Origin of the sequence: uncultured Methanobrevibacter sp., from assembly GCF_902788255.1 — an archaeon.
GTDB lineage: Archaea > Methanobacteriota > Methanobacteria > Methanobacteriales > Methanobacteriaceae > Methanocatella.
In genome coordinates this window covers 1-57,671 of sequence record NZ_CADAJR010000002.1, presented here as the reverse complement: position 1 = coordinate 57,671, position 57,671 = coordinate 1, and the positions used below count along the sequence as shown (strand labels likewise).

The following is a 57,671-nucleotide window of genomic DNA, read 5'->3' as shown; positions in this document are numbered from 1 at the left end:
CTGTGATCGATAGAACGTATTGGAGTTACTTCAGCTGCGGTTCCTGTGAAGAACACTTCATCAGCGATGTACAGTCTTTCTCTTGATATGGTTTCTTCAATAACTTCATAACCTAAATCACGGGCAATTGTCATGATGGAATCCCTTGTAATACCTTTGAGGTTGGATGATGCCATTGTAGGAGTGTATAGTTTGTCACCTTCTACAAGGAAGATGTTTTCTCCACTACCTTCAGAAACATGGCCTTCATAATCCAGCATGATAGCCTCGTCAAATCCGTTGTCGAGCGCTTCGAGCTTTGCAAGCTGTGAGTTCATGTAGTTTGCTCCACATTTTGCAAGTGTCGGGAAAGTGTCAGGTGCAGGTTTTCTCCAGGAGGACACTCCAATGTCCACACCGTTTTCCATTCCTTCCTCACCAAGGTATGATCCCCATTCCCATGCTGCGATTGCAACGTTGACAGGGCATCCTAAAGGATTAACTCCAAGTTCTCCGTATCCTCTGAATACGATTGGGCGGATGTAACAGCCGTCTAAGTCATTTACTCTAACAGTTTCGAGAATTGCTTCTGCGATTTCTTCCTGAGTGTATGGAATGTCCATTTTGTAAATTTTTGCTGAGTCAAATAAACGTTGTACGTGTTCCTCTAATCTGTATACTGCTATACCTTTTTCATTAGAGTATGCACGAATACCTTCAAAGACACTTGTTCCATAGTGAACTACATGTGAAAGTACTGATATATTTGCGTCTTTCCATTCTACGAATTCTCCGTCAAACCAAACTTTTGTTGCTTTGTCATCCCAAGCCATTTTATCACTTCAATTTTTTTGTAATAATTAATATATTTATTGTATTTTATAAAATTTTTCTTAGCAAAAATTTCAATAAGGGAAAAGTTTATATATTAATAAAATCATAATATTGTTTGTTGGTTCCGTGGTCTAGTGGTATGATACCTCCCTTACAAGGAGGGGATCACGAGTTCGAGTCTCGTCGGAACCACTATCTATTTTTTTTAAAATAACTTTCATTTCAGTGAAATTAATCTTTTTTTAAACGTTGATTTTAGGCAAAATTAAAGAATTTAAATTAATTTTTCTACCAATCTTTTTAGTCATAATTGAAGATTATTCAATATTATAATATTAACTTTATTGATATGAACAATATTCATATAAAAAATTAATTACTGATTAAAATTATCAAATAATAAAATTTAAATAGTTTTCTAATTAAAGAATTATATATCAAATAAGGAGACTTAATTATGGTAGTTAAAATTGCTATTATTAAAAGTGGTAATATTGGTACTTCACCAGTAATTGACCTATTGTTAGACGAAAGAGCAGACAGACCAAATATTGATGTCAGAACCTTTGGATCTGGAGCAAAAATGAACCCAGAACAAGTAGAAGACGTTGTACCTAAAATAGACGCTTTCGAACCTGACTTCGCAATCTTCATTAGCCCAAACCCAGGAGCACCTGGTCCAGCTAAAGCAAGAGAATTATTATCTGAAAAAGATGTACCTGCTATTATCATCGGTGACGCACCTGGTAAAGGTAAAAAAGACGAAATGGATGAACAAGGATTAGGTTACATCATCGTTATGTCCGACCCAATGATTGGTGCAAAAAGAGAATGGTTAGACCCAACTGAAATGGCTATTTTCAACTCCGACATCTTAAAAGTACTCGCAGAAACCGGTGCATTAAGATTAGTCCAAAAAACCATTGACGACGTAATCGCACAAGCAGAAGCAGGTGAAATCGAATTACCTAAACTCATTATTACTGCTGAAAAAGCTGCAGAAGCTGGTGGATTCGCAAACCCATACGCAAAAGCAAAAGCTATTGCTGCATACGAAATGGCTGGATCTGTTGCTAACTTAGACATGAAAGGATGTTTCATGACCAAAGGTTACGAAAACTTCATTCCTTTAGTAGCTGCTGCTCACGAAATTGCTGCATGCGCTGCTAAATTAGCTCAAGAAGCTAGAGACATTGAAAAAGCAAATGATACTGTTTTAAGAACCCCTCACATGAAAGAAGGAAACCCAGGTTGTAAAACAGACTTAATCTCAAAACCAGAATAAGTAGCTAATCGCTACTTTTTCATTTTTCTTTTTTTAAGCCAAACCAACACCAAAAAAAGTATACACTGATTTTAAAAAAAATTAAAAAAAAGATAGCTAATAATTTAGCTATAATATGCCTTTTGTAGAAGGAATCTGATCATGTTCTATTTTAATAGCTTCTTTCAAGGCCTTTGCAAATGCTTTAAAAACAGCTTCTGCCTTGTGATGATCGTTTGCCCCTTCGACTGTACCATAAATGTTCAATTTTGCTGAAGATGCAAATGACTCGAAGAAATGAATTACAATATCAGATGTCATGTCTCCTATTTTCTCGTTCTTGAACTTTAAATCCATATTGCAGTAGCTGCGGCCACTTATGTCGATTGCCACAGTGGAGACTGATTCATCCATCGGAACTATTGCATGTGCCATCCTCTTGATGCCCTTCTTATCTCCTATGGCCTCAAGAAACACCTCACCCAGAAGTATTCCAACATCCTCTATGGTGTGATGGTCATCGATTTCTATATCCCCTTCAGCCACCACATCCAAATCGATCATGGAATGTTTGGAAAATGATTCGAGCATGTGGTTGAAGAAGTTAACACCTGTGGAAATGTTGTATTTTCCTGTTCCATCCAAATCCATCTTTATGGTTATGTCAGTCTCTGATGTTTTTCTTGACTTGTTTGAAATTCTTGCCATAATCTAACCTATCAAATAATTAATTTTAGCTTAAATAATTTAGGGTTCTTCACCCGGACGTATAATTTTAATACAGTCTGTCGGACATTTCATTGCACATATTGTACAAACATGACAATATCTTAAATCCAATATACGTGCAACTCTTCCAACTTTCCAAATTTTAGCAGACTTTGGACAAATCTCCGCACACTCTCCACAACCAATACATTTTTCCTCATCGACCAAAATTTGCAACGGCATACTTATCACCTATAACTTTAAAGTTGCGACAGACATTGCCTTGAAACCAACATAGACCTCTTTACCAATGTTCAAACTCAGTTCCTTCTCGGCAGATACGGTGATGTCACTGCACAAGGTCACACCGCCCACATTGATTTTGACACGAATTATTTCACCTTCAAGTCTCATTTCTACAATTTGACCCTTCAGGATATTTCTAATGCTTGAAGTCTGCGGTTCGAGCATTATGAAAATATTGTCATAGCTGATCAATGCCAGGATATGGTCGCCAACCTCATAGTTCCTGTTCAATGGAGCGTTTATTTCAAATTCCTCCATTTTGATGGTCATGACCCCTTTCACATCGTTTATGCTTACAATTTCAGCCTCAATTTCATTAACATCCTTGTGAAGTTCCATAATAGCATTAATCTTTTTACATTCCTTTAAGATGGAGTAACCTTCACTGGTCAAAGTGGTTCCGCCGCCCCCACCTTTTCCGCCTTTGGTTGTATTGACAACCTTTACTTCAAGTGAAGACTCGATTTTATCAATATAGTTTAATGCAGTCCTATAAGAAACGTTGATTTCCTTAGCGGCTGAAGTTAAAGAACCAGTTTCCAAAATAGATACAAGCAAGTTATATTTCTTGCTATCCAGCAAAAAGGAATTACCGTCTACATTGATTTTATATTCAACTCCTGCTTTCACATCAGTCATTATAAATCCCCCGAATTACAATGATATTATCTATCAAGATTATATTATAAATAACTTATCGATTATCTAAACTCTAACTTTTCAACAAAGTTCAAGACCTTGTTAACAATTTTTGATAGTGGTCCGAAGCGAGCTGAAAGATGCCTTAGACTTTCAATATCATCCTTCTGGAAGAATTTTGTAAAAATCAATGCAAAGAAATAAACAATTATACATGCAAAGATTCCTGGGAACAGCCATAAAGTGGTTTTAGGAATAATTAATGCGAAAATACCCATGATTGATGAGGATATGATGATTTTAACAATCGCAGACGTAGGCGCCTTGGTTTTTGTCAGTCTGAAAACAAAGAAAATACAAGGAATCATCATCAAAAGACATGCGATGCTTGTAGCCAATGCCCCTCCTGCAATTCCCATTGTAGGAACCATTATCCAGTTTAGAATACCTGTAACGATAGCTCCTCCAACCAAAATGTACATAGGAATCCTAGGGTTTCCAATTCCCTGAATGATACTGGTTGATATGGCAAATATTGAATAAAATGTCATACCTATTGACAGAATAGCCAATGCACTTGCCCCTGCAACATATGCCGGATTCTTGAAGTATAAAACCCTTAAAGTAGGTGTTGCAAACAACGCAAGGCCTACACACATTGGAACTACAAAGAGCAATGAGAACTTATATGCCTCTGAAACATATTTCTGAAGGGATTGAATATCCTTAAGCTTGAATGCTTCGGAGGAAGCCGGAAGAATAGTGGTTGCAATGGATATTGAAATAATCAACGGCAAACGTGCAATAGGATCAGCAGCTGCGAAAAATCCGATGTCATCAAAGGTCAAAAACCTTCCCATAACAATTGTACAGATGTTGTAAATAAGCATCTCTGCAATTGCGGTAATGATAACAGGTATTGAGAACTTGACCAGTGTTCCCGCAAGTTTCAGTTCGTCCTTTTTGGTAAACACAAAGCCTTCAGTGGCTTCAGGAATGAACTTGCCCATGTGGAACTTGAAAATATAGACTGCAGCAACAACAGATAGGGAATATCCTAAAACTGTACCCCACAATGCTCCGACAGTTGAAAGACCTATCAGAACAAATGCGGTAGCAAATAAAATCATACCCAGCTGTTCGACGGCACGTGTGTAAACGATGTACTCCATCTTATAGACACCCTGGAAAGCCCCTCTGAATGCGCCGACAATAACACTGAACGGTGTAATCAAACCTACAATCTGAAGAGGTATCAGGGCAGCGGGCTTGTGCAGATAATGGTCCGCCAGCCATGGAGCAACAACAAATATCATCAATACCCCAAAGAAGAATCCCAGAAATACCATTATCTTCAAGGCCGTGTAGATGGTCTGTCTGGCCATGTCCTTTTCGTTGACGGCTTCATACTCAGCAACATATTTTGCTATCGCTGGAGGAAGTCCACCTGCAGATAAGGTCTGGAAAATTCCCTGAAACGGTAGTGTAATTCCTAAAATTCCGTAAGCGGTAGGTCCCAAGAGTATCGCCATTAAAAAACGATAGATATAACCTCCCAGACGGAAGATTATGTTACCTATAAAAATTATAAAACTATCTCGTATTAACTTATTCGCCATATTAAAACCTAAAAAAATTGTTTTTTAATATATTATAAATTGATTATCATACTTAAATATATTTATTAAGAAATTTTTCAAATTCTGTTAGGGTCCTTTCAAGGGACTGCATGCCATAAGTGTCCTTTTTTATCTCATCCAGCGAATCCTGTGACCAGAATGAGGCACCAAGATTGGATCCGAAGGGTCCACCGCTCACGGGGATTATTCCATGTATCATGAAGTAATTTATAATTGTCATGTGGGCCAGATCCTGACCTCCGGTACGGTCGCCTCCAACAGCTATGCTCATGCCGATTTTGCCCCTCAGGAGATTGTAGTCAACAGCTTCAAGGGCTCTTGTGCGATCCATGATTATTGACAGTTGTGCTGAAACAGAGCCTGAATGAATTGGAGTTGCCAGAATTATTCCATCTGAAGTTTTGAAGTTTTCATAGACCTCACCCATGTCATCCTTAATTATGCATTCCTTGTTTTCTAAACAGTAGTCACAGTGCATGCAGGGTTTTAAATCCTTTCCCTGACATGAGAACATTACTGTTTCACAGTCAAGATTTTCCAATGCCTGTTTTAGAACATATTGGGTTGAGCCGTTTCTTGGACTTGCACATATTCCAAAGACTTTCATGAAAAGTAGTTTATCTGAATTGATTAAAATAATTTTGTAAAAAAAGAAAAAAGGAATAGAGATTAATATCCCTATCTTTTTACTTTAATTTTAACTGTTTTAACAAGTTTGTTAAAGTATTTGTCACCTTTGTAGGTAATTTTTGCCTTAAATGTTCCTTTTTTGGTTAGTTTAAGTTTGAATATTGCTTTACCTTTAGCATTTGTTGTTGCCTTATAGGTTTTACCTTTGACTTTCAAGGTGAGTTTAACTTTTTTCATTGCTTTGCCTTTGTTGTTTTTCAGAGTTACAGTATATTTTTTGGATTTCTTTTTAGCCTTGAATATAGCCTTTTTAGCGGTCAGCTTTACACTAGCCTTTTTGACAGTGACTTTGGTTGTTGTTAAAGAAGATTTGATATGTGTATCATCACCAGCATAATTGATTGTTAATGCATAAGTTTTTGGCACCAAATTGGTTGGAATAGCTAAAGTAGCCTGACCTTTGGCATTAGTGTTTAAGGTTGTAGATTTACCGTTTAAAACAACAGAGATCTTAGCATTTACAATTGCATTGCCTTTTACATCTTTTAAGGTTACAACCAAGTTTTTAGCATTGCCGTATACAACAGTTGCACTAGGTGCTGTGATTACAGTTGGAGCTTTTTGGGTTGTGACTATTATTTGTTGTAAGGCCAATATAGTGGAGCCGGTTGCAACAAATGATATGTTGTTGCTGTTTTTAACTGAATCTGTAATGTCTAATTCATATAATTCAGTTGAGGAGGAAGTTCCACTCCAGACATTCTCATAGGTCTGACCATTAAATACTATATTACCCTCACCAGCTTGAGCACTAGCAGCGAGTATGTACAATTTTGCGGTATCTGCAATAGAAGTTACATCAATTGTTGAATCGGAATGTACAGGTCTTTTTGCAATGTTGTTTGAGGTTCCTGCAAGCAAGTCCGCACCGTTTGATATGTATACATTTTTAACCACTGCACTGCCGGTTGTATTGTACATGTAAACCAGTACACTAGGATAAACAGCAGGAGTTTTTGCAAGTTTTGTTAAATTAAATGAATTTTCACCGGTTTTGGTCAAGTCGGTTACATCATAAACCAATACACCATATCCATATTTACCGTAGTTACCTAGGTTACCCTGATCTCTGTAAAATGCCACAGGAATAACTTTTACGCCATTAAATGTGGTATTAAACATAGAAATATCTTCAGTAGCTAAATTCGGGTTAAACCAATTATATGGAACATAAATATAGGATTTGACTATGCTTGATTTGGAATCCAAGTTAATGGTCCAAACATCTTCCCTGTTCATTACAGCAGCACCCAAATAAGAAGCAACATCTTTAACATCAATGACAATGTCACCGTTGATTGTGATGTTTGAAAATGATTCATATCCTCCAGAAGGATAAGCTAGGTCTTTTCCTAAATTACCATTGTATAATATTGGTAACACTACTGATTCGTTTTTGATTTGATTGCCTTCAAAAATTAAACTAACAGTATAGTTAACTTTATTGTTAGTTGCTCCATTAACTGTGGTCTCGTCAACCGCTCTAATTGTAGGATCAGTCAATAAAACTGTATTGGAACCACTTATTAAATCTTGTTCAATTTCACTAACAAGAACATTGTCGGCCAATAATCTTAAAGTGTATTTTCCTGCCTTATTGGTACTTACAGTGACAGTTAATGTATTGTTAGTTCCTGCATAAGCTGAAGGAACAGATGTATATTCGGTTTTTAATGACAAGTCTGTTATCAAACTATTTACAGTTAAAACTGAAAGTACGTTTTTAATCGATCCATAGGCACTAGTTCCCGCATAAGCAACATTGAGAGTGTTTTTATCATTAGCTTTGATAAAACTAGATACATCATTCCATTTATTATATTGGTAATAGTTGCCACTTTGATGAGTATCTGCATCCCCAATTATTTCATTGTTTATTCTGTAAACACCATCTCCACTAGAAAGAACAACATTAATTAATGAAGTGCCATAAATATTGGTTAGACTTTCAGTGTTGAATGTTACATTAACATTTGATTTTGACCATAATTGCTCACTATTAATCCAATATCCAATTGAATCATCATCACCGTCATCATAAGCTAAAACCAATGCTATTAATTTGATTTTACCGTCAAATTGTTTGCCATCCATTTGAAATGTATCAACATTAATTTTCAAGCTTGACCCGTTCAAACCATTTAACAAACTGGTAATATCATAGTGAATCATGTAATCAGAGTAACATTTGGTGGTATGGTCGTTTACGGGATAAACTGTTCCGTCAGTACTTCCATCTTCTATCCACAATGATTCAGAATAATTAGTTTTTCCATTATTTGTGGTAATAGTCACATTGGCATTAGCGCCGTAAGTAGGCTGAGCACTACCACTATAAACATTTACATATACATCCGCACTCTTAATTGTTTTTGCATCGGAAGGAATGTCATAACTCAATTCCCCATTGTTACTCCATGGATTTTCAGTTACAACATCAACATCACCTGATACAGTTCCAGAAACTGGTTCCGAATCTGTTAAGACAATATCTTCATCGCTGGATACAATTGCATCATCTGCATCTTCAGCAGATACTGCACCAATTGAGAGCACCATCATGAAAACAAAAATAGATATAAACAACATTTTCTTAATTCTCATAATAATCCCCTTTTGAAATATTTCGTAGTACATGTGTAATAAAATTAATAAAAATTTTATTAATTTAATTAGTACAATATTAATTTAAAGTAATACTATAATAAATGTTGTTATTTGAGCTAAAAATAGAGTCTTTATATAAAATAATACTTTTTAGAAAAAAATAAGAAAAATGATAATACTTTTAGATAAAAATACCCAATAAAAAGTATTACTCACCCTTCAACCATGATAAGCTTGCCCGTTGAAGGGTCCTTGTAGACCTTACCCATCTCCATATATCCCTGACCTGAACTGTCTGAAGTGTCGGGTGTTTCGTTGAGAACCTGTCCTTCTGAGACTTCTGTCACATCAGGAGATGATTCATCAAGGGCCTGCTGTTGCTGGTTATCCTGAAAAACAACACTTTGCATATTCCAACTTATAACCACAAATATCAATAGTCCAACTGCAATTACAAGCATTGCATCAACAAGGTTGGAGGTTCCGGCCATCGGATCCTCTTCACCCTCAGCGAATCTTTTTTTGGATTTGTCACGAACCATATGCCCACCTATTGATTAAGTTTGTCAAGAAGTGCATCCGCAATCGCATCTAGGTTTGATAGGTATTCCTCATACCATCTGCGCCTAACCTTTGATACAAAATAGGCAACGGCCCCTGCACCGATACCCACAACGGTTGTATCGAATGCTACAATGATTGCATTGGCCAACGTGTTAACATCTCCCGCACCCAAGGCAGCAAGTCCCGGACCCATCGGTATCAGGGTCCCCATAAGCCCCAGAGTAGGTCCGATACGTGTAACGACATCAGTCCTTTCAATTGTTTTTGTAAATTTGGTTTCTTCAAACTCGATAAGTTTTTTGGCCAAGGCATGTCTTGAATCACTTGTGAGTTCACTGGCACGTAAAATCTTTATCAATACTACTTTTTGTGATTCATAGATTTTAGCACTTTTGATGACATTTTTAATCTCATCTAGGCTTGAAGCATTTGAAATTGCATAAATGAGCTCCTCGATTAATTCGGGTGTGACCTTTTTTTTCGAGGTATACTCAGCCACAAGCCCACCGATTGCCAATACGGCAAAAACCGCAAATACTACAAGAAATATGATAACAGGAATCTGAAGACTCTGTGAAATCATGTTCAGTGTTGATGTTAATACTTCGCTTCCAGGAATTGTTGTAACCATGTAAACACCTAATTGAAATTACTGTTCCTCTTGGATATTATTCCACCTACAGCAATAATCACAAGAATCATCACCAAGGCTCCAATAAGTGAATATGGAGATGAAATTGATATTGCATCCATAGGATTTGCTATCATTGCAGTTATATTAGGCAAGAACAGTGCTGATAAAAGGAAATAGATTCCCAAAAAGAACATGAAATTGCCCAGTACAATCGGATATGGCTTATCAATGAATTTGACAAGGTAATTGGATGCATAGTATGTTAAAACAATTGTTAACATCAATGCTCCGGCTACGACGAAACTCAAATCCATCAGTCCTAAACCGACACTCGGTGCCACAAGCATGATACTTACAATGATTGATCCAAAACAACACGGACAAGGAGCAACAACAGCCATGCATGTTGCAGCCGTAGTATTCTTTTCAAAAACCTTGTATTCGCGTATTGTAAATATACCCGCAAGAATCATTATTGCAGCCATAATTAAGAAGAATTCAAAATTATAAGTATAAATCAAGTCTGTAATCTGTTGTGTAAAGAATGAAGAAATTTCAGTCAATATCAAAACTCCTCCACCATAGCCTATTGTCACCAATGCCAAATATCTCTTTGACATGTTTGCAAGACCAGTTGCCAGACCTAATTTGATTCCAAATATCAAAACGGCTGACAAAATACCGACCTGCCATAAAATATTTATTGCATCCATCTTTCTACTCCCCTATCTTTTCATTGAATAATTTGTCTAAATCTTGAGTTTTATTGGTTTTATCACTGTCCCTAAAGTATCCTACTGCCACTACCATAATGAGACATAGAATTGCAAGAACAGCAATAATTGATAATCCGACTTCACTTGCTGACTGTGAAGTGATTGGATTGATTTCAACTGACTTTTTAACGTCAGCCCCCTCGGCCTGTGAATTACCTGCTTCAACTGATTCTGAACCTTCACCAACACTTGAAAATGCATCCCCTTGAGGATTGCTTCCCTGTTGAGCAGTAACCTGTTGAGTTGAAGAGCTTGAATTTGTTCTTACGGTTGAAGAGGACATTGAACCCTCAACAGGATTTATTGTTGAAGCCTCCTTCTGGTTTTTGTTACTTGTATCGCTTTCAGGTGGCACTGTAGTTTGGGTATTGTTAGCAAATACGGGATTTTTGGTTGCCTCGTATAATTTAGGAAGCAATTGTGCCAAAATATCCGGGTTGACGTATTGAACAGCCCATTGCATCATTGCAATGTTTCCGCAACTGCAGTCACAGCATGCAACACCATTCTGTACAGTAGCCTGTGCCCAAGTGTTTGCTATGTCGCTTATTGTTGCCTTATCAGCATTCCAATAACCATCATGGATAGTTGTGAGCATAGTACCACTCATTGAAATCAATGAATATGCATTGTTACCGCTCATCAGCCATTCTTTTACACCCAAACCATATTTGTCATTGTAATATGTATTGTAGATTCTGTTCCACAAGTCATCTGTTACGGCTGAAGACCTTGTGACCTGCCAACCGTGAAGGTTACTTATGAACTTATTTGACATGTAACGTGCACCACTGTATCCTTCCTTCATCATTCCGCTAATCCATTCAGGGTTATCGTATCTTGCTGCGATTTCCTTATACATTACCTCTTCCAGACTTGAAATGTAAGGGTTGCTGTTGTCAGCATACATCAATACATTGAACTTTGGAGCCTTACCGGAGATTTCCTCAACTGTCATGGAGAGACCACCCCAGTAGTCAAAGAAGTCATCGTTGTCCAGCACACCATACTGGTTGGTGTTACGGCTTGCAACTATAGTATCTGAATTTGACAGTGCCCTGAAGAATACCAAAGGATTTGTATCCCCCCAGTAGTTTTTTGAATACATGTTGCCCATTCTTCCAAGGTAGAAGTCAGCCAATTCACTTGTATCATTCCATGTCCAAGACATTGAAACTAGTTTTGATATTCCCGCACCGTAATCCCCGTTCGGAGGTGCAAATATTCTTGTAATTGCACACTCACCGGCATAGGTCGCATTGTATCCTGTGCTTAAATAGTACAGTGCATCCTCCATCCAGTGTTGTGCCACATAATTAGACTCCAATGGCTCATTTGAAACACCATAATAATTAATACTTTTCATCACAGCTTCCAAAGCATATTTCAAGTTTTGATTGCTTTTTATAGTAGGATTGTTGATTAATGTAAGGTATGATCTTGCAAGTGCAACACGATAAGCGTTGTCCATCAGTATGGATTGTGATGAGTACAAATCACGGAACAGACCACTGGTAATCACTGTAACATCAATCCTTTTTTTGGCCCAGCCGTCAGGACGGGTAAGGTCATCCAATTTGATTACCTCTGGCATTGCCCCCACCTTTTTACCTGTAGGGTTTCCCTCATCGTCATACCCTGCACTTGATGAGTCTGTCCACACCGGTTTCATACCCAATAGATACAATACTGTAGATACCAGCGCACCGTCGTCCCTTGCGGTTTCAACACACCAGATTCCCATGATGATCTTTTCTGTTGTGTCGTTCAAATCTGCAAGTGTCAGTAAAGCCAAGGTTTTTGCATATTCCCATGCCTCCATTGTCGGGAGCTCTGAGGACTGGTCCTGGAACATGTTGGTTCCTGTCGGAAGAACTGCCGGTTTTACTACAACCTCCCCACCTTCTCCAACAGGAATATACTTTCCGTTTAGACCGTCAAGCATCACGTCAAGTTCATTCTGTATACTGAACTGTATCAGTTCGATGTATTTTTTGGCAAGGTTCAGTGCAGCCAAAAAGGTATGATTGTTGAATTTTTCATTTTGTGAGATTAATAAACCATTGACCGTATCAACATCCCAGTAGATGAGTGACTTGACTATATCATATGATTTGTTAAGTATGAATTCCCTTTCGAATGCTGTAAGGTCATTGTAGGGTTTTGAGTAATAATAGTTTGAAAGCTCTGTGAAGAGATTGACTGTCCCAAGGTTGTCGCCAAGTACATAGTCATATGAAAGCATTGCGGAAACTGTACTTGCCAAGTCGTTTTCAGACCACATCTCACCCAAAGCATGAAGACCCAAAGGATACAATGTGGACTGCATTCCAACAAGGAAAGTGTTGACCTTGTCTACAAGTAGATTGCCTGAGAGTGTCTGAACTTCCTCCTTGGTAAGACCAATGTTCATTGAATAGTCATTGGATATAATCAATTCACGAATCTGGTTTACTGTATCATCACTAGGACTAGTTTTATAGTTCTCTATCAAACCGGCCAAATTGGTCAAATTACCATATAAATGAGTAAATGACATAGGCGAGGTTAAATGTGAAATAATAACTGCAAAACCTCTTCTTTTAGCCTGAATAGCTTCACCTAAACCGTCCACGATATAGAAGTATAATTGTGGAACATCACCAACTACAACAGATCCATAATCAGTTGCAGAAAGAAGAATTTCCTTTCCAGGCAACCATTCGTGGGTTGCATGCCTACCAGTGAAAATCATTGCATTAGGATACTTGGTCTGCATATAATAGTAAGCTGCCAGATACTGGTGTGTCGGCGCTACAGCAGTACAGTGGTAAAGATTTTCTATGTCGGACTCCCATCCCCTCTGAGGTTCGGGTGCAATGAAAATGTTGCCATATGTCAGGCCAGGAATTACAAAGTAATCCTTACCGTTCCTGTTAACGACCATTACATTTCCTGGTGCTTCTCCCCAACCGTTCAAACCTTGAATTTTAAGTTTTTTGAATTCATCAAAGTATTGCAGGAATTGATTATAGTAAGTTATGTCCTTTGTTTGAGTAAACTGTTTAAGAGCACTGACAATATTTCCCAAGACCTCTTTTGATTTTGCTGAATTGTTTTCTGGTAAAAGTGCCACAACCTGATTGTACCAGTCATCAATTGTGTCACCGATTGTTAGGGTATAGTCAAGTTCCACTGCCCTTCTTGAAAGCTCACCGATATAGGCAACAGGCCCTTCACGAACTTGAATCTTTACGATTTCATCCAAACTGTCAAACCATCTGTTGTATTCATCAACTGACAACAAGGTAATTCCTGACTGGTTTGCCAATTTTTCAAGCTCTCCTGGTGCCCATGTAGCAACGTTGATACCGCATTTCAACATCAAATCCTCAAGTTCACTGACACTTTTTGGAAGCTCACCCACATTATAGCCGTTGGCCTTTAAGGTGTAGAGAATATTGTAGATACTCTTTATGGTGTCTAAATAGCTGGAACCGATGTTCTGTTTTCCCGGAGGATAGTTGTAATAGATTATGGACAATAGCTTGTCAGCATTAGGAGTGTATTTGAGGTCAACCCAAGAGTCTATTCTATCAGTTAAAAGGTCAATGTTTCTCTTATAAGGAATGTAGGTAACGATTCTAGCCCCTGTGAGGTTTGAAATGTAGCTTGCCTGACCTCCAACGAATGTGGCATCTATAATACCCTGGGTCTCTGCAATGGTAATGTGCCACCATTTGTCACTTTTTTCGGTTGTAAGTCCAGTTGATCCCAACTCCCACATTTCGTTTGAAACATAGTCTGAGTGAACCGCCCTGAATACTGGCACTCCAAGTTCTTCGAAAAAGTCGGTGGCCTTTGTGAAGTTTTCACCACCGACACCATAGGCAACCATTGACACTATGGCATCAACATAGGTATCATATTTTGAGGAATCTGCTAAAAATCCTGCAATATCACTACCTGCACCGGTCCATGACTCAACCATTACCCTCAACTGTTCGGCAGACCCTCCAGCTGCATAGACAGGAATTACGTTATAGCCTTTTGATTCCAAAGATTCGATTATGGCATAAGTCGGATGGAGCTGTTGTGATGAAACATACATTGTACTTTCAAGTATACCAATTGTGCGTGTTTTGGACTTGTCGAAATATGTCGCAATGTATTCCTCCAGTGAATACCACCTGTCACGGTATATTCCATAATTTTTGGTTCCGGTGAAATTAGGTTCAGAATATGCAAAGTCATAGCCCAGATAATTCAAGGCACATAATATCTGGTTTTTGAGGTTTTGCTTGTCATTTATATCCTTATATAAAACCAATTTATTAAAAAAATCACCGAATTTTGAACCAGTGCCTGTAATGTAGGTGTTTACATCATTAAAGGAGGTTCCCCTTTTCGTATTTTTAAAGTAACTTATTATTTCATCGTTTGTTAATGATTTAAAGATTTTATCATAATTTAAGGTATTGTTTCTTATAAGATTTATTGATGTGGAATCTGAATTCAGGTTACCTGAAGGAAGCTCAAGTATCAAAAACAATTCCTTATGGGAGAGTTCAGGATATTTGCCCAAAAGGCTTGTCAAGACTGAATCGACATCAGTACTAATCCATTCGCCTATGAATGCATCTGACTTTTCAAACAAGGAATGGAGTTCCTCTTCATCCATGTCCTTTACCTGTTCACCGCTTCGAACAACTAGATTGAATCCTGTTAGATTATCCTGATTGCATATCTCATCGCTTGCAGAATCTATGATGTTGGTGCCTGGGTTGTCCGATATTATGAAAATCGTTTTTTCATCAGCCACAGGGGCTTTTTCTATATTATCTAGAGGAGTTTCCTCCAAAGTTACGTTATTATCACAGTCCTCGGCAAAGCATGTCTGCGCAAAAATGAAAAATGATAATATAATGAATATTAAAAAATATCTTTTTTTCATGATTCACCTTAAATTATTGATTAACATTATAATTTTATAATTTTCATTAATAATAAGTTTTTAGAAAGTATTACTTAAAGAAGAAAAATTGATGAAAAAGTATTACGACGCTTTGCATAATATTTATTAAATCCAAAAATCATAAATTAATCATTAACGATTAGGGGATTATATGAAATTCGGGAATGGTATTGTAAAAAAGTATTCAAGAGAGTATAACAGAACACTGAAAAACGGAGAGCGTAAGAAATACACCACTGAGCAAATCCAGATTACAGTACCCAAAAACGAAGACATATACGAAAACAAGGAAGAAGTCTTGATTATCCCTAATTCTGAAATAGAAGAGTTTAAAAGTAGAGAGGAAGAAATAGAAGTGTTGAGAGTAGCTAATTATTTATATGTCGAGGAAGTGAAAAAATTGGAGAAACTATTAGAGGAAAATAATAACAACTCATCTACTTTGGAATATGAAAAACAAATCGAAGAGCTCAAGGCGAAAATCAATGAGCAGAATGCAGCATTAAGTGATATGGAAACTAAATATGGAGATTTGCAACAGGACAGTCTTGATTCACTTAAAAAGGAAAATGAAACCATCCGTGACAAGCATTCAAAACTTATTGTTGAAAATGAAAACCTCAAAACCAAATTCGTTAATATCAAAACCGAAAACGAAAACCTGAAGACCAAGTATTCAAGCATCAAAGAGGAAAACAAAAACTTGAAGACAAAATGTTCCACACTTCGTGAAGAGCATGCAAACATTCGTGAAAGTTACAATCAGGTTTCCACAAAATACGATCACCTTAAGCAGGAAAACCTCAACACTAAAACTAGCTATGCCGAAATTTATGAAATAAATGAAGGCTTAGAAAAAGATTATGATTCCCTTTTAGTTGAATATAACGAACTGGTCGATAAATTCAACGATGTACAGGAAGAATTATACAATATTAAGAATCATCAATCACATGATGAATTCATAGCAAATAAAGTTAAAGAATTTATGTTAAACAGGAGTTAGAGAGTCTTATAGTCATCTTGAAACTCCGGATTCCACCTTTTTAATCCTGGAATAAACAGTGCGGTAATACCAGTTGCCTGGGTTTCCGGAAGTCTAGGATTTTTCTCCATCATCTCTTTTGTTTTTCTGACAATCATCTCCTCAAGAGTTATATCAGGTTCAGTGTATTCGCCATCCTGATAGCAATCCTTACAAAACTCAGGATTGAGACTGCCGTCCTTGTTTGTACCGTAATCTTCCTTTACAATAGGTCTTCCGCATGAATTACAAAATCCCATAATAAACACCTAAAAAAAAATAGTAATGTAAATTAGAATTTAATCTAATTTACTAGTCGTCTTTCACTTCAATATTTTCATCTTCATCCATTGCAAGTCTCATGTTGTCTGGATCTGGGTCAAAGTGTTCTAAGAAGTCTTGTGCAGCTCTTCTTACATCTCTTGAACCGATGATGTATCTACCTGCAATAATGATGTTGGCACCTTTAGTGATAGCCTCTTCAACATTGTTAGGTTTGATACCACCTGCAACAGCAACAAGTCCTTTAGGACCAAGTGCGGATTTGATATCCTTGATGTTACCCCATTCGGTCATGTCACTGGTGTCTTCACCGTGTTCTGCCCTGTAGGTTTCCATATCAACATTTCTGTGTAACAATACAATGTCTGGTTTTAAGTCTTCAGGCAATTTTGCAAGTTTTTTCTCAAACTCAGCAACATTCATCATATCTAAGATGGAATAGATACCTTGTTTCTGGGTTTCGTGAATCGCTTTTGCAATGGATTCAACGGTACCGAGACCGGAAATTGCAACTGCATCAGCGGTTTCATCTGCTGCCATTTTAACTTCCACACGACCTACGTCTAAAGTTTTTAAGTCAGCAATGATGAATGCATCTGGGCGTAAAGCTCTGATTTTTCCAATAATTCCAACACCGAATTTTTTAACAAGTGGAGTACCTGCTTCGAGTAAGATTCTGTCGTTGTCTGGTAAATCATTGATGATTCTTTCCATTGCAGCTTCATTGTCAAGGTCAAGTGCAACTTGCAAGTATGGTGGACTCCAGAGTTTTTTGACTTTGAATCCCATGATTGGGTGGGTTCCACGGTCTTTTTCTGCAAGCACTTTTTCGATTGATGGGTAACCTTCCATTGCTCTTCTGATAGCTAATTTGGTTGCTCCATAGTTGTATTGATAGATTTTTCTGTAATCTTCAGCTGAAGGATCAATGAATACACTTACATTGATTACAATATCCTCTACGATATCCTTTGAAATGTATCCGTCTTCCACTGCATCAGCAACTGCTCTTGCAACTGCGGTTTGTGCAGGTCCAAAGATTTTACTTGCGTCATCTAAATCACCGACGGTTACTTTAGGAATAATTAAAGTTGCCGGTTTGGTCATTAAGTTAGGTCTAATTACACTTGTTAGTGGAGTGTGGCCTACGGAAAGGTTAGATAAACCATTAGCGAAAGCTTGTCCAACTGGTCCTTGCTTATCACCGATTAATAAATCAACGTGTGCTAATTCTGGGCCGTCTCCAATAAGAGCTTCTCCTATTCTATACATTGGGTCCATTAAATTTCCTCCATATTATACTATAATTTTTATTTTTAATAAACTATTGGAAGTTAATCCTTTTTGAGATATCTTTTGGTAAAGGTAATCTTCTGTAAGGTTTTCCTTCACATTTAGCATTAATTTCATCTATTAATTCATCGACTGTCATGTCTATTTTCTCACCGGTTTCACGTACAGTCACTTGGAATTTACCGGATTCCATTTCCTTGTCTCCAACAACGAAAATGTACGGAATCCATTCCTTGGATGCATTTCTAATCTTTTTACCTACACTTTCATCCCTGTCGTCAATGTCCACACGGATGTTTGCTGCATTGATTTTGCTGTAGAGTTCTTCTGCAAAGTCCTTGTGTGCTTCACTGATAGTTAGGATTCTTGCTTGAATCGGACTTAACCAGGTTGGAAGCATTGGAGCTCTTTCATCGAGTTCAATTGCGGTTTTCTCAAGCATTGCACATAAAACCCTTTCGATACTTCCGGTTGGGGAAGTGTGCAGGATTGTTGGGTTGTGCTGTTTGCCGTCTTCACCAAGGTAGGTGATGTCAAACCTTTTACCACTTTCAACATCTATCTGAACTGTAGGATTTTCGATTGGTCTTCCTAATGCGTCAATGTTTGCAAGGTCGATTTTACATACCCAGTAGTGGTGTCTTTCAGGTAAAATCTCTAAAAGGATAGGTTTGTTGAATTTTCTTGCGATTTCATACATCCATTCCTCGTTTTCTTCAAAGAAGTCTTGGGTTGCCCTGAAGATCACTTCGAAGTCAAGGTTCAAGTCAACACCGGTCTGCATACACATGTCGGTTTGTTCGGAGAATTCCTGAAGGGATGCCTGTACATCAGTACAGAATGAGTGACAATCAGGCATTGTGAATGCCCTTAATCTTTTAAGTCCAACAACTTCCCCTTTTTTCTCGTAACGGAAACTGTATCTGGTAAGTTCAAAGATTTTTGCAGGCAAGTTTTTCCAGGTCAGGTATGAATCGGACATGAGTCTGAATGCACCGAAACATGCTGCAAACCTGAGCATTAAATTCTTTTTGGTGTCGGTTCTGTATTGCCTTTCACCAAACTTGTAAGCATGCTCGTAGATTGCCTGATTGTCCAGGTCATAGAAGATTGGAGTTTCAACAGGCATTGCTCCACGATCAACTGTAAGGTCATAAACGTAATCTGCAAGAAGGTCTCTTATGAGTTTTCCTTTAGGGTACCATCTGAGGTTACCTACATCTGAAGCAGGCTCATAGTCACAGATTTCCTTTTCACGCATGATTTTAACATGTGGAGGTTCACCCTCATCGGATGCACCACGTCCAAGTTCATAGTCAACCAATTGCTTGAATGCATGGTTTTCAAAGTTAAAATCATCAATCTGTGTAATCTTATCCCCTTCAAGGATTTGCCATTTGGAAGGTTTCCTTTCGACTTTCTCTTCCTCTTTATCAGCAGTGATTGTTCTTGAAAGCTCACTTAATGGGTGTCCTTTACAGGAAATTTCAAATGCTTTATACCATCCGAAAGGTACTCTTTTGACATTTAAGTCTTTAGCTAAAAGTGCCTGTTCTGCATCTTTTAAGATTTGAACAGCGACTTTTGGAGAACTTAATGATGAAGACAAGTGAGCATATGGATATAATACTATATTTTCTGCTTTAACTTGTTCATTAGTTTTTAGAACTTCTTTAACTAAATTTTCAACAATACCTTCTGGATTATTTTCATCGTCTTTTTCAACAGCTGTAAATACTACTAAAGAATCGTCAAATGAACCTTCTTTTTTGGCTTCTTCGATTTCTTCAGCTACAGGTGTCTCTTTTTTCACAGTGTAGTTTAAATAATCAGAATGAATAAGAAGTATTCTCATTTAATCACCAATATATTAATGATTTAATTTCTATTTTTAATGCTATATAAAAATTAGTAATTGCATGTTTTAATCGATTTATGCCCTGCCGAATAACATTGATTAAATTGATTTTAGATATGAGTAAATAAGTTGTTTTGTATGGAACCATTAAATTATTAATAATTCGTTAAATTTAATTAATTTGTTGAGATAAATAGCGATTGTTGATTTTGGTAATCTACATAAAAGATAAAAAAAGTAATAGAAATTCAAAAATATTAACCATCAGAAGTTTAAGTAAAAAAAATCTAACATATTGTACATACATTGTTACCAATTTTTGAAAAAAATGTTACATTAAAAATATATTTAAAGCAAAATAATATAATTATTATGAGAATAATTTTAGCGGGAACCGGCAGTGCGGTTGGAAAGACAACAATCGCCACCGGAATAATGAAGGCATTAAGCGAAAAATACGATGTCCAGCCATTTAAGGTAGGACCTGATTATATTGATCCGTCATACCATACTCTAGCCACCGGAAACACCTCAAGAAACCTGGATTCATTTTTCATGAAGGAGGGGCAAGTCAGAGACTCATTCCTCAAGGGGATGGAAGGACATGACATTGCAGTCATTGAAGGAGTTAGAGGATTATACGAAGGAATCGATTCAATAAATGATATCGGAAGTACCGCTTCAGTTGCAAAGTCTCTGCAGGCACCGGTAATCCTTATCATTAACTCAAGAAGCCTCGTTAAAAGTGCAGCCGCACTGGTATTGGGTTTCAAGGCACTTGATCCTGAAATAAACATTGCCGGTGTGATCCTGAACAAGGTCAAAAACAGGGCACACTATGAAAAGACAAAAAGGTCAATAGAGGAGATAACAAACACCGAGGTTATTGGTGGTATCAAAAGGGATGACAACATCTCAATCGAACAGAGACATTTGGGCCTTGTTCCCGCACGTGAAAGGGAAACCTCAATAAAATTCATTGACATATGGTCAAAAACCATTCAGGAATCCATCAATCTGGACCGCCTGGTTGAAATAGCCAAATCAGCACCTAAAATCACCTCTGAAAGAATACCGATCTGGAACAGGCTAAACAAACAACCTGTTAAAATTGGTGTGGCATATGATGAGGTATTCAATTTCTACTATAAGGAAAACATTGAAGCACTGGAGGCAAACAATGCTAAAATCGAGTATTTCTCACCACTTAATGATGAAAGCCTGCCTGATGTTGACGGATTATATATCGGCGGAGGATATCCCGAACTCTTTTCAAGAGAGCTTTCAAATAACAGTCAAATGTTAAAGGACATAAAGCAGTTCCACAATGAATCAAGACCCATCTTTGCAGAATGCGGAGGCCTGATGTATCTTATGAATTCAATTCATGACGATAAGGTAGTAGACATCTACCCCTACAAATCAGTCCTGACAGACCGTGTACAGGCACTTAAATACACAATAGCCGAAGTTCAAGAAGACAACATCATCTCCAAAAAGGGCGAGGTCTTCCATGGACATGAATTCCACTATTCAAAGGTCATTGTGGACGATTTGAAAAACAAACTGGCATTCAAGGTTACAAGAGGAAAAGGTTCCTACAACAATATGGACGGATTTATGGAAAAGAATACCCTTGCAAGCTATGTCCACACACATGTTGCTGCAATGCCTAACTTTGCAGGCAATCTGACAATTTCAGCAAGGGAACTGGGAGATTAAAATGAAAAAATATGACCTTTTCAACCCGCTGATTGTGGTGGTGGCCATTCTGGCATTTCTTTCTATGGGATATGTCGGATCATTCAACTACCGATTTGAAGACCCTCTAAAACTTGAAGTTATTTTAACAGTCATTTTCTCATGTATTGTTTTTGCCGCAGGCTATCTTATAGTCAACCGCAAAATCACATTGAAAACAAATGAGGTCAACATTTTAAGCGAAAAACTATTGATAATACTTGTAATTATTGCTTTAATACTTCAAACAGCCAACATGATATTGCTTGGAGGAATACCACTATTCAACTCCACTCTAAAGGCAAATGCAACAACAAACATCTGGAGAATTGCCTATCCACTCTTTTTAATAACAATCAATCTGCTGCTTGCCAAATTCTACAACCGCAAATATCTGATATTTGTTTTATTGGGCGCATTGGTATTTGGCCTAAACGGATACAGAACATCAGTTTTGGGAATTCTGGGAAGCTCATTCATCACACTCTACTATCTAGACAAGATTTCAAGAAAGGTCGGCATCATATTCATTGCAGTCATTGCGGCTGGCCTTATGGCTGTGGGATATATCGCATCCCAATCAATTGCAAGCCAGCACTGGACACTGAACCCGCTGGAGCTTGTATTCTATCGTGCCGCATTCACACTTGAGGTCTTTGAAAAGATCATACCTCTTGCAGGCACAACACATGGAAAAATCCTATCAATGATATTCTCATCAGGAAGTCCGAGAACATTCATCGGAGAATATGTCCTGCACTACAACGTGTGTCTGACTTCAACAATTTTCGGACCGGTGATGCTTGACTTTGGATATGTGGGACTGACAATCCAAATGCTTTTTATGGGAGCGTTTCTTGGAATAATCCATAAGGTTAAAAATGCTGCTGGAATCGGAATATATGCGTTTATTCTGACACATACAGTAATCTGGATAGAAACAGGCCCAACTGACATTATGATATGGTTCTTATATCTGATTGGTGTAATATATCTGATTTTAAGTCTTAAAAAATAGAAAAAAAAGAAAAACGGGTAGTGGGAGTAATTCCCACATAATCCACAACTAATTTTAAACGAATATTAAAATTATTAATATTATCAATGAAATGAAGAATATGAATGTTCCTTTTACAATAAAGTCCGCATTTCTGTCTGTATACAATGACAATCCGTAGGACAATGCAAGTGCAACAAACATCTCAATCATGCCTGTTATTCCTGAATCCATTCCTAAAAGTCTGCCTGCAATGAATGAAATAAGATATGAGAATATTACAACCAGAAGTATTAAAACGATAGGATTGCTGATCAGCCTGAATAGTGGAGTACCCGGAGCGAACCTGCTTGGACGGGCATCATAATTGTAGAGATTTGTTTGACCGTAAGACCCCCTTGAAGGCATGCGAATCCGGTTTATGAAATCTAAATTTCTAGGAACATGAGGTTCATCAACCTGCCTATACAATGTGTTTTTATAGACATTAGGATTTGCATCCCTTCTCTGCATTATGTACTCCATATCGGAAGCATCATAGTTGTATTCAGGATATTCCTCCTCGATATAAGCGGATGCACCGCCATCGTAAGGAGTATTGTCAAGAGTTGTCTGATTGGTCCTGTCCTGATACTTTCGAGCCATCTCAAGTAACTTGTCCCTGTCAACCAGTTTGATGTTTCTTCTAAGAGCATAGTTTCTTGCCTGCTCTGAAAAATAGGCTGAAGTTACAACCAAAACCTTAGAGGCCTTGATGGATGCCTGCACCCTTTCCATATCCCTTAATACATCTACACCAATTTGCGATTCCTTATCATGATTGTCACATGCTACAACTACCCCAAAATCCCCAATTGTTGTAGGTAGAACAGCATATATATCAATGACCTTCTGCGAGGTTTTAAAATTCTTGTAAATCTTAAAACCTGAATCCTCCATTACTTTTGCTATAAAATTAATCAATTGTGGTTTTTCCAAGTTTCCACCCGTATGTGATTTATTCAATAATATTATATTTTATACATAAAATTGTTATTAAAGGTTTGTATTGAATTTTAAAAAAGAAAAAATAGGGACCAATATTCAATATAATTGGTAAATAATCCTTAAATTGTTAAACTGAGACATCAAATTTGTTTAAAGTAAATAAAGTTCAATTAACAAAAAAACCTAAAATTATTTTAACAAAGTAATACTTTATACTAATATATGAAAGCATTGATTAGTAATGACGATGGAATAACCGCTTCCGGAATACTTGCAACAAAAAATGCGGTTGAGGGTTTATGCGAAACATATGTTGTTGCACCTGAAACCCAGCAGAGCGGAATCGGTCATGCATTAACATTATATGAACCGTTAAGAATAAACGAACACACACTAAAGGACGGCAGCAAAGGATATGGAGTAAGCGGAACACCAACCGATGCCGTAACCCTGGCACTGTTTGAGATAATGGATGAAAAGCCTGACATCATGATTTCAGGGATTAATACAGGTTACAACATTGGAAAGGCAGAACTTACAACATCCGGAACACTTGGAGCCGCAATTGAAGCGGCAAGCTTCGGAATACCCACCATTGCAATATCACAGGAAGTGACACGTGACGATATCAAATTCGAGAACGGTGAAAATGAGGTTGATTTTGAATTTGCTAAAAAGATGCTCAATAAACTGGTAAAAATAGTATTAAAAAAAGGATTGCCTGAAGGAATTGACTTATTGAATGTAAATGTTCCTGAAAACCCTTCAGATGATGAATTTGAAGTTGCAAATTTAAGCGAAAGGATGTATCTTCCAGTCATCGATACAAGACTTGATCCTCGTGGAAAGCCATACTATTGGATTGGCGGTGAACAGTACGAATCACACAGTCCGGGAAGTGATGGTCATGCTTTGCACAGTCTTGGAAAAACCAGCATAACACCGATAAAAATAGATTTGACCAGTGATATGAATTTAATGCGTGAATGGTTAAAGTAAAATACTTATAGATTTAAATCCTTAAGTATTTTATCCCTTTCAGCTCTAAGTTCGCCTAAAACTTTCTCATCAGTACATCCGTCTTTTTTAAGTTGAGCTATAGTACGAGTAATAGCTTCTAAATTGCTTTCTAATTGATTAATTGCCATACTATATACTATGAACATTAAAGTATTTAAAGTTGAAAGATATAAAATAAAAATAGAATATTCAAGGATTTGAAAAAATGAGCGACGATAATGTAAACAAACTTTTTACCCAATTTAAGAACAAATATGTAAGTGTTGATTTAAGAGGAGATTATCAAACCGAAGGTAAAGTTATAGCAATTGACAATTATCTAAATGTCGTATTGGAAAACGATAACGGTATTGAAACCTTAAAAGGCGGAAATATTATATTCATTAGTTTAAAAGAAGATTAGATATTAACTTCAATACCTAATATTTCTTTTCTACCACCATAAACATCCATTGCTATTTGAGCTGCACCGATAGCTCCTGATTCTTTTGAAATAGTTTTTAATTCATACTTGTCTTTAAAGTATTTGTTGATTTTGTCTTTGAAGTTGAAAGGTTCGGTTGCAGAACCTATTGAACCTGTCAATACGATTCCTTCTATCTCATTTTCACAGACTATATCCAGACCTGCAATTTCCATTGCAACGGTCATGATTAATGTATCAATAGCCAGTTCAGCCTTTTCATCGCCATTTACATAGTTTTCCAAAAGCTGATTCTTCATATTGGCAACCTTGCCGTCAATACCTGCAATCTTGATTGCCCCCGCATGTGAAAAGCATTCGTTGGCAGTGCGTCTTCCCTCATCGATGTCGCGTATCATTTCCAAATCGATCGGTCCGTGAACGACGCCCATTGCACCCAGACACGCATCGATGGCACCCCTGATTTTACCGTCCTCAACCAGAATGTCCACACTGTTGGATGAAATGTCTGCAACGATGTAGTTGCTCCATCCGGTTTCCTTCATTGCATTGTATGAAATGCTTACCTTTTCAGGACTTGCCTGATGTGAATAGGCTGCATTAAATAGTTTATCAAGAGAATCTGAATCCTTGTGAAGACCAGGTATCATTATTGTTGGAATGTTTGAATTTTCCAGCTCGGAAAAGACGGATGTTCCTCCTCCGGTCACCTTACCTGCTCCGCCAATGGATAGAATTCCCCTGTCTTCGACCTTATCAATAGGCAAAATCTTATTGAAACCGTCACCCATTGCATAAGTGATTGCCATCAGCTTGACAGAATCCAAATCGACCCTTTTTGACAATTCCTCAATGGCGGATACCTTGCCGCTTTTGGAATCCTCCCTATCGATTTTAAAAATATCGATTATTTCACCATCTTGAGCCATGATACAAAATGAGATTCCAGTTGTACCATGATCCATTCCAATAAATACCATATAAAAATTCTCCTAAAAAATAATATTAAAATCAATAGTTAAAAAGGTTATCTTAACAAAAATAGAATTATAATAAAAAAAAGTTTAAAAGATGAGGTTTAGTCATCTTTTTGTAATCCACAAGCTTTTCTGAGTCTTTCTCCAACAATTTCGATGTCTTTTTGACCTTCAGCAGCTCTCATTTCTTTTAAGTTTGCGCCGTTGGTAGCGTTTTCATCAGCCCATTGTTTTTTGAAAGTACCATCTTGGATTTCTTTTAAAACAGCTTTCATACCGTCTTTAGCTTCTTGAGTAATAATTCTATTACCTCTGGTTAATCCACCGTATTCAGCAGTGTTACTTACATCTGTCCACATTCCAGCAAAACCTTTTTCGTAGATTAAATCAACGATGAGTTTTACTTCGTGACAGGTTTCAAAGTAAGCGATTTCAGGTTGGTAACCAGCTTCAACTAAAGTTGTGAATCCAGCGTTGATGAGTTCAGTGATACCTCCGCATAATACGGTTTGTTCACCGAACAGGTCAGTTTCGGTTTCTTCTTTGAAAGTGGTTTCTAAAACACCTGCTTTGGTTAAACCGCAAGCTTTTGCCATACCTAATGCTAACTGTAAAGCGTCACCGGTAGCGTCTTGTTCAACTGCTACTAAACCAGGGATACCGAATCCTTCTTCGTAGGTTCTTCTTACCATGGATCCTGGTCCTTTAGGTGCAAACATTACGATGTTAACGTCTTCACCAGGTTTGATTAATTCAAAGTGAATGTTGTAACCGTGAGAGAATGAAATGGTGTTACCAGCTTCAACATATGGTGCGATTTGTTCATTGTAGACTTTTTCCTGGATTTCATCAGGAAGTAAAATGTGGATAATGTCAGCTTCTTTAGCCGCATCCTCGATGGTTTTTACTGTCATTCCATCTTCTTTAACTAAGTTCCAGGAACTACCGTTTTCTCTTACACCAACAATAACGTCAGCTCCACTGTCAGCCATGTTTCTAGATTGTGCTCTACCTTGGGAACCATAACCGATAACAGCGATGGTTTTACCTTCTAAAGCATCTGTACTTACATCGTCGTCGTAATACATTTTCATAATAATCACTTGTAAAAATTAAGATATATAAAATATCACATTATAAATATGTTTTCTATGTTTATAAAAGTAACTTTTTAATTGAAAAAAAAATAAAATGAATAGATGGAATTAGTAACCATCTACTAAAACTTTCAACTCACCAGTTACAATATCAATGATTAAGCCGTGAACAGGCACATCAGGGATTAATGGGTGGTTTTTGATTTTTTCCACAACGTTTTTGACGTTTTCCTCTTCGGATTCAAATCCACCAATCCATTCAGCAAGATCATATTTAGCAATGTCTTCCTCTTTGATTCCACGTGAGAGCATTTTTTCTTTCAATGCTTCAGCGTCAGCTCCTGCCATACCACATTCAGTGTGTCCTACAACCATTACCTCTTCAGCGCCAAGGTTGTATAAAGCTGCACCGATTGATCTTATTGCATCTTCTCCCACAATGGAGTTTCCTGCGTTTCTGACGATTTTTGCATCTCCTCTTTTAAGACCAAGTGCCGGTTCGAAAAAGTCGATTAGTCTACAGTCCATACATGTTAGGATAGCTAATTTTTTAGCTGCATGGTGTGACATTTCTTCGCCTTCAAAGTTTTCTACAAATTCCTTATTGTCTTTTAATACGTTTTCTAATATAGTCATTTTATACTCCCCTTGACATAGCTGTAAGACCAGTACGGGCTATTCTTTTTATGCCAAATGGCTCTACTAAAGATATGAAAGCATTGATTTTCTCCTTATCTCCGGTAAGCTCAATCATCAATGTCTGTTCTGTAACATCCAATATATGAGCCCTGAAGATGTTTGAGTATTGCATTATTTCTGCTCTTGCTTTCGCATTAGGGATACTGACCTTAACAAGGCACAATTCCCTTTTGACTGCCTTTTCAGTGATATCTTTAATCTTGATAACATCAATTAATTTATTTAATTGTTTTGTGACTTGCTCCAAACCTTTCTCATCCGCATGTACAGTGATTACCATGCGTGATAGGCCTTCAACTTCTGAATTTCCAACTGTGATACTGTCAATGTTGAATCCTCTGCGGTTGAACATTCCAGCTACTTTCTGTAAAACCCCTGGTTTATCCTCTACAAGTGTTGAAATAACGTGATAGTTATTGGTCATTTAAATCACATCCTTCTCGAGTTTGTATTCACCAATCATCTCATTGATTCCGGCTCCCGGAGGAAGCATAGGAAGTGCCTCTTCAGAGTCAACTACAACATTCAACAAGACTGGTTCATTATCCTTAATTGCACTTGAAAGAGCCTCTTTTGTCTCACCAGGTTTTTCAACTCTAACACCATTTATGCCAAAACTTTCTGCGAGTTTTACAAAGTCTGGACTGTTTCCAAGCAATGTTTGGGAATGTCTTTCATTATAAAGCAGGCTTTGCCATTGATATACCATTCCCAGGGTCCTGTTTTCAAGGACAACCGCAATAACCGGGATATCATATTCACGCACAGTGGCAAGTTCCTGACATACCATTAAAAATCCGCCATCACCATTTATTGATACAACAGGATCATCCGGACATGCAATTTTTGCACCAATGGCCGCAGGGAATCCGAATCCCATTGTCCCAAGACCTCCGGAGGATATGAACTTACGCGGTTTTTGTGTATCAAAGAAATGAGCCGCCCACATTTGGTTTTGACCTACATCAGTTGTCAGAATTGAATCAGCTGTCAGGACCTCTGAAATCTCTTTTATTACAGTTTGCGGTTTTAAAGGCACATCATCATAAGTCACTCTTGGTAAAAGTTCCTGTTTTTTGGCCTTTATCATATCGGTCCACTGATTAACCTCATTTGATGGTTTATAGATTTTAAATACCTTGTTCAATGAGGATAAAATATTTTTAGCGTCCCCTACAATCGGCAAGTCAACTTCAACATTTTTACCGATTTCCGCAGGATCTATATCAATGTGAATAATCTTTGTATCAGGTGCGAAACTGTCCAATCTGCCTGTAGTCCTGTCTGAAAACCTTATACCTACAGCAATCAACAAATCGGATTCGTTTACATAATCATTGGAAACCTTTCTTCCATGCATTCCAAGCATTCCCAGTGCCAAATCATCAGTTTCGTCAAAGGCACCTTTACCTAAAAGTGAAGTCATTACAGGTGCGTTTATTGTTTTGGCAAGTTTTGTCAACTCTTCAGATGCATTTGCTATAATTACACCGGCACCGGCCAATATCATTGGTTTTTTAGCTTCTTTAATTAAGTCATGAGCCTTTTTAATCTGTCTGAGATTACCCTTGATTGTTGGATTGTAACCCGGTGTTTCGATTAAAGAATCGTCAAATCCTGTAAGTTCACCTTCCTGAACCTCTTTGGGAACGTCAATTAATACGGGTCCAGGCCTTCCAGTTGATGCTATTTCAAAACTTGATTTAACAATTGAAGGAATCAAATCCGGATTTTTAGGTTGATAGCTATATTTAACAATAGGCATTGTAATTCCAACAATGTCCGCTTCCTGAAATGCATCATTTCCTATCAAATGAGTAGGAACCTGACCTGTAATAGCCACAATAGGAGAGGAATCCATATAAGCAGTTCCAATACCAGTTACAAGATTGGTTGCACCAGGTCCTGAAGTTGCCAAACACACACCCACTTCACCTGAAGCCCTTGCATAACCGTCAGCCGCATGAGCCGCACACTGTTCGTGCCTTACAAGTATATGATCAATGTCTGCATCATATAACATGTCATAGAATGGTATGGTCTGTCCGCCAGGATAACCAAATATTGTCTTAACCCCCATATTTTTGAGGGATTCAATTATCGCTTCTCCGCCTCTCATTGTAAAAACCTTTTTTTAATCTTATATTATACAATTACTTATGAATAAAAAGATATATATAATTATCTTAATGATATTAACTTGTGAGGACAAATGAATTTCACCAAATACCTATGTCACAGAATCCCTGAACGGAGCTTTTTTATTAAAGGTCATCAGTTTCCGGTTTGTGCCAGATGCACAGGTTTTTATACCGGTCTGGTGGTTTATCTGATTTTCAACTTCTTTTTCAGACATCCCCATGATTTAAGGATGCTGATTATTTCAATGCTGCTGATGGTGCCTGTGGCAATAGATGGTGTAACACAGTATTTCGGCCCAAGGGAAAGCACAAACACCCTCAGGTTTATAACCGGCTTTATTGGCGGTGTAGGATTAATAATATTTTTAAAAATAGTTATAGGATGGATAATAAATGTATTGTAGAAAATGTGGTGAAGAAAATCCCGACAATGCGGTATTCTGTAGAAACTGCGGTACAAAACTAATAGAAGATGTTAAAAAAGCTGAAGTGATAGACACTCCTTCAAAAACAGACTACAATACCAATCATGAAAGTACAACAACCACTTCATCAAAAAATAACAGTTCAGACTGGATGAGCTGCTGTTTATGTGTAATTGTGGTATTTATAGTGTTTGGAATATTTGGAGCAATATTCCACATCTAATCTTTCATATAATAGTATAAAACTGCTTTTTGGGCGTGCATTCTGTTTTCCGCTTCATCATAGATTACGGATTGCGGCCCGTCAATAACCTCGGAGGTTACTTCCTGACCCCTTATTGCAGGCAAGCAGTGCAAGAATATGGCTCCATCATTGGCAAGACTCATTAAATCAGAGTTAACCTGGAATGGTGCAAAATCCAATTCTCTTTTTGCCTTTTCGGCTTCATCACCCATACTTACCCAAACATCGGTAAAGACCGCATCGACATTCTGCAGGGCAAGTCCTATATCATCGGTTATGGTGATTTCGGTACCGTTTTCATCTGCATATTCATTTGCGGTTTTTAGGATATTTTCATTAGGCTCATAGCCTTTAGGACAAGCAAGTGACATATCCATTCCTAAAAGTGGAGCGATTAATAAAAGGGAATTTGAAACGTTGTTTCCATCACCGACAAAACAGATTTTTTTACCTTCCCAATCACCGAGATGTTCTTTTATTGTCAACATATCGGCCAATGCCTGGCAAGGGTGTTCAAGATCGGTCAATCCGTTAATAACAGGCACATCAGAATGTCTGGCAAGTTCTTCAACATCAGCATGTTTAATTGCACGAATCATAATTCCGTCAACAAAACGGCTTAAAACCTTAGCGGTATCGGAAATAGGTTCTCCCCTTCCCATCTGCAAATCGTTGGATGACAAAAAGATCGCTCTTCCACCTAACTGGTACATTCCAACATCAAATGAGACTCTGGTACGGGTTGAAGACTTTTGAAAAATCATTGCCAAAGTCTTGCCTTCTAAAGGCTTTTCTTCCATTTCACCTGCTTTGATTTTACTGGCCACTTCCAGGATGTATTTAACATCGTCCTTAATATCACTGACTGATAATAAACTACCCATTATTAATTCCCCTAAATAATAGTAACAAAAATAAATATATCTTATTTATACATATTAAATGTTTCTATGAATTCATTCTAAAATTGATGTCCCGAATAGTGGATATTACAGGAACCAAAAGGAACAGGTAAATGAAATTATTTGAAACATTGAAATCGAGGAGATTAACTATAACTGTCAGCCCCATTATGATGAAAAAAGTGTTATAGATGTATTTTTTCTCCCTTTTTGAAGGCTTGTTTTCCAAAAATCCCCTATTATAAGCATATCTGAATATGATCAGAAATGTTATTAATGTTAAAAATATGTTTAATCCGAAAATAAATTCTGAAAGGAAAAACTGAGAGTAATGACCAATCAGAGAAGTCGTAAACGGTATGAATGATATGCAAATCAAAAAGAAAATGTTATACCAAAGATAAGGTATGTTCAATCTGTTGACCTTGATGAATTCATGATGATAGACCCAAAATGAGCTGATTAAAACAAAACTGACAATGGTGACTCCCACGGTTGGAGCCAAAGATGTTATGAATGAGATAAAATCCGAATAGTTTGCAATCTGCATTTCCGGCAGGGCAATACCAAATATCAAAAGGGTCATTACCATTCCGAAGATTCCGTCAGTGAGTCCCATAAGCCTTCCGGGGTCAATGCTTAGGTCGCTTTCAAATGACTGTTTGAAACGCTGATAAAAACTTAAGCCCTTGTTTACCTTATTGAGACGGTCGATATTTTCGTCTACAGTCTTATCCTGTGACTTTTCTTTCAGCCTCTCTTTAAGTTTGTTTATTTTTACAAGAGTTTCGTCATCGACATTTTCACTTAAATCGTCAAGTTGGATTGCAATTTCTGATTTTAAATTCTCCAACTCTTGATCAGGATCATTTGAAATAGTATCACCAAAAAAATAAAAAAAGAAATTTAGTTTAAAATTTCTTTCATGTGTTCGACACGTTTGTTTACAAGTTCAGAGGTACCGACATCCCTTCTGTGGTACACGTTACCTTTGACAAATTCACATGCCTTTTCGGCTATCTTTTCAGCCTCTTCAATGGAATCTCCGCTGGCTACAATACCCAATGCCCTTGAACCTGAAAGGTGAATTCCATCATCTTCGGCAGATACGGCAGCATAGAACACTTTAGCGCCCATATCCTCGATGGCCTCTTCATCCACTTCAATCAATTCACCGGCATATTCGGTTTCAGGATATCCGTCAGGTACGATGTATTTACATACACTGGCCTTGTTTTCAAATTCGACCTTATCCAATGTTCCGTCAACAATGGCCTGACATACATCAACCAATGGAGTTTTAAGTAAAGGTAAAACGTTCATTGCTTCAGGGTCTCCAAATCTTGCATTGTATTCAATGAGTTTAGGACCGTCAGCTGTAAGCATGAACTGTCCGTAAAGAATACCTTTGTACGGTTCTGCTTCCTCGGCAATAGCTTTGATGGTATCCTGCATGATTCCTACAGCCTTGTCATAATCATCCTGGCTTAAGAATGGTAATAATCCACCTACATCGGAATATGAACCCATTCCACCGGTGATTGCTCCGACATCCCCTTCAAATGCATGAGGATGGTCCTGTGCTGCAGGCATTGGTGCCAAATGTTCACCGTCACAGAATGCCTGGATGGTAAATTCCTCACCAATCAATCTTTCTTCAATGATTACCTGTGCAAATCCTCCCATGACATTGTCGATTACTTCGCATGAGTATTCTTTTGCCTCTTCATTATCCTTAAGGTGGTCACCTACGATTTTTACTCCTTTACCACCGGTCAATCCTACAGGCTTAACTACGACCTGTCTGTCAAAATCATCCAAGAATTCAGATACGTCCTTGGAATTATCGAATACTTTGTATATTAGTGATCCTTCGATTTCATAGTCTTCAAAGAGTTTTCTCATGAATGACTTATCGGTTTCAATACGTGCTGCACTTTGGGTAGGTCCTACACATTTGATTCCGTTCTTTTCAAGCTCGTCAACAATTCCTTTTCCGAGTGGAGCTTCAGGACCGATGAATGCAATGTCAATGTCATTTTCAACTGCATATTCGGCTACCTTTTCAACTTCTCCTTCATCGCCTTGTTTGAATTCGGCGATTTTGCTCATTCCAGGGTTTACTTTACTCATGTAAACATATAATTCCACATCGTCTTTTAAACCGTCTGCAATTGCATGTTCACGGGCACCAGTTCCAACAACTAAAACCTTCATAATTTAGTCTCCTTTATCAAAATTATATTTTTTGAAATATTTATAAATAACTTAGATTACATTTATATATCAACACTTGCATATACAAGAGTATAATTGCATATGCAAGAGAGGTTAATTATGGAAAAGAATGAAAATGTAGAAATGATTACAGGAGACCCTAAAAAGGCGATAAACAAACTGTCAATACCGATTATAGCAAGTATGTTTCTGATATTTGCAAACAATATCATTGACAGCATATGGGTAGCAGGACTCGGACCGGACCCATTGGCGGCACTTGGATACGTTACCCCGCTCTTCATGATAATGGTGGGATTCGGTAACGGACTTGGAGCCGGTGGTAACTCCCTCATATCAAGATATATCGGAGCGGAAGACAAATCATCAGCAAACAATGCCGCAATACACAACCTGATATTAAGTGCGGTAGTGTCAATAGTAATCACAATCATCTTTTTGGCGTTTCTAAAGCCTTTACTTATGCTTATGGGAGCATCATCAGTAATCGGTTATGCAACAGACTATGCATTCATAATATTCGCATGGACATTCGGTCTTTTAATGCCACCAATAGTTGGAGGAGCCTTCCGGGCGGAAGGAGACATAAAAAGAGCCACAGTGCCTATTGCTCTGGCCGCAATAATCAACATGATTCTGGATCCTATATTCATCTACACCCTGAACATGGGAATTCAGGGAGCCGCATGGGCAACAGCCCTCGGGCCGTTCATAAGTTTACTTTTGATGTTTTACTGGATATTCGTCAAAAAGGACACCTATCTTTCATACAACAGGAAAGACTTCCACAATAACCTTTCAATGTACAAGGACATATTAGTGGTCGGTATTCCAGCAAGCTTAGAACAGCTGGTTCTTTCCGTTTTGACAATATTTGTAAACTTCATGCTTACAATCGTATCCGGACCTGTGGCCGTGGCAGTATATACAGCCGGATGGAGAATAATAAACATTGGAATGCTTCCGGCAATCGGAGTAGGTACCGCAGCAATATCAGTAGCTGGAGTTGCATTCGGTGCCAGAAAATATGAAAATTTAAGAATTGTTGCAAGATATGCAGTGAAAGTGGCATTGATAGCTTCAATAATCGTGTGTGTGATTCTAATAGTATTCTCAAATCAGATAGCAGTCATATTCTCATATTCCGAAAGCAGTGCAAAACTCGCGCCGGCAATAGCTGGGTTCCTTCAGATAATGAGTCTCTTCATATTGTACGTTCCATTCGGTGCAAGTGCAGGTAACGTGTTCCAGGGAGTCGGAAAGGGAACAATATCCTTCCTTTTGACAACATTCAGGGAATTCATACTGGTACTTATCTTTGCATACCTTTTGGGTTTCACATTCCATATGGGAGAGTTTGGAATTTACTGCGGAATGCTTCTTGGAGGAGGAATCGGATCACTCATATGTTACGCATGTATCGAACTCTACATCAACAAGCTTATAAGGGGAAGGGGCAATGCCGTTTGATGATGACATTCCCACTCCACCACTGGTTTCGCTCCTGCACAGAAGACAGAACACATTCCTCAACAAGAAACTGAAAGATGTAAACCTGAGTGCGGGATTGTATCCCCTGCTTGTCAAAACCTACAAAAACAAGGGAATCAGTCAGGAAGAGCTTGCCGAAGCCCTGCACATCAACGAGAGTACTGTCACAAGAAACCTTGAAAAGCTCGAAAAGAAAGGATTGATAACAAAAACTCCTCAAAAAAGGAAAAAAATTATTAATGTTACAGATGAAGGTGCAGAAATAGCCCAGACAATAATGGATTATGATGATGAATGGGACAATGTAATTAAAAAATACATCACCCCAGATGAGTATGAAAATTTCAGAAAAACGCTTATAAAAATATGCGAGGACTTAAAATGAACGAAACTATTGAAAACCTAAAAACAAGAAGAAGCATAAGAAAATTCAAAGACGAACAAATAACCGACGAGGAATTAAAGACCATTCTGGAAGCTGGAACCTATGCTCCAACCGGAAGAGGCCTTCAAGCCCCAAAAATAGTCGTAATACAAAATCCAGATACCATCAAGGAATTGTCAGCATGGAACAGAAGCTTTTTCCCAACTGAAATGCCAGAGGATATGGATCCTTTCTACGGTGCAAAAACATTGCTGATAGTTTTGGCCGACAGTGAAGTGCCAACATGGAAAGAGGACGGTTCAAGTGTGCTGGCCGTACTTGTAAATGCGGCCCATGCGATAGGTGTTGGATCATGCTAGATTCACAGGGCATATGATGAATTCCAAAGCCCTAAAGGCAAGGAACTTTTAAAAGAATGGGGAATTCCTGAAAGATATGAGGGAATCGGCCATGTGGTTTTGGGCTATCCAGATATGGAAGCGCCTGAGCCATTGCCAAGAAAAGAAGATTACATCCACTATGTGGATTAAATCTTATTTTTTTAAAGTTTCAAATAAAAAATTAAGTAAAAAAAGAAATTAAAGATGAGTAATTACCCATCTACATTTTTTCAGGTGCACTAACACCTAAAATATCTAAAGCATTTTTAATGGTTGTTTTTGCTCTATCAACCAATATTAATCTGGTATCTTCCACATCAGAACCAATAACCTGTTCATCTTTGTAGAACTTGTTGAATGAACCTGCTAAGTCCTGACAGTATTGTGTGATGTTGTGAACCCTTTTCTTGTTTGCACAGTCTTCAACAACCTGTGGGAACTTGGCGATTTGTCTGATTAAGTCCTGTTCAACCTCATCAGGCACCCATTCATCAGCAATACTTAATGAAGATACGTCCTTACCTGATTTTTTAAGCAATTTGCATGCCCTTGCATGTGCATACTGGATAGATGCACATCCTCTCTCAAAGCTTAATGCCTCATCCCACTTGAATGTAAGGTGCTTTTCAGGAGAGAGCTTTGCAATGAAGAATCTAACAGCTCCGATACCAATCTCTTCAGCCATTGAAGCAACTTCATCATCAGATAAATCTGGGTTTCTTGATTTAATCTCATCAGTTGCCCTTAAAACTGCTTCGTCAATCAGTTCATCAACTGAAACGAATTTACCTCTTCTTGTTGACATGGATCCTTCAGGCAATGTGATGAATTCATAAAAAATCACTTCAGGTGCTTCCTGTCTTAAGATTTCCTCAAAGATAACTCTGATTTGTTCTGCAGCCAGTTTATGGTCTGAACCTAAAATATCTAAAACAGTATCTCCTAAGGTTGCCTTATACTTGTGGTATGCCAAATCACGGGTAGAGTAGAGTGATGTTCCGTTTGAACGTCTTAAAACGAATTCCTTTTCGATATTGAAATCTGTCAAATCGATATAGAGCACATCGTTTTCACGGGTGAAACCTTCCCTTTGGATGTAGTTTACAAGGTCATCAACTTCACCGCTTCTTACAAACTTGCCTTCCCATACGAAATCATCATGATTTATATTGATTCTTTGAAGTGTCTGCTTCATTCCAGACAGACAACTTGAAACTACATGCTCGAAGATTTTATTTAATTCCTCATCGTCGCCATTTTCATATTTCTGTATGAGTTCATCTACCTTAGCCGCTAAATTTTCATCTTCTTCAACAGCCTTGTTGGCATCGAAGTAAAGCTTACCGATTTTATGGTCGAGTTTTTCTCCTTCATAATCTTCAATCTTAAGACCTAGTTCGGTAATACCGCAAACGATGATTGCGATTTGTCTGCCCATATCATTTACATAATACTGAGTTTCAACTTCTCTTCCGGCCAATTTTAAAAGTCTTGCAAGAGAATCACCAAAAATGGAGTTTCTAATATGTCCAATATGTAAAGGGCCGTTTGGATTGGCTGAAGTGTGCTCGAGAACTATCTTTTCATCATATGCCGGAAGCTGACCATAGTTTTCGTCAACCTTATCCAATAACATTTTTGAGAATTTGTTATAATCAATAAAGAAATTTACATAAGGACCGAAGTTCTGAACTTTGGAAAATATTTCAGGAACCTCAATTTTTTCAACCAAATCAGCAGCAACTTCCGGAGGGGAAGTCTTTAACTTTTTAGTGAGTGCAAATGCAATGGTACTTGCAAGATCACCCAAGTTAGGATTAGGCGGAAAGTCCAATCTAAAATCCCTGTCGACTTCTACATCATATTGATCCAATGCCTTGTTAATGGCATCAATAGCTTGTTTTTCAATTTCAAAATACATTAACTCACCTTAATAATCATTATAATCCTCTTAACCAGAGGGAAAGATAACCTATTTTTGGAATTATGACCAAATTATCCCCTAAAGTAACAACCTTTTCATGGATTTGGTCGGCTTTAACATAATAAGGATCAGGACGGTTATTATTGTCTCCCTTGATCATATACATAGTAGTTCCATTAATATCAGTAATATTGATAACCCTATGAATTACAGGCTGGTCATACCATGCCGCATCATAAACAACAACATCACCCACTTCCACAGTGGTAGGGTCAAACTCGTTTATGCCCATGAAGTTGTCCTTTTGCACAAGAACTATGTCTCCCCTGTAGAATACAGGTTCCATACTGCCTGAAACGACAACATTCAAATGTTGAGCGGCAATCAATACAATTACCAGAATAATTGCGTATGAAAAAACCTCTTTAAAATCTATTTCCATTTAAACTACCTTCTTCTTTTTCTAAATGCTTCCTTTAAAGCCAATTCTATAGCATCGGAAGTGTTTTGTAAATCTTCCATACTATGAGCGTTTGATATGAAATTACATTCAAATTGTGAAGGCGGTATGAATACACCTTCCTTCAATAAAGTCTTAAAGTATCTCAGGAACTGTTTTCTGTCAGATTCCTGTGCATCAGCATAATTATTTACCTCAGCCGGATTGAAATATATCTGGAACATTGATGCAAGTCCCACAGGCTGAACATTGTATCCTTCATCATCAATTATTGAAGCGATGTTTCCCCTAAGGAAATTGCCCTTGCGTTCAAGTTCCTTATAGAAAGCGTCATCCAACTGTGCCATAGTGGACAGTCCTGCCTGAACGGAAACGGGATTGCCTGAAAATGTACCTGCCTGATAAACTGGACCTTGCGGTGCAATCATTTCCATTATCTCTCTTTTACCACAGAATGCACCCATTGGAAGGCCACCACCGACAATCTTACCGAGGGTTGTCAAGTCAGGAGTTACACCATAATACTGTTGTGCACCACCACGTGAAGCCCTGAAACCGGTGATTACCTCATCAAATATCAATACAATACCGTTTTCTTCAGTGATTTTTCTTATGAATTCTAAAAATCCAGGTTTTGGTTCGATACATCCGACATTGCCCATAACAACTTCCATGATGATACATGCAATGTTTTCGCCTTCTTTTTCAATTAACTCTGTTAGGGCCTCTTCATCATTGAATGGTACTGACAATGTATTTTTGGTAGTGTCTTCAGGAATTCCAGGACTATCAGGTAGAGTTGCAGCACCGGAACCTCCTTTGACCAATACGTAGTCATGTGCACCATGGTATGCGCCTTCGAATTTTACAATCTTGTCTCTTTTGGTAAATCCTCTTGCCAGTCTGATGGCACTCATGGTAGCCTCGGTTCCACTGTTACAGAACCTTACCATTTCGGCTGAAGGGATTCTGTCTATTACCTCTTTTGCCAGTTTGATTTCATTTTCGGTTGGAGTACCGTAAGCAGTACCGATGGTAAGTTGGTTGGAAACTTCCCTTACAACCTTAGGATTAGCATGGCCCAGTATCAAAGGACCGTATGCCAAACAGTAATCGATATAAGTCTGACCATCCTCGTCAGTGAGTTTGGATCCTCCTGCACTTTTAACGAAAAATGGATATGGTTTAAAAGCCCTTACCGGAGAGTTAACTCCACCAGGGAAATACTTTTTAGATTCATTGAACAATTCTTCTGAATACATTTTATCACGCTATAAATGTTGTATTAATGAATTTACACAAGCCACAGCAATTGGTGTTCCACCTTTAGGTCCTTCAACGATGATATTAGGTATATCTGAATTGTGAAGTGCTTCCTTTGAATCGGCAGCACCTACAAAACCGACCGGAACTCCGACAATTGCCTTAAGATTCATTTCGCCTTTAGCATATAAATCCATGGCTTCAAAAACAGCAGTTGGAGCATTACCGGAAACGACAATACCTTCAAAATCATTCGCCGCAGCATATCTCATTGCAGCAGCAGCTCTTGTAATCTGGTTTTCTTTTGCAATTTTAACTACTTCTTCGTTTTTAATGTAACACTCAACTTCCCCTTCATATCTTGTGATACCATATCTGACCATATTGATATCAGTCAAAATGGTTTCATTGTTCTTTAGGGAAGCCATAGCTGCATCTACAAAATCAGCACTGATTTTAACCAATTTTGCATACTCAGGATCTGCAGTTGAGTGAACAATCCTTTCAACGATGTCTCTTTCTATAGGTTTCAAGTCTTTGACATCATCTCCTATAAGGCCACGGATAATTTCACGGCTTTTATTAGCAATATCCAAACCTTGTTTAGTTGATGCACCCATGAACATTTTGTCTGTCATACAATAATTTTTGAATTATATATATGTTAAATATTTTGTTGAAAATTATTTTTCAGCGGCTGCGAGACCCGCAAGATAACCTGTCGAAAAGGCAATCTTCAGATTATATCCACCGGTTGGACCATGCAAATCCAAAACTTCACCTGCAAAATATAAACCCGGCACTAAAGTTGACTCCATTGTTTTTGGATTGATATACTTAAGATCGATTCCGCCTATGGTAACCTTGGATAATTTTGAATTAAAGTCAACAATTTCAAATGTAAAACGCTTCAGGTTTTCAATCAGGCGGTTTTTGCTTTTCTTGTTTATTCGTGACAGCTGAATATCGCCGTCCAGATTGATTTCGGATAAAAAGTATTCGATGAAACTGTTGGTTAAAAATTGCTTCAGATAGTTTTTAAGCATTGTCTTTCCCTTATCCTGGAAATCCCTAGTGAACCTGTCCATCAAATCCTCTCTTGAATGGTCAGGACATAAATCAATGGCAATTTCCAAATCAATTACCGGTTCGCCTTCCAATAAGTTATAAGTTATACCTTCTGAGATTTCATTGCTCAGGTTTATGACGGCAGGTCCGGTAAGTCCGACATGTGAAAACAGTATGTCTCCTCGAACCCTGCTTTTCTTATAACTTATAACAACATCATTCAAGCCCACACCGGCAATTCCTGAAAGGTCCTTTCGGGTAACCAAGGGAGACAGACCATATCTTATGTCGGTTATGGGTTGATTTGTCAAAGCGTAATTGTCCGGACTGCATCCGGTCTGAGGATATGTCACACCGCCTGTTGCGATGATAATCCTGTCGGCTTTTAACTTATCATTTATAACAAAATCTTCACTGATGCTTTTAACTTCAAAGTTATAACTTATACTTACACCATCTAACTTATCCGTCAACCCGTCAAGGACATCCTTGGACCTTCCGCTTTCGGGAAAAATCCTGTTGTCATCCTCCTCGACAAAGTCAAAATCAAAAATAGAAAAGAGATTCTCATTTGTAAATGAATAAAAGGAGTGCTTCAAAAAGTTTTTATTGTTAAAAAAAGTTAATAGCTGTTTTATTGGTTTGTTATTGGTAATATTGCATCTTCCCCCTCCTGTCAACAACAACTTGCGACCTAAAGAGGGATTCTTTTCCAATAAAATAACGTCGGAAGTTCTGCTGGCCGCAATTGCTGCCATGATGCCGGCAGGACCTCCACCAATAATAGCTATATCGTATTGTTTCATAATCTATGGAGTTAATCTGTGTCTGTCTCTTGGGAAGAGTACACATTCACGGATGTTTTCGGAACCTGTAAGTACCATGGTTAATCTGTCAGCACCTACACCCCAACCTGCATGAGGAGGCATACCGTATTCGAATGCTTTCAAGTAGCTTCCAAATCCAGCAGGGTTTAATCCACGTTCTTCGATTTGTTTTACGAGTAAATCGTATTGGTGTACACGAGTAGCACCTGAAGATAACTCCAAGTTGTTGTACATTAAATCGAACGCATGTGAGTATTGTTCTTCACCGTCAACAGGCATTACATAGAACGGTTTGATTTCAGAAGGCCATCTGGTCAGGAAGTAGAATCCTCCCATGGTATCACCTAAAGCTTTTTCAGCTTCACGGGACAGGTCTTCTCCCCATTCCATACTTACGTCTTTTGAGTTAACGATATCAACCGCTTCATCGTAAGTGACTACAGGGAAATCTCCGGTTGGAACTTCCAATTCATGGCCGAGAATTTCAAGTTCGTCAGCGCAGTTTTCATTTACATCCTTTAAGACATTGATAATCATGTCGTTGAGGATTTTCATTACATCCTCATCATCAGCAAATGAAGCTTCCGCATCGATGGAAACCGCTTCGTTCAAGTGTCTTAAGGTATCGTGCTCTTCAGCCCTGAAGATTTGGCCGATTTCAAATACCTTATCCATTCCTGAAGCCATCATCATCTGTTTGTACAATTGTGGAGATTGGCCGAGGAATGCTTCTTTTTCAAAGTAAGTGATAGGGAATAATTCTGTTCCTCCTTCAGTAGCGGATGCTACAAGTTTAGGAGTGTTGATTTCATAAAATCCGTTTTCATAGAAGAAATCACGGATGGTATGGAACATTTGACCTTTGATTTTGAAAATTGCTGAAACATTTTCCTTTCTGATATCCAGGAATCTTGAATCTAATCTGGTATCGATTCCAGCTTTAACTTTTTCAGTTGGATCCATTGGTAAAGGTTGGTTAGCCAAGTTAAGAATTCTGATTTCTTTAGGAATGATTTCAACACCATTTGGTGCTTTTCCAGCTTCTTGTACTAAACCTTTGATTGCCACAACGGACTCTTTTCTGAATTCTCTTAATTCTTCCATTATTTTTTCGTCTACTTTTTTACTTGGAGCTGTTATTTGAACTCTACCGGTTACATCACGAATGATTACAAACATGATTCCACCGAAATCACGGATTTCGTGCACCCAACCCATGATAGTGATGTCTTCACCTGCTATTTCAGGAGTACATTCACTTGCATAGTTTGTTCTTCTCCAATCTTTTAATAAACCTTGCAAATTTATTCACCTCGGTTGTAAAAATAAATAATAATGATAAATTTTCATTATAATAAAAATATTATATTTAATATTTAATAAAGATATGCAAAAAAAGGATTAAAAAATAAAAAAGATTGTAAATTAAAATTATTTTTTAAACTTATCCTTATCAAGTGTCTTGACTATCTTTGCAGGAACACCAACAGCAACCTCATAGTCACCAACATCTCTGGTAACGATTGCTCCGGCACCTACAATGGCATACTCCCCAATTGTAACACCAGGCAATATGCTTGCTCCGGCACCAATCCAGGCACCCTTCTTAATGTGAATCGGTTTGCAGAGCAAAACGTTTCTGTCATACTCATCATGGTTGTTTGAAAGCAATTGAACATTGGCCGCAAGCATCACATCATCCTCGATTGTTATTCCACCACGGGCCATAGCAAGACAATTTGAATTGATGAAAACATTGTTTCCAATAACCATCTTGTCCAATGCGGCCCCTGCAAGCGGTGCCTGAACTGTTGAGTTTTCACCGATATTGTCACCGAAGAGTTCATGTAAAACTTCCTCATATTCCGGTGTCATTGGCATTGTGTGATTGAGCTTAAACAACAATTCATTCATGCGGAATGCTTCCTGCAATTCCTCTTCGGTTATATCATCCATATTGACTCTTTCAAAATCCATCTAATCATCCCTTAATCTTGTTTTGAATGAGTTTGCATGAGCGAAGAATCCTTCATACTCGGCAATAGGAACTGAAGTCTTTGAAAGTTCCTTAAGACCTTCCCTTGTAAGCCTTTGAACTGTTGGCTTTTTGATGAATGCCTCTGTGGACAGTCCGGAATACATTTTGGCTCCACCACCGGTTGGAAGAACATGGTTTGTACCGGATCCATAATCTCCTGCTGCAACAGGTGAGTAGGCTCCCAAAAAGATTGAACCTGCATTGTTGATGTGTGATAATGTTTCATCATCATCCTGAGTGGATATGATTAAATGTTCAGGAGCATATTCGTTGGTAACGTGAATAGCCTCTTTGAATGTGTCTGTGATAATGATTTTTCCACTTTTGGACAATGATTCCTCAATTATTTCGCGTCTAGGTGCAATCTCGGTGAGTTGTTTTACAAACTCATCGGTTTTAATCGCCAGATCTTCACAGTCGGTAACCAAAAAGCATGATGCATTGGGGTCGTGTTCAGCCTGTGCCAAAATGTCTGTTGCCAAAAATTCAGGGTTTGCTGTTTCATCAGCTAAAATAAGCACTTCTGAAGGGCCGGCCGGAAACTCAATATCTACTTGACCATATACAAGTTTCTTTGCGGCGGTAACGAATATATTACCCGGACCAACAATCTTTTCCACACGAGGTATGGATCCGGTTCCATATGCAAGTCCGGCAATGGCCTGTGCTCCACCGACCTTGTAAATCTCATCTGCACCTGCAATGTCTGCAGCAACAAGAATAGCGTCAAGAATCTTGCCGTCCTTTTGAGGAGGGGTTACGCAAACTACCTTTTCAACCCCTGCAATCTTTGCGGGGATTACTGTCATCAGAATTGATGAGGGATATGCAGCCCTACCGCCAGGTATGTAGCATCCTGCAGAGTTGATTGGCCTTACGATTTGGCCTGCAACAACACCAGGATTCACTTCCATGTTCCAGTCTGATGGAATCTGCTTTTCATGAAATCTTTTGATATTATCGGCAGCATTTTTCAAAGCGGCAAGCAAATCATCATCCAATGTGTCATATGCCTCTTTGATTTCATCCTTTGACACTTTCAAATCTTCTATCAATACACCGTCAAATTTTTCTGTATATTCGCGAATAGCCCCGTCACCGTTTACACGAACATTTTCCAAAATATCGGAAACGGTTCCCAAAACGTTGTTGACATCCTGCTCTGACCTTTTTATTGTCTCGGCCAAATCTATCTCACTGTATTTTAAGATATCCATATTAGCACTACCTTAAGATAGCTCCGGTATCAGCTGAGTGAACCAGTTTCTGATATAATGCCAGCCAGCCGGACACTTCACTTTCAGGGTGTTTTACCTCTTTTAGTCTTGACTCGATTTCCTCATCGGACAGCTCGACATTGATCAGTCTGTTTTCGATGTCGATTTCAATGATGTCACCGTTTTGTATTGCTGCAATCGGTCCGTCCTCCCTTGCTTCAGGTGATACGTGACCTATGCATGGTCCACGTGTTCCTCCTGAGAATCTTCCGTCGGTGATTAGTCCAACATCCTTGATGTTCATACCTGCAAGCGCTGAAGTTGGGTTTAGCATTTCACGCATTCCCGGACCTCCTTTAGGACCTTCGTAACGGATTACAACAATGTCACCCTCTTCGATTTCATGGTCAAATATTGCCTTTGTAACATCTTCTTCAGAGTTATAGACTTTTGCAGGTCCCTTAAGATGCATGAGATGGTCTGCAACAGCACCTTTTTTGACAACACTGCCGTTTGGTGCAAGATTACCCTTAAGTATTGCAATTCCACCGTCGGCATGAACAGGATTTTCAAGAGTGTGTATGACATCGGTGTTTTTGTTTTCGACATCCTTAAGGTTTTCTTCAATGGTTTTTCCGGTAACTGTCAGCTGATTGGTGTCAATCTTGTCCCCAAGTGTTTTAAGAACAGCCTGAATACCTCCCGCAAGGTGCAGGTCCATCATGGAGTCTTCACCGGCAGGTGAGATTAAAGCGATGTGAGGAACATTACGGGAAATCTCATCAAAGAGTTCCAAATCAACGCTGATTCCTTCAACTTCACTTGCAATAGCCGGAATGTGGAGTGCTGTGTTGGATGAACCTCCAAGTGCCATGTCAACAGCAATTGCATTGTTGAATGCTTCCTGGGTCAGGATGTCTGACGGCTTGATGTCGTCTTCAACCAGCTTTATGATCTGTTTACCTGACTCGAATGCGATATTGTTGTTTTCCTCTGTTCTTGCATGGGTTGTAGCGCAGGTAGGAAGTGAAAGACCGAATGTTTCGGTAATGCATGCCATTGTATTAGCTGTAAATAGCCCAGAACAGCTTCCGGCACCAGGACATGCACATCTTTCAAGCTCGTTTACTTCCTCTTCTGTCATCTTGCCTGCAGAGTATGCACCGACCGCTTCAAAAACAGTAATCAAATCGGCAGGTTTGCCGTTGTATTCACCGGACTGCATAGGTCCGCCGGTAACGACAATTGACGGAACGTTTACCCTTGCAGCTCCCATAATCATTCCAGGAACAACCTTGTCACAGCTTGGTATCAATACCAGTCCGTCGAAAGCATGTCCCTTGGTCATTGATTCGACAGTTGCTGCAATGATTTCCCTTGAAGGAAGTGAGTATTTCATACCTTCATGGTTCATACTGATACCGTCACAGACAGCCATGGTGTCAAACTCGAAAGGTATACCTCCGGCAGCTATGATACCCTCTTTGACAAATTCAACAAGTTCCTTTAGGTGAATGTGTCCAGGCACGATGTCTGTGAAACTGTTTGCAATACCGATGAAAGGTTTTTTAAAATCATCATCGTCAAGCCCACAAGCCCTTAAAAGAGACCTGTGAGGTGCTCTTTGAATTCCTTTTTTTACATTATCACTTTTCATTTAATCACACAAATTTAATCAAATCATTAATATATATTTATTTAATCGTTTTTAAAATATTTGAATGAATTGATAATTTCAATGATTTGACTGGTGAGTATGCATCATGTTGTGAATTTGAAGGGATTGATTCTTAAAAACAAATTTAATGCAAATAGAAGTAGTTTAAAATAATGGATAATGTGAATGCATCAAAATTATGATAGCTATATTAATTTAAATGAGATGAAAATTATTTAAAAAAAATAAGAATATGGGAAAAGTATATTTTTCCCAATACTTAAATCAGTTATTTCCTAACAGTTGCAGTTTTTTTAACCACATATTTACCATAAGAAACTTGATACTTGACTTTTTTACCGACCTTAAGTTTTTTAAGAACAGATTTTTTAATGGTAAGCTTGGCCAAACCCTTTGAATTCAGTTTAACCTTGTAGGATTTTCCGTTGAACTTAAAGGTTAAAATTTTGGATTTTACTAATTTACCATTCACTTTCAAAGTCGCAGTAATAACAAGCTTTTTAGCTGATTTTTTAATTTTAACTTTTTTAAGAGACACTACAATTTTATTACTTTTAACAGGTTTATTATCTTTTTTAGATTTTTCTACATTATTATCCTTGTTAGGATCATTATTTTTTATAATATCCTCCTGTGAACCAACAGTAGAGTTAACATCATCTACAACTTCTTTTTCATTTACAGTAATGTTGAATTTTTTATAGAAATGTACATGATTTTCATTTTCATAATAAGGATCAATTGACCTGATTAGTATTTCATGGGTTCCAACACTTAATTTTGGAATTGAAATTGATATATTATCTAAAAGATAGTGACTATGAAGAGCAATTTGACCATCAATATAAACATTAAAGTTTAACATTTCATCAGCAATATTCTCTATTTGAATTTTAAAGTTGTGTCCTTCAGTTACTTCACTAGGATAATCAATAATTATTGAAGGATTATTTGAGATAAATTCAACATTAAAATTCACATCAAATCTCTCATTTCCAATGAATTCTGCCGCATAATATTGTAATTGATCTGATTTTGGAATTTTTATGGATGCAGTACCATTTACTACAGGAACTGAAGTTAAGAATTCACGATATGAACTTAACACATTATCAGGTTCTATATGCACTTCTGGCACTTCAGATTCAACTTGCACTTCAGGTACTACAGATTCTACATGCACTTCTGGCACTTGAGCTTCCCTTAATACTTTATAAAGAACCAATATTCCATTTTCATGACGAGGAACGGTCACAGTAACAGCAGCTTCCTCATCATCGATAATATATCCTGAAGGAACATCAAATATTGGATTAACATGATAATTTATATCAACAGAGCTTTTAGGATGTATTGAATCTTCATAACTTACAGTAATTAAGTTGTATCCTAAATTATAATTCTCATAATCTAAATAAAAACGTCTATAATTATCTAAAGGCCTATTTCCCAAATTTTTTCCGTTTACTTGAACATTGACTGTATTATTAAGAGCTGCATTTGGCAATTCTACATGAAAGTAGGAGAAATCCCAATAATCTGCATACGCATTGAATGGGTATGTAAAGTAAACTTGATATGTTTTTGTAAAAGAGTCATAATATGAACCCTTGTAGGAAACTGTTAGATTATGCATTCCATAACCAGGTGTTTTGGAAAGGTGTTCAGAATAAATATATTTATATCTAGAAACTGATGAAGAGTAAACCTTTTCACCATCTATATCAATTGAAATAGTGCCCTCCGCATAATAATATATATTACTAATGTATAGTACTGTATCTGAATAACCATATTCATCAACATGAACTGTATCACTAACTCTTATATAACTTTCAATGGAAGGACCTTTAAGAACAGATTCTTCATGAGCCCCTAATTTATCCTCACTAGACTCATCAGACAAAAGATCATCATCTACATTATCAGAAGACAAATCTTCATCTTCAACATCATTATCTTCTATTTTATTTTCAACACTTAATACTTCATTAATTTCCGGATTCTCTATGGTAGTGTCAGATATGTTTTCCGCTGCACTAACAGCACTAATTGAAAAAATAGCAAGTAAAAGTAAACTCACTATAATAATTTTTTTAAACATTATTAACCACCTGCCAACTGCACTTATTCCCTTTTACGTAATGTTGGTATAATCATAGCAAATAATGCAATCAATATTAGGAATATTGGATTTCCTGTTGCGGTTTTGCTTACGTTCACTTTACTTGGAGCTGGTGAATCTTCACTAGATTCAGAAGGAGTCTCATTTTTAGGAGATCCCGGCCCTTTTCCATATCCAGGCTCTACAAATTCGAATTCGTCTTCATCTGTTTCATTGACTGTTTGATTGGTTTCCGGGGTCTTATTGGTGGTTTCGTTAGTAGTTTCATTCGGGACAACCCTATTGGTCAAATTCCAAAATACTTTTAAACCGTTGTCAGCCGGACATGTAAAGTATTTTACGAAATGTGATGAAATTAACTCAGTATTATCAGGAGTGAATTCACGCACCATATATTCGCCGGCATCATATAAAACCCATTGACCTTCATTATCCCTATATGCTGATGCAAAGGTTAGATTCTTGAAGGCATGTTTCCAATTGTTTGCTTTGGTTAGTTTGGCTTTTTGAACTACTACATAAGAAGTTAAGTTACCGTTTTCATCAGGCAAGATTACAATGTCTCCAATTGCACTTGCTAAAATGTTTTGATTAATATTTGAATCATCAAGACTGGCTTTTTGTTTAGTTTGTTGTTGTGCCGGTCCTGGGACTACTGGGGAAGGACATGGTTCTGGCACTTTAGGATGGCAAGGTTCCGGAACCTTAGGATGGCAAGGTTCTGGTACCTTTGGATTATCAATATTAGGATTTAATTTTTTTAATAATTCAATTTCGATTTCCTCTATATCTCCGGAATAGTTTCCTTCCCAATTTTTAGTTACCACTACAAAATTCTTTTCATTACCAGAATCTTGAGAATCATCATGTTGCTGTTGTGCTCCATCTGGCTGACCTAAAGAACCATCATCGGAACTGGAACCCAACAGATTCTCATTATTATTTACATTTGCATTTTCAATAGACTGCGTTTCATCGTTTACATTCGATAAGTCTATCGTCTCATCGATATCACTTTCCATTGCATCAGTACTTTCGGCTGAGCTAACAGCACTTATTGAACCGATCAAGAATAATATTAAAATTATTGAAAATATAATTTTTTTCATAAAAAATCCCCCTACATTATTTAAAAAAAAATTTGAACAATTAAATATTGTAAAAAAATTTTTGATAAATATTTTTTTAAAAATTATGTATATGTTTTACAATAACATAATTACATATAGTTTTATTTTATTCATATATAAATGTATGGGAAAAAGTATACAAATTAATAAAAATTTAAAATTTTTAAACAAATTGGAAATATATTTTAAAAAAATATATCATATTGTATAATAGACAATATTCAAATATAACAAAGTTATGTAGATATCATTCAGAATTAACGATGTTATAATTAAAATTTTAGATAATATTCATAAAATGGAAGTTATGAAAAAAATTATGAGAATTAAAAAAAATAAGCTATTTTTTGACAACAGCCCTCTTTTTTATAGTTTTTTTACCATAAGACACTTGATAGGTAACTTTCTTTTTCACCTTAAGCCTTTTCAGAACAGACTTTTTTATTGTTAATTTTGCTATTCCGTATTTATTTGTCCGTTTCTTATAGGTTTTACCCTTGAATTTAAAAATAACTAATTTATTTTTAGCTTTTTTATTATTTATCTTCAAAGTAGCTGTTAAAATTAGTTTTTTTGCAGATTTTCTAATTTTTACAGATTTAAGGCTCAAAGATATTTTTTTAACAGTTTTAACTGTTGGTTTTACAGGAGTGGTTTTGATATCCTGTGCAGGAGGATCTGAATTTGAATGATTTTCAGTTTCAGAAGTGGAATTGGTTACGTTTGTTGATGAATTCACATTACCATTCGGATTGTCATCATCCCCCAAGTCATTTAAATCTATAAGTCCATTTTCAATTTCATCCCAAATACTGCCACCGGAGGAACTTTCATCAGTTGTGTTCTCAACATTGACTTGGAATACCCTGACAAAAGATGAACTAGGAGCAAAAATATCCAGGGAATATGAAGGACGAATAATGACTTCATGCAGCCCAGGTTCAACAGGAACAGTCACATTCAATTCACCGCTTAAAAATCTGTAGTTTATTTTAGTCTGATTGTCTACAAGAACATCAAAATAACATAGATAATCATCGTTTAAATTGAACAGTTGAATGGTTAAACCGGCAGTATTATTGGCTTCAGTCGGGACAATTGCATCAAATAGCTCAGAGCTTTCGACAAAATAAAGTGAAAAGTACATCTCATCAGTTTCATTTGCAATGAGTTTAACACAATAATTAGTTTTATTGAAGCTTTTAGACAAATTAAAAGAAGCGAAACCATTTACTGCGCTAGTGGAGTTTATAAGCACCAATTCATTATTTTCATCAACACTGTACAATTCAAAAATACCTGATTCATTAACCGGTACTCGAACGGACACATTGGCTTGTGAATCATCAAATATTAATTCATCAGGTAAGTTAAACAAAGGATATACCTGAAAAATACATGAAACAGATTTTTTAGGTCGATTCAAATCAGAATAAGTGGCAACAAGAATATTATCCCCTAATTTCAAATCATTGATATCTATTTTAAAGCAAGAATTCTCATCCAAATTAACGATGCCATAAAATTTATTGTTCAATGTTAAATTAATCATTTTTGTATTGTCTGACGGCATGTATACTTCAAAGTTAAATTTATCTATATCTTCACCATATAATCTATAAACTTCAAAAGGATAAGTGAAGTTTACCATGAATGTTTTATTGAATGGCTGATAAAAACCCCCTGGCGAAGAGATTGTAATATTATGAATTCCATAACTTGGCTGATTTGACAAATCTAAAAGAAGAATAGATTGATAACTCTCAAGTTTATTGCAATAAACTTTTTCTCCATCAAGTAGCATCGTAATATTTTCACTGGCCTCAGGTGACACATCAGAAAAATAAACAATTTTAGACCCACCATAATCATCAATAAGAACTTCATCAGATATCTCAACATATGGGTCTATTGATTCTGATTCTTCATTTGAATCCAATGAAGAAAAATCATCCACTTTTTCAATAGAAAACTCTTCTTTAACATCTGAAACTTCCAAATCTGAATAGGTGATATTATCAGATGCACTTATGGTAGCTATAGAAAAAATGCCTATAAAAACAATAATGACAATGATTAATTTTTTTAACATGAATATCCCAACTCGAGTATATGATAATATATTTGTTAAATAATATTATAAAAAATAGTAAGAAAGGTATCTCACTATTTCATATTTAATTATCTAATTATTTTTTGCGCAATGTTGGAACAAGAATCATTGAAAAAAGAACGATTAATAGTACAAATATTGGATTTCCTGTCGCAGTTTTGCCAACATTTTCTTTACTTACAGTACTTGATGAATCTTCAGTTGATCCAGAAGGAGTCTCATTAGAAGATCCAGGTCCTTTTCCAAATCCAGGTTCTACAAATTCAAATTCATCTTCTTCTGTTTCATTAAATGATTCTGTTTCATTGACTGTTTGATTGGTTTCTGGGGTCTTATTTGTTGTTTCGTTATTAGTTTCATTTGGGATAACCCTATTTGTTAAATTCCAAAAAGCCGTAATTTTCTCATCAGGAGAAACAATGTATTTAACAAGTTTTGATGAAACCAATATTGTATTGTTAGGAGTGATTTCATTGATCATATACATATTAGAATTAGACAAAACCCACTCTCCACTACTGTCTTTATACGCTGAATAACTTACATTAAAAACATGTGTCCAGTTATTATTTTTTGTGAGTTTAACTGTTTCAACAACACTATACGAAGTTAAAACACCTTCACCATTGCTTAAAATAACAACTTCACTGCTTTTATCAGATGAAAGACCCTGATTTGTATAATCATTAAAAGTTGCCTGTTGTTGAAATTGGAAATCACCTTTAGGAAGACTAACATCAACATCCCCATAAATTTTTGGCCCAAAACCTAAAATCACTAACAATTGTATTTCAATTTCTTCAATATCTCCTGAATAATTACCTTCCCATATTTTTTTCACAATAAGTTGGTCACTTGATGAATTCCAATCAGGCCCTTCAACATCCACATCAGGAACATCAATATCTACTTTAGGTCCTTTAATATCTACATCAAGTCCTCCAATATCATCGTCCCCTTTAGGAAGACTTACATCAACATCTCCTTTAACTTTAGGTCCAGTTAAAATCGATGATTCATCCTGGTCGGAAAATAAATCATCATCACTTGCTAAATTTTTATCACTCAAAGCTTCATTTGAAGCTATATGCGTCTCTTCACTTACTTCGGATAAATCAAATGATTCATGCCTAGCAGCAATTATATTTTCATTATCCATATCGACGGATGAAACTGAAGAAATGGAAAAAATGAATAATACAACAAATAATGCCGTAAGAATTATTTTTTTCAATTTAATCACCATTATTTAATTATACTAATTTGATGATTCGAAGTAAATATAAAAATAGAATTGAGCAATGTTTATAAAAATCACTAATCGTTGATTATATCCCCTTACTACAGAGCAAAAAAAGATTTTTATAATTTATTTAATCATCTTATATCAGTAATAATAGTATTAGTTTAATAGTATATAAAGATTATTAAAATATTATACAAATTAATAAAAAATTTATATTTTTAATTAAACTGAAAATTAATTTTAAAAAAAATTATCGAATTGTATATTTGAAATAATTCAAATATAACAAAGTTAAGTGGAAAGAGTTCACAAATAAGAAAAGTTATAATAAAAAAAATGAAAAATATCCAACAAATTAAAAAAAATATTTTTCACTAAACAAATTCTTCATCAGCAAATTTATATTAACACTAAAAAAACATGATTCTTAACTAATTATATATTAAACAATGCATAATAGATTATGATGAACAAAAAAAAGAAAAGTAAATAGATGAGTTTAACATCTATTTTTTAATAGTTGCAGTTTTTTTAACAGTATTTTTTCCATAAGAAACTTGGTATTTTACTTTCTTTCCAGCCTTAAGCTTTTTAAGAATGGATTTTTTGATTTTTAATTTGGCAATACCTTTAGAATTGGTTTTAATCTTATAAGTTTTTCCATTGAATTTGAAAATAACTTTCTTTGATTTAGCCAATTTACCGTTGATTTTTAAAGTTGCAGTAATCACAAGTTTTTTAGCTGATTTTTTAACTTTAACGGACTTAAGTTTTAAAGATACTTTATTCTGTACTTTATTAGGAATCTTACCTGGAGATTTATCCTCCTTAACAGAACTATTATCAATTACTTTATCTTCAACAGTAATATTAAACATTTTATAGAAATGAATAGGGGATGGCTCATACCATGATTTACGAACTGATTTAATTACGACCTGGTGTGTTCCAACCTCTAATTTAGGCATTATAAAATTTAACCCATTAGTTAGTTTATGAGTATCTAAAATCTGTTTGCCATCAATGAAAAGATTGAAATAAGAGTCGGATTCAGTGTAATTAGTAAATACTTGAATTATAGCCTCATCACCTTTTTTAATAGTTTCTTTATTTATAAAAGCCTGGAATGCATTATTATGTTCAACATACTCAACAGTAAAGTATGTATAATCACTGGCATTACCGATAAACTCAATACTGAACTCATCGGAAATATCACACAATTTAGGAAGCTTAACTTTAGCAATACCGTTTTCAACAGGAATTATCTGTTGGAATTCATGCTGAGGGTCTAATTCATAAGAGGACTCCCCATACGTCCAATATACAACAAATAGACCGGATTCATTTTTTGGAACAAGTACTGAAACATATGCCTCTTCATCCCCAATTATGAAATAATCAGGAGTTTTAAAGACCGGATTAAGGTAAAAAGATCGAGTAATAGATTTTGAATAATTTGGGTTTGGCTGATACGTAAAAACAATATTATTACTGCCTAATCTAAAGTAATCCATTGGTATATAGAATTTTTTGCTATTATAATCCACATTTGCATAGAATTTATCGTTAATATCAATCTTAACCACACCTGTTGCAAAATCAGGTAATAATAATTCAATTACATACTCATTAATATCATAGTTAAATCCACTATTTACACCAAAACCATGAGTGAACTCTGCAGTAAATGTATTAGTAAATGGGGCATAATAATTACCACCAGTATATGAAAATGTTACATTATGAATGCCAATGAATAATTTTGAAAAATCTCTTGGATAAATAGAAGTATATTTTGAAATCGGCTTATTGTACACTTCTTCATCTTCAATGACAATGCTAACATTACCCTCTTCAACATAAAGATCATCAATAGATATAATCTCATCATAATAATAGTCTAAATCGGAGAATTGGTAAAAAACAACTTTGTCTTCTATTGACTCTTTTACTTCACTTTCTGAATTTTCACTACTCAAAACATTATTCCCATCAACTGATTCGTCCATTTCACTAATTTCATTTTCAACATTGATTTCTTCATCTACTTCATTAATTTCAAGACTCGTGTCTGTCATGTTTTCCGCTGCACTTACAGCGGTAATGGATAAAATAGTCAGTAGTATCATACTGACAATCATTAATCTTTTAATCATTTAAATCACCATATTTACTATTTAATTATTTTTTACGCAATACTGGAGCTATTAAAAGTGCTAAAACAATTAATAATATGAATAATGGATTTCCAGTAGCGTTACTTACGTCCACATTTTTATTAACATTCTTTTCTGTACTTTCTTTTTGTGATTTTTCAGGAGTTTCAGAAGGTTCAGGTCCTCTTGAACGATTGGAATAAACCGGTACATCTTCAAATGTTTCGGTTTTATTTGTTTCATTTTTTACTTCATTGGTTTCATTTGTGTTGTTTGTTGTTTCATTAGTTTTGTTTTCAATGATTCTGTTTGTTAAATTCCAGAATACCTTCAACCCACCATCAACAGGACAGGTAAAGTACTTAACAAATGTTGAAGAAACAACTCCCACATTTACAGGAATATTAATTTCACGAATAACGTACTCACCAGTATCCCCTAAATTCCACTTATCAGAAATTAATGAAGCGGAATCAAATGTTAAGTTTCTGAAAATATATTTCCAACCATTTACTTTAGTAATTTTAACAGTTTGAACAATGGTATAAGCAGTTAAAACACCATTTTCATCAGGCAAAATAACTATATCTCCAATAGAACCTGACAATAAATTTGAATCGTAACTTTCTCCGTTACTATCAGGTTCCAAATCATCAGGAGAAGCTTTCCATTTTGGAGGACATGGAGACGGTACAGGTGGAACTGGGTCATATGTTGGATTTAATTTTTTTAATAATTGGATTTCAATTTCTTCAATATTTCCTGAATAATTACCTTCCCAGTATTTATTCACTACTACAAAATTATTACCTTCAACAACCATTGGAGGAGGCTGACAAGGCTCTGATAATTTCGGATACCCTGATTCCGGCACATTTAAACTTTCAGAATCAGATTGGCTGGATAATAAATCATTATTTATCCGACATTTCCGGCATATTCCTAAAATACCTTATCTATCTGATTCCAGTTTTTGCATCTTACAAAATTGTCATTAGGAAATTCTGCCTGCCTGTTCCACGGACGGTCAAATACAGCAACCTTACAATTATGAAAATGCAAAACATGTTCAAAAGCAGATGGCGAATCCTCTATTGCAAAATCAAATGTCATGCTGTAAAGCTGTTCTAACGTCATATTATATTCATATTCATGCTCGAATATTTCACGGCCATATTTATCGACACAAAACAAAGGCACTCTCTCCAGATGATGTTCGTCCAGCCATTTTCTGGATGGCTCATACGAATTAAAAGGTCTTCCTGTAATAATAAAAACCTCATGCCCTGCAGATGTCCCGCTTCCATTAATTTATCATACTGATCATCGCTTAAATCAAATGATTTCTGAAGATTAAAAAACTGGACCTGCCTGTAAGGCACATCAATTCCGAACAGTTCTTTAGCAATTTTCGTAAAATATTTTGCAGTCTCACATATTACATCATCAAAATCTATATATATTTTCATTGTTTCTCCTGATATATTTAACTTAAATATTTTATGTTAATATATTAACACATAACATGATTAAAATATAGCTATTGTGGCTTTAATTTAATTGAATGCAATCCTGCTTTAAAAGTTTTATTCCGGCCACGATTTTCTGAGTGCCACATATGAAATCAAAAAATTTGCAAGCCAGCCGGCTGGTACAGCAAGCCAGACAAATGCAATACCAAAACGCGGTGCAAAAATCAAAGCAACTGTCAATCTAATAGCAAGATTTACCATATTAGCAACAAGAAATGGACGCATGATTCCAAGTCCACGAAGCACTCCATCTGTTGCCATTTTAATCCCCATAAAAATAAAGAAATATCCAATCCATTTCATGTAATCACCTGATACCTGATATGCCAGGGCAGTTCCATCTTTACCCAGAAACAATGAGGAAATCTGAGTGTGCAGTGTTTCAATGATTATAAATGCAAGAATTGCAAAACATATATCTAACACAAGTGCCGCATGATATCCTTTTTTGATACGTTCAATTTTCTTTGCACCCAGATTCTGGGAAACATATGGTGAAACTGCATTACCGATTGATACAAATATCAACGAAAAAACATTTTCTACTCTCATTGTCGCAGCATAACCTGCAAGTGCCTGTGTACCGAAAGGATTGACAACTGCCTGTACTATCATCATGCCAATTGACACTGTGGACTGCTGAAGAACAGATGGAACCGCAATTTTAAGCATTGAGCACAATTCTTTCCTGT

53 protein-coding genes and 1 tRNA gene (1 of these 54 running past the window's edge) are annotated in these 57,671 nt (G+C 36.7%); 12 read left to right on the top strand and 42 right to left on the bottom strand.

All coding sequences use genetic code 11. The features are described 5' to 3' along the window. Positions 1-812 carry the 5' portion of a branched-chain amino acid transaminase gene (locus QZV03_RS00870; protein WP_296873826.1) on the bottom strand. It extends 112 nt beyond the left edge of the window, so only the first 812 of its 924 coding nucleotides appear in the window; the start codon lies at positions 810-812; the stop codon falls past the left edge of the window. Positions 813-933: 121 nt separating this feature from the next. Here QZV03_RS00870 and QZV03_RS00865 point away from each other — a divergent pair. Together QZV03_RS00865 and QZV03_RS00860 are read left to right on the top strand one after the other, a co-directional pair. Next, positions 934-1,005, top strand: a tRNA-Val gene (locus tag QZV03_RS00865). Between the two features lie 265 nt (positions 1,006-1,270). Next, the gene (locus tag QZV03_RS00860) at positions 1,271-2,098 is read left to right on the top strand and encodes a F420-dependent methylenetetrahydromethanopterin dehydrogenase (protein WP_296873825.1); all 828 of its coding nucleotides are present in this window, start codon (positions 1,271-1,273) and stop codon (positions 2,096-2,098) included. A 108-nt stretch (positions 2,099-2,206) separates the two neighbouring features. On the opposite strand, the gene hisB is transcribed toward QZV03_RS00860, so the two are convergent. The 10 genes from hisB to QZV03_RS00810 all read right to left on the bottom strand — a co-directional run bounded on the left by hisB (position 2,207) and on the right by QZV03_RS00810 (position 15,574). Then, positions 2,207-2,785: an imidazoleglycerol-phosphate dehydratase HisB gene (gene hisB / locus QZV03_RS00855; protein ID WP_296873824.1), complete on the bottom strand. Its 579-nt coding sequence runs from the start codon at positions 2,783-2,785 to the stop codon at positions 2,207-2,209. 39 nt (positions 2,786-2,824) lie between these two features. Continuing rightward, the gene (locus tag QZV03_RS00850) at positions 2,825-3,028 is read right to left on the bottom strand and encodes a 4Fe-4S binding protein (RefSeq protein WP_296873823.1); all 204 of its coding nucleotides are present in this window, start codon (positions 3,026-3,028) and stop codon (positions 2,825-2,827) included. Between the two features lie 9 nt (positions 3,029-3,037). Then, positions 3,038-3,730 carry a TOBE domain-containing protein gene (locus tag QZV03_RS00845; RefSeq protein WP_296873822.1) on the bottom strand — a complete coding sequence of 231 codons (693 nt, stop codon included), beginning with the start codon at positions 3,728-3,730 and terminating at the stop codon, positions 3,038-3,040. A 62-nt stretch (positions 3,731-3,792) separates the two neighbouring features. After that, positions 3,793-5,349, bottom strand: a complete 1,557-nt coding sequence (locus QZV03_RS00840; protein WP_296873821.1) for a flippase — start codon at positions 5,347-5,349, stop codon at positions 3,793-3,795. Between the two features lie 52 nt (positions 5,350-5,401). Then, positions 5,402-5,977: a flavodoxin family protein gene (locus tag QZV03_RS00835; protein ID WP_296873820.1), complete on the bottom strand. Its 576-nt coding sequence runs from the start codon at positions 5,975-5,977 to the stop codon at positions 5,402-5,404. Positions 5,978-6,048: 71 nt separating this feature from the next. After that, the gene (locus tag QZV03_RS00830) at positions 6,049-8,664 is read right to left on the bottom strand and encodes a DUF3344 domain-containing protein (RefSeq protein WP_296873819.1); all 2,616 of its coding nucleotides are present in this window, start codon (positions 8,662-8,664) and stop codon (positions 6,049-6,051) included. A gap of 215 nt (positions 8,665-8,879) precedes the next feature. Then, entirely contained in the window at positions 8,880-9,209 is a 330-nt protein-coding gene (locus QZV03_RS00825) for a DUF2149 domain-containing protein (RefSeq protein ID WP_296873818.1), read from the bottom strand. A gap of 8 nt (positions 9,210-9,217) precedes the next feature. Continuing rightward, positions 9,218-9,862, bottom strand: a complete 645-nt coding sequence (locus QZV03_RS00820; RefSeq protein WP_296873817.1) for a MotA/TolQ/ExbB proton channel family protein — start codon at positions 9,860-9,862, stop codon at positions 9,218-9,220. Between the two features lie 8 nt (positions 9,863-9,870). Further along, the gene (locus tag QZV03_RS00815) at positions 9,871-10,578 is read right to left on the bottom strand and encodes a DUF2162 domain-containing protein (RefSeq protein WP_296873816.1); all 708 of its coding nucleotides are present in this window, start codon (positions 10,576-10,578) and stop codon (positions 9,871-9,873) included. A gap of 4 nt (positions 10,579-10,582) precedes the next feature. Then, complete coding sequence (locus QZV03_RS00810) at positions 10,583-15,574, bottom strand: cobaltochelatase subunit CobN (protein WP_296873815.1); 4,992 nt, start codon at positions 15,572-15,574, stop codon at positions 10,583-10,585. Between the two features lie 172 nt (positions 15,575-15,746). Between QZV03_RS00810 and QZV03_RS00805 the strand changes: the two genes are divergently transcribed. Further along, entirely contained in the window at positions 15,747-16,601 is an 855-nt protein-coding gene (locus QZV03_RS00805; RefSeq protein WP_296873814.1) for a phosphoserine phosphatase, read from the top strand. On the opposite strand, the gene QZV03_RS00800 is transcribed toward QZV03_RS00805, so the two are convergent. From QZV03_RS00800 to QZV03_RS00790, 3 genes are read right to left on the bottom strand one after another with little or no spacing between them, the layout of a single operon-like run. After that, entirely contained in the window at positions 16,598-16,879 is a 282-nt protein-coding gene (locus tag QZV03_RS00800) for a zinc ribbon domain-containing protein (protein ID WP_296873813.1), read from the bottom strand. The two genes, QZV03_RS00805 and QZV03_RS00800, sit on opposite strands and share 4 nt — an antisense overlap. Before the next feature lie 52 nt (positions 16,880-16,931). After that, entirely contained in the window at positions 16,932-18,173 is a 1,242-nt protein-coding gene (locus QZV03_RS00795; protein WP_296873863.1) for a bifunctional 5,6,7,8-tetrahydromethanopterin hydro-lyase/3-hexulose-6-phosphate synthase, read from the bottom strand. Between the two features lie 52 nt (positions 18,174-18,225). Beyond that, entirely contained in the window at positions 18,226-20,049 is a 1,824-nt protein-coding gene (locus tag QZV03_RS00790) for a threonine--tRNA ligase (RefSeq protein ID WP_296873812.1), read from the bottom strand. Positions 20,050-20,424: 375 nt separating this feature from the next. Between QZV03_RS00790 and cfbB the strand changes: the two genes are divergently transcribed. Together cfbB and QZV03_RS00780 are read left to right on the top strand one after the other, a co-directional pair. Then, the gene (gene cfbB / locus QZV03_RS00785) at positions 20,425-21,774 is read left to right on the top strand and encodes a Ni-sirohydrochlorin a,c-diamide synthase (RefSeq protein WP_296873811.1); all 1,350 of its coding nucleotides are present in this window, start codon (positions 20,425-20,427) and stop codon (positions 21,772-21,774) included. 1 nt (position 21,775) lies between these two features. Continuing rightward, positions 21,776-22,810 (top strand): oligosaccharide repeat unit polymerase family protein, encoded by a 1,035-nt coding sequence (locus tag QZV03_RS00780; protein WP_296873810.1) that lies wholly within the window; start codon positions 21,776-21,778, stop codon positions 22,808-22,810. A 54-nt stretch (positions 22,811-22,864) separates the two neighbouring features. Here the strand turns inward: QZV03_RS00780 and QZV03_RS00775 are convergent, their stop codons facing one another. Beyond that, complete coding sequence (locus QZV03_RS00775; protein WP_296873809.1) at positions 22,865-23,767, bottom strand: restriction endonuclease; 903 nt, start codon at positions 23,765-23,767, stop codon at positions 22,865-22,867. Positions 23,768-23,998: 231 nt separating this feature from the next. Here QZV03_RS00775 and surE point away from each other — a divergent pair, with 231 nt between their 5' ends. Next, the gene (gene surE, locus QZV03_RS00770; protein ID WP_296873808.1) at positions 23,999-24,775 is read left to right on the top strand and encodes a 5'/3'-nucleotidase SurE; all 777 of its coding nucleotides are present in this window, start codon (positions 23,999-24,001) and stop codon (positions 24,773-24,775) included. A gap of 5 nt (positions 24,776-24,780) precedes the next feature. On the opposite strand, the gene QZV03_RS00765 is transcribed toward surE, so the two are convergent. Further along, complete coding sequence (locus tag QZV03_RS00765; protein ID WP_294999369.1) at positions 24,781-24,924, bottom strand: hypothetical protein; 144 nt, start codon at positions 24,922-24,924, stop codon at positions 24,781-24,783. Between the two features lie 77 nt (positions 24,925-25,001). Here QZV03_RS00765 and QZV03_RS00760 point away from each other — a divergent pair, with 77 nt between their 5' ends. Continuing rightward, entirely contained in the window at positions 25,002-25,199 is a 198-nt protein-coding gene (locus QZV03_RS00760) for an LSM domain-containing protein (RefSeq protein WP_296873807.1), read from the top strand. Here the strand turns inward: QZV03_RS00760 and QZV03_RS00755 are convergent. From QZV03_RS00755 to QZV03_RS00735, 5 genes are all read right to left on the bottom strand, one after another. Further along, entirely contained in the window at positions 25,196-26,200 is a 1,005-nt protein-coding gene (locus QZV03_RS00755; RefSeq protein WP_296873806.1) for a methanogenesis marker 12 protein, read from the bottom strand. The two genes, QZV03_RS00760 and QZV03_RS00755, sit on opposite strands and share 4 nt — an antisense overlap. A gap of 98 nt (positions 26,201-26,298) precedes the next feature. Beyond that, positions 26,299-27,291 (bottom strand): ketol-acid reductoisomerase, encoded by a 993-nt coding sequence (gene ilvC, locus QZV03_RS00750; RefSeq protein WP_296873805.1) that lies wholly within the window; start codon positions 27,289-27,291, stop codon positions 26,299-26,301. Between the two features lie 111 nt (positions 27,292-27,402). Beyond that, positions 27,403-27,930: a carbonic anhydrase gene (locus QZV03_RS00745; RefSeq protein ID WP_296873804.1), complete on the bottom strand. Its 528-nt coding sequence runs from the start codon at positions 27,928-27,930 to the stop codon at positions 27,403-27,405. Between the two features lies 1 nt (position 27,931). After that, the gene (ilvN, locus tag QZV03_RS00740; RefSeq protein WP_296873803.1) at positions 27,932-28,417 is read right to left on the bottom strand and encodes an acetolactate synthase small subunit; all 486 of its coding nucleotides are present in this window, start codon (positions 28,415-28,417) and stop codon (positions 27,932-27,934) included. Further along, positions 28,418-30,112, bottom strand: a complete 1,695-nt coding sequence (locus QZV03_RS00735) for an acetolactate synthase large subunit (RefSeq protein WP_296873802.1) — start codon at positions 30,110-30,112, stop codon at positions 28,418-28,420. A 93-nt stretch (positions 30,113-30,205) separates the two neighbouring features. Between QZV03_RS00735 and QZV03_RS00730 the strand changes: the two genes are divergently transcribed. Beyond that, the gene (locus QZV03_RS00730) at positions 30,206-30,538 is read left to right on the top strand and encodes a DUF2085 domain-containing protein (protein ID WP_296873801.1); all 333 of its coding nucleotides are present in this window, start codon (positions 30,206-30,208) and stop codon (positions 30,536-30,538) included. Further along, positions 30,528-30,782 carry a zinc-ribbon domain-containing protein gene (locus tag QZV03_RS00725; RefSeq protein WP_296873800.1) on the top strand — a complete coding sequence of 85 codons (255 nt, stop codon included), beginning with the start codon at positions 30,528-30,530 and terminating at the stop codon, positions 30,780-30,782. Before QZV03_RS00730 ends, QZV03_RS00725 begins: the two co-directional genes overlap by 11 nt. On the opposite strand, the gene argF is transcribed toward QZV03_RS00725, so the two are convergent. The 3 genes from argF to purD form a co-directional block, all read right to left on the bottom strand. After that, positions 30,779-31,687, bottom strand: a complete 909-nt coding sequence (gene argF / locus QZV03_RS00720) for an ornithine carbamoyltransferase (RefSeq protein ID WP_296873799.1) — start codon at positions 31,685-31,687, stop codon at positions 30,779-30,781. The two genes, QZV03_RS00725 and argF, sit on opposite strands and share 4 nt — an antisense overlap. A 64-nt stretch (positions 31,688-31,751) precedes the next feature. Beyond that, positions 31,752-32,558, bottom strand: coding sequence for a TMEM175 family protein (locus QZV03_RS00715; RefSeq protein WP_296873798.1), 807 nt, complete (start codon positions 32,556-32,558; stop codon positions 31,752-31,754). Between the two features lie 53 nt (positions 32,559-32,611). Then, complete coding sequence (purD, locus tag QZV03_RS00710; RefSeq protein WP_296873797.1) at positions 32,612-33,922, bottom strand: phosphoribosylamine--glycine ligase; 1,311 nt, start codon at positions 33,920-33,922, stop codon at positions 32,612-32,614. A 120-nt stretch (positions 33,923-34,042) separates the two neighbouring features. On the opposite strand from purD, the gene QZV03_RS00705 reads away from it, so the two are divergent. From QZV03_RS00705 to QZV03_RS00695, 3 genes are read left to right on the top strand one after another with little or no spacing between them, the layout of a single operon-like run. Then, positions 34,043-35,413: an MATE family efflux transporter gene (locus QZV03_RS00705; protein WP_296873796.1), complete on the top strand. Its 1,371-nt coding sequence runs from the start codon at positions 34,043-34,045 to the stop codon at positions 35,411-35,413. Further along, a complete protein-coding gene (locus tag QZV03_RS00700) occupies positions 35,403-35,819 on the top strand; it encodes a MarR family winged helix-turn-helix transcriptional regulator (protein ID WP_296873795.1) in 417 nt (138 codons plus the stop codon). The genes QZV03_RS00705 and QZV03_RS00700 overlap by 11 nt, the downstream gene beginning before the upstream one ends. Then, on the top strand, positions 35,816-36,178 hold the full coding sequence (locus tag QZV03_RS00695; RefSeq protein ID WP_296873794.1) for a nitroreductase family protein: 363 nt from the start codon (positions 35,816-35,818) through the stop codon (positions 36,176-36,178). Before QZV03_RS00700 ends, QZV03_RS00695 begins: the two co-directional genes overlap by 4 nt. Positions 36,179-36,419: 241 nt before the next feature. On the opposite strand, the gene argS is transcribed toward QZV03_RS00695, so the two are convergent. From argS to QZV03_RS00605, 18 genes are all read right to left on the bottom strand, one after another. Then, complete coding sequence (gene argS, locus QZV03_RS00690) at positions 36,420-38,120, bottom strand: arginine--tRNA ligase (RefSeq protein WP_296873793.1); 1,701 nt, start codon at positions 38,118-38,120, stop codon at positions 36,420-36,422. 19 nt (positions 38,121-38,139) lie between these two features. Continuing rightward, positions 38,140-38,565 carry a signal peptidase I gene (locus QZV03_RS00685; RefSeq protein ID WP_296873792.1) on the bottom strand — a complete coding sequence of 142 codons (426 nt, stop codon included), beginning with the start codon at positions 38,563-38,565 and terminating at the stop codon, positions 38,140-38,142. A gap of 5 nt (positions 38,566-38,570) precedes the next feature. After that, the gene (gene hemL, locus QZV03_RS00680) at positions 38,571-39,845 is read right to left on the bottom strand and encodes a glutamate-1-semialdehyde 2,1-aminomutase (RefSeq protein ID WP_296873791.1); all 1,275 of its coding nucleotides are present in this window, start codon (positions 39,843-39,845) and stop codon (positions 38,571-38,573) included. 9 nt (positions 39,846-39,854) lie between these two features. Further along, positions 39,855-40,484, bottom strand: a complete 630-nt coding sequence (locus QZV03_RS00675; RefSeq protein WP_296873790.1) for a cobalt-precorrin-8 methylmutase — start codon at positions 40,482-40,484, stop codon at positions 39,855-39,857. Positions 40,485-40,529: 45 nt separating this feature from the next. After that, a complete protein-coding gene (locus QZV03_RS00670; protein ID WP_296873789.1) occupies positions 40,530-41,720 on the bottom strand; it encodes an aminoacetone oxidase family FAD-binding enzyme in 1,191 nt (396 codons plus the stop codon). A gap of 3 nt (positions 41,721-41,723) precedes the next feature. Further along, entirely contained in the window at positions 41,724-43,043 is a 1,320-nt protein-coding gene (aspS, locus tag QZV03_RS00665; RefSeq protein WP_296873788.1) for an aspartate--tRNA(Asn) ligase, read from the bottom strand. A 129-nt stretch (positions 43,044-43,172) separates the two neighbouring features. Continuing rightward, positions 43,173-43,718: a DapH/DapD/GlmU-related protein gene (locus QZV03_RS00660; RefSeq protein ID WP_296873787.1), complete on the bottom strand. Its 546-nt coding sequence runs from the start codon at positions 43,716-43,718 to the stop codon at positions 43,173-43,175. Beyond that, entirely contained in the window at positions 43,719-44,996 is a 1,278-nt protein-coding gene (hisD, locus tag QZV03_RS00655) for a histidinol dehydrogenase (protein ID WP_296873786.1), read from the bottom strand. Positions 44,997-45,003: 7 nt separating this feature from the next. Further along, a complete protein-coding gene (gene ilvD / locus QZV03_RS00650) occupies positions 45,004-46,653 on the bottom strand; it encodes a dihydroxy-acid dehydratase (protein WP_296873785.1) in 1,650 nt (549 codons plus the stop codon). A gap of 289 nt (positions 46,654-46,942) precedes the next feature. Next, positions 46,943-48,778 (bottom strand): hypothetical protein, encoded by a 1,836-nt coding sequence (locus QZV03_RS00645; RefSeq protein ID WP_296873784.1) that lies wholly within the window; start codon positions 48,776-48,778, stop codon positions 46,943-46,945. Between the two features lie 23 nt (positions 48,779-48,801). Continuing rightward, the gene (locus tag QZV03_RS00640; protein WP_296873783.1) at positions 48,802-49,908 is read right to left on the bottom strand and encodes a hypothetical protein; all 1,107 of its coding nucleotides are present in this window, start codon (positions 49,906-49,908) and stop codon (positions 48,802-48,804) included. Between the two features lie 361 nt (positions 49,909-50,269). Further along, complete coding sequence (locus tag QZV03_RS00635) at positions 50,270-52,021, bottom strand: hypothetical protein (RefSeq protein WP_296873782.1); 1,752 nt, start codon at positions 52,019-52,021, stop codon at positions 50,270-50,272. A gap of 97 nt (positions 52,022-52,118) precedes the next feature. Further along, on the bottom strand, positions 52,119-53,111 hold the full coding sequence (locus tag QZV03_RS00630; protein WP_296873781.1) for a hypothetical protein: 993 nt from the start codon (positions 53,109-53,111) through the stop codon (positions 52,119-52,121). Positions 53,112-53,794: 683 nt separating this feature from the next. Further along, positions 53,795-55,447, bottom strand: coding sequence for a hypothetical protein (locus tag QZV03_RS00625; protein WP_296873780.1), 1,653 nt, complete (start codon positions 55,445-55,447; stop codon positions 53,795-53,797). A gap of 25 nt (positions 55,448-55,472) precedes the next feature. Then, entirely contained in the window at positions 55,473-56,321 is an 849-nt protein-coding gene (locus QZV03_RS00620; RefSeq protein WP_296873779.1) for a hypothetical protein, read from the bottom strand. Between the two features lie 68 nt (positions 56,322-56,389). Then, on the bottom strand, positions 56,390-56,584 hold the full coding sequence (locus QZV03_RS00615; protein ID WP_296873778.1) for a hypothetical protein: 195 nt from the start codon (positions 56,582-56,584) through the stop codon (positions 56,390-56,392). Further along, positions 56,581-56,916, bottom strand: coding sequence for a hypothetical protein (locus tag QZV03_RS00610; RefSeq protein WP_296873777.1), 336 nt, complete (start codon positions 56,914-56,916; stop codon positions 56,581-56,583). Before QZV03_RS00610 ends, QZV03_RS00615 begins: the two co-directional genes overlap by 4 nt. 117 nt (positions 56,917-57,033) lie before the next feature. Continuing rightward, positions 57,034-57,671, bottom strand: a 638-nt coding sequence (locus QZV03_RS00605) for an MATE family efflux transporter (protein WP_296873776.1), incomplete at its 5' end; no start/stop codon positions are given.

Coding starts and splice junctions, on each gene's coding strand:
- QZV03_RS00860 (WP_296873825.1), top strand. CDS start 1,271: ATGGTAGTTAAAATTGCTATTATTAAAAGTGGTAATATTGGTACTTCA.
- hisB (WP_296873824.1), bottom strand. CDS start 2,785: ATGGCAAGAATTTCAAACAAGTCAAGAAAAACATCAGAGACTGACATA.
- QZV03_RS00850 (WP_296873823.1), bottom strand. CDS start 3,028: ATGCCGTTGCAAATTTTGGTCGATGAGGAAAAATGTATTGGTTGTGGA.
- QZV03_RS00845 (WP_296873822.1), bottom strand. CDS start 3,730: ATGACTGATGTGAAAGCAGGAGTTGAATATAAAATCAATGTAGACGGT.
- QZV03_RS00840 (WP_296873821.1), bottom strand. CDS start 5,349: ATGGCGAATAAGTTAATACGAGATAGTTTTATAATTTTTATAGGTAAC.
- QZV03_RS00835 (WP_296873820.1), bottom strand. CDS start 5,977: ATGAAAGTCTTTGGAATATGTGCAAGTCCAAGAAACGGCTCAACCCAA.
- QZV03_RS00830 (WP_296873819.1), bottom strand. CDS start 8,664: ATGAGAATTAAGAAAATGTTGTTTATATCTATTTTTGTTTTCATGATG.
- QZV03_RS00825 (WP_296873818.1), bottom strand. CDS start 9,209: ATGGTTCGTGACAAATCCAAAAAAAGATTCGCTGAGGGTGAAGAGGAT.
- QZV03_RS00820 (WP_296873817.1), bottom strand. CDS start 9,862: ATGGTTACAACAATTCCTGGAAGCGAAGTATTAACATCAACACTGAAC.
- QZV03_RS00815 (WP_296873816.1), bottom strand. CDS start 10,578: ATGGATGCAATAAATATTTTATGGCAGGTCGGTATTTTGTCAGCCGTT.
- QZV03_RS00810 (WP_296873815.1), bottom strand. CDS start 15,574: ATGAAAAAAAGATATTTTTTAATATTCATTATATTATCATTTTTCATT.
- QZV03_RS00805 (WP_296873814.1), top strand. CDS start 15,747: ATGAAATTCGGGAATGGTATTGTAAAAAAGTATTCAAGAGAGTATAAC.
- QZV03_RS00800 (WP_296873813.1), bottom strand. CDS start 16,879: ATGGGATTTTGTAATTCATGCGGAAGACCTATTGTAAAGGAAGATTAC.
- QZV03_RS00795 (WP_296873863.1), bottom strand. CDS start 18,173: ATGTATAGAATAGGAGAAGCTCTTATTGGAGACGGCCCAGAATTAGCA.
- QZV03_RS00790 (WP_296873812.1), bottom strand. CDS start 20,049: ATGAGAATACTTCTTATTCATTCTGATTATTTAAACTACACTGTGAAA.
- cfbB (WP_296873811.1), top strand. CDS start 20,425: ATGAGAATAATTTTAGCGGGAACCGGCAGTGCGGTTGGAAAGACAACA.
- QZV03_RS00780 (WP_296873810.1), top strand. CDS start 21,776: ATGAAAAAATATGACCTTTTCAACCCGCTGATTGTGGTGGTGGCCATT.
- surE (WP_296873808.1), top strand. CDS start 23,999: ATGAAAGCATTGATTAGTAATGACGATGGAATAACCGCTTCCGGAATA.
- QZV03_RS00765 (WP_294999369.1), bottom strand. CDS start 24,924: ATGGCAATTAATCAATTAGAAAGCAATTTAGAAGCTATTACTCGTACT.
- QZV03_RS00760 (WP_296873807.1), top strand. CDS start 25,002: ATGAGCGACGATAATGTAAACAAACTTTTTACCCAATTTAAGAACAAA.
- QZV03_RS00755 (WP_296873806.1), bottom strand. CDS start 26,200: ATGGTATTTATTGGAATGGATCATGGTACAACTGGAATCTCATTTTGT.
- ilvC (WP_296873805.1), bottom strand. CDS start 27,291: ATGAAAATGTATTACGACGACGATGTAAGTACAGATGCTTTAGAAGGT.
- QZV03_RS00745 (WP_296873804.1), bottom strand. CDS start 27,930: ATGACTATATTAGAAAACGTATTAAAAGACAATAAGGAATTTGTAGAA.
- ilvN (WP_296873803.1), bottom strand. CDS start 28,417: ATGACCAATAACTATCACGTTATTTCAACACTTGTAGAGGATAAACCA.
- QZV03_RS00735 (WP_296873802.1), bottom strand. CDS start 30,112: ATGAGAGGCGGAGAAGCGATAATTGAATCCCTCAAAAATATGGGGGTT.
- QZV03_RS00730 (WP_296873801.1), top strand. CDS start 30,206: ATGAATTTCACCAAATACCTATGTCACAGAATCCCTGAACGGAGCTTT.
- QZV03_RS00725 (WP_296873800.1), top strand. CDS start 30,528: ATGTATTGTAGAAAATGTGGTGAAGAAAATCCCGACAATGCGGTATTC.
- argF (WP_296873799.1), bottom strand. CDS start 31,687: ATGGGTAGTTTATTATCAGTCAGTGATATTAAGGACGATGTTAAATAC.
- purD (WP_296873797.1), bottom strand. CDS start 33,922: ATGAAGGTTTTAGTTGTTGGAACTGGTGCCCGTGAACATGCAATTGCA.
- QZV03_RS00705 (WP_296873796.1), top strand. CDS start 34,043: ATGGAAAAGAATGAAAATGTAGAAATGATTACAGGAGACCCTAAAAAG.
- QZV03_RS00700 (WP_296873795.1), top strand. CDS start 35,403: ATGCCGTTTGATGATGACATTCCCACTCCACCACTGGTTTCGCTCCTG.
- QZV03_RS00695 (WP_296873794.1), top strand. CDS start 35,816: ATGAACGAAACTATTGAAAACCTAAAAACAAGAAGAAGCATAAGAAAA.
- argS (WP_296873793.1), bottom strand. CDS start 38,120: ATGTATTTTGAAATTGAAAAACAAGCTATTGATGCCATTAACAAGGCA.
- QZV03_RS00685 (WP_296873792.1), bottom strand. CDS start 38,565: ATGGAAATAGATTTTAAAGAGGTTTTTTCATACGCAATTATTCTGGTA.
- hemL (WP_296873791.1), bottom strand. CDS start 39,845: ATGTATTCAGAAGAATTGTTCAATGAATCTAAAAAGTATTTCCCTGGT.
- QZV03_RS00675 (WP_296873790.1), bottom strand. CDS start 40,484: ATGACAGACAAAATGTTCATGGGTGCATCAACTAAACAAGGTTTGGAT.
- QZV03_RS00670 (WP_296873789.1), bottom strand. CDS start 41,720: ATGAAACAATACGATATAGCTATTATTGGTGGAGGTCCTGCCGGCATC.
- QZV03_RS00660 (WP_296873787.1), bottom strand. CDS start 43,718: ATGGATTTTGAAAGAGTCAATATGGATGATATAACCGAAGAGGAATTG.
- hisD (WP_296873786.1), bottom strand. CDS start 44,996: ATGGATATCTTAAAATACAGTGAGATAGATTTGGCCGAGACAATAAAA.
- ilvD (WP_296873785.1), bottom strand. CDS start 46,653: ATGAAAAGTGATAATGTAAAAAAAGGAATTCAAAGAGCACCTCACAGG.
- QZV03_RS00645 (WP_296873784.1), bottom strand. CDS start 48,778: ATGTTTAAAAAAATTATTATAGTGAGTTTACTTTTACTTGCTATTTTT.
- QZV03_RS00640 (WP_296873783.1), bottom strand. CDS start 49,908: ATGAAAAAAATTATATTTTCAATAATTTTAATATTATTCTTGATCGGT.
- QZV03_RS00635 (WP_296873782.1), bottom strand. CDS start 52,021: ATGTTAAAAAAATTAATCATTGTCATTATTGTTTTTATAGGCATTTTT.
- QZV03_RS00625 (WP_296873780.1), bottom strand. CDS start 55,447: ATGATTAAAAGATTAATGATTGTCAGTATGATACTACTGACTATTTTA.
- QZV03_RS00615 (WP_296873778.1), bottom strand. CDS start 56,584: ATGACGTTAGAACAGCTTTACAGCATGACATTTGATTTTGCAATAGAG.
- QZV03_RS00610 (WP_296873777.1), bottom strand. CDS start 56,916: ATGAAAATATATATAGATTTTGATGATGTAATATGTGAGACTGCAAAA.